At 32.3% G+C, this 57,671-nt stretch carries 37 protein-coding genes (1 of these 37 running past the window's edge); 34 read left to right on the top strand and 3 right to left on the bottom strand.

Annotation, left to right across the window (positions count from 1 at the left end; all coding sequences use genetic code 11):
* The 16 genes from FGM02_RS16430 to FGM02_RS18125 all read left to right on the top strand — a co-directional run.
* On the top strand, positions 1-83 hold the 3' end of the coding sequence (locus FGM02_RS16430; RefSeq protein ID WP_139959588.1) for a hypothetical protein. The gene continues 133 nt to the left of window position 1, outside the view; the window shows 83 of its 216 coding nt (coding positions 134-216); its start codon lies beyond the left edge, outside the window; its stop codon occupies positions 81-83.
* Positions 84-313: 230 nt separating this feature from the next.
* Positions 314-5,167, top strand: a complete 4,854-nt coding sequence (locus FGM02_RS16425; RefSeq protein ID WP_139959587.1) for a RecQ family ATP-dependent DNA helicase — start codon at positions 314-316, stop codon at positions 5,165-5,167.
* Positions 5,168-5,180: 13 nt separating this feature from the next.
* A complete protein-coding gene (locus tag FGM02_RS16420; protein ID WP_139959586.1) occupies positions 5,181-5,660 on the top strand; it encodes a hypothetical protein in 480 nt (159 codons plus the stop codon).
* Positions 5,661-5,692: 32 nt separating this feature from the next.
* Positions 5,693-5,881, top strand: a complete 189-nt coding sequence (locus tag FGM02_RS16415) for a hypothetical protein (protein WP_139959585.1) — start codon at positions 5,693-5,695, stop codon at positions 5,879-5,881.
* Positions 5,882-6,191: 310 nt separating this feature from the next.
* Complete coding sequence (locus FGM02_RS16410; RefSeq protein WP_139959584.1) at positions 6,192-9,146, top strand: type I restriction endonuclease subunit R; 2,955 nt, start codon at positions 6,192-6,194, stop codon at positions 9,144-9,146.
* The gene (locus tag FGM02_RS16405; RefSeq protein ID WP_139959583.1) at positions 9,139-10,428 is read left to right on the top strand and encodes a restriction endonuclease subunit S; all 1,290 of its coding nucleotides are present in this window, start codon (positions 9,139-9,141) and stop codon (positions 10,426-10,428) included. Before FGM02_RS16410 ends, FGM02_RS16405 begins: the two co-directional genes overlap by 8 nt.
* A 2-nt stretch (positions 10,429-10,430) precedes the next feature.
* The gene (locus FGM02_RS16400) at positions 10,431-11,501 is read left to right on the top strand and encodes an AAA family ATPase (RefSeq protein WP_139959582.1); all 1,071 of its coding nucleotides are present in this window, start codon (positions 10,431-10,433) and stop codon (positions 11,499-11,501) included.
* Positions 11,502-11,512: 11 nt separating this feature from the next.
* A complete protein-coding gene (locus FGM02_RS16395; protein ID WP_139959581.1) occupies positions 11,513-13,138 on the top strand; it encodes a type I restriction-modification system subunit M in 1,626 nt (541 codons plus the stop codon).
* Between the two features lie 44 nt (positions 13,139-13,182).
* Positions 13,183-14,502: a hypothetical protein gene (locus FGM02_RS16390; protein WP_139959580.1), complete on the top strand. Its 1,320-nt coding sequence runs from the start codon at positions 13,183-13,185 to the stop codon at positions 14,500-14,502.
* 25 nt (positions 14,503-14,527) lie between these two features.
* On the top strand, positions 14,528-15,370 hold the full coding sequence (locus FGM02_RS16385) for a GIY-YIG nuclease family protein (protein ID WP_139959579.1): 843 nt from the start codon (positions 14,528-14,530) through the stop codon (positions 15,368-15,370).
* Positions 15,371-15,379: 9 nt separating this feature from the next.
* Positions 15,380-15,751: a DUF6979 family protein gene (locus FGM02_RS16380; RefSeq protein ID WP_139959578.1), complete on the top strand. Its 372-nt coding sequence runs from the start codon at positions 15,380-15,382 to the stop codon at positions 15,749-15,751.
* A 209-nt stretch (positions 15,752-15,960) separates the two neighbouring features.
* The gene (locus FGM02_RS16375; RefSeq protein ID WP_139959577.1) at positions 15,961-18,438 is read left to right on the top strand and encodes a tetratricopeptide repeat protein; all 2,478 of its coding nucleotides are present in this window, start codon (positions 15,961-15,963) and stop codon (positions 18,436-18,438) included.
* 70 nt (positions 18,439-18,508) lie between these two features.
* Positions 18,509-19,942 carry a viperin family antiviral radical SAM protein gene (locus FGM02_RS16370; protein WP_139959576.1) on the top strand — a complete coding sequence of 478 codons (1,434 nt, stop codon included), beginning with the start codon at positions 18,509-18,511 and terminating at the stop codon, positions 19,940-19,942.
* Between the two features lie 354 nt (positions 19,943-20,296).
* Positions 20,297-20,800: a hypothetical protein gene (locus tag FGM02_RS16365; protein WP_139959575.1), complete on the top strand. Its 504-nt coding sequence runs from the start codon at positions 20,297-20,299 to the stop codon at positions 20,798-20,800.
* The gene (locus FGM02_RS16360; RefSeq protein WP_139959574.1) at positions 20,790-21,482 is read left to right on the top strand and encodes a hypothetical protein; all 693 of its coding nucleotides are present in this window, start codon (positions 20,790-20,792) and stop codon (positions 21,480-21,482) included. Before FGM02_RS16365 ends, FGM02_RS16360 begins: the two co-directional genes overlap by 11 nt.
* A gap of 316 nt (positions 21,483-21,798) precedes the next feature.
* A complete protein-coding gene (locus FGM02_RS18125) occupies positions 21,799-21,975 on the top strand; it encodes a hypothetical protein (protein ID WP_166461211.1) in 177 nt (58 codons plus the stop codon).
* A gap of 567 nt (positions 21,976-22,542) precedes the next feature.
* Here FGM02_RS18125 and FGM02_RS16355 read toward each other — a convergent pair.
* Entirely contained in the window at positions 22,543-23,427 is an 885-nt protein-coding gene (locus tag FGM02_RS16355; protein ID WP_139959573.1) for an AraC family transcriptional regulator, read from the bottom strand.
* Positions 23,428-23,874: 447 nt separating this feature from the next.
* On the opposite strand from FGM02_RS16355, the gene FGM02_RS16350 reads away from it, so the two are divergent.
* The 16 genes from FGM02_RS16350 to FGM02_RS16275 all read left to right on the top strand — a co-directional run bounded on the left by FGM02_RS16350 (position 23,875) and on the right by FGM02_RS16275 (position 51,018).
* Positions 23,875-25,287 carry a hypothetical protein gene (locus FGM02_RS16350; RefSeq protein WP_139959572.1) on the top strand — a complete coding sequence of 471 codons (1,413 nt, stop codon included), beginning with the start codon at positions 23,875-23,877 and terminating at the stop codon, positions 25,285-25,287.
* A 26-nt stretch (positions 25,288-25,313) separates the two neighbouring features.
* Positions 25,314-28,346 carry a SusC/RagA family TonB-linked outer membrane protein gene (locus tag FGM02_RS16345; protein WP_166461210.1) on the top strand — a complete coding sequence of 1,011 codons (3,033 nt, stop codon included), beginning with the start codon at positions 25,314-25,316 and terminating at the stop codon, positions 28,344-28,346.
* Between the two features lie 12 nt (positions 28,347-28,358).
* A complete protein-coding gene (locus tag FGM02_RS16340; protein ID WP_139959570.1) occupies positions 28,359-29,930 on the top strand; it encodes a RagB/SusD family nutrient uptake outer membrane protein in 1,572 nt (523 codons plus the stop codon).
* Between the two features lie 13 nt (positions 29,931-29,943).
* The gene (locus FGM02_RS16335) at positions 29,944-31,569 is read left to right on the top strand and encodes a glycoside hydrolase (protein ID WP_139959569.1); all 1,626 of its coding nucleotides are present in this window, start codon (positions 29,944-29,946) and stop codon (positions 31,567-31,569) included.
* A 102-nt stretch (positions 31,570-31,671) separates the two neighbouring features.
* Positions 31,672-33,096 carry a hypothetical protein gene (locus FGM02_RS16330; protein ID WP_139959568.1) on the top strand — a complete coding sequence of 475 codons (1,425 nt, stop codon included), beginning with the start codon at positions 31,672-31,674 and terminating at the stop codon, positions 33,094-33,096.
* Positions 33,097-33,228: 132 nt separating this feature from the next.
* Positions 33,229-34,569: a glycoside hydrolase gene (locus FGM02_RS16325; protein WP_166461209.1), complete on the top strand. Its 1,341-nt coding sequence runs from the start codon at positions 33,229-33,231 to the stop codon at positions 34,567-34,569.
* Entirely contained in the window at positions 34,551-34,760 is a 210-nt protein-coding gene (locus FGM02_RS16320; RefSeq protein ID WP_139959566.1) for a hypothetical protein, read from the top strand. The genes FGM02_RS16325 and FGM02_RS16320 overlap by 19 nt, the downstream gene beginning before the upstream one ends.
* 11 nt (positions 34,761-34,771) lie before the next feature.
* Positions 34,772-36,379, top strand: coding sequence for a sulfatase (locus FGM02_RS16315; protein WP_139959565.1), 1,608 nt, complete (start codon positions 34,772-34,774; stop codon positions 36,377-36,379).
* 39 nt (positions 36,380-36,418) lie between these two features.
* Positions 36,419-37,819 (top strand): sugar porter family MFS transporter, encoded by a 1,401-nt coding sequence (locus FGM02_RS16310; RefSeq protein ID WP_139959564.1) that lies wholly within the window; start codon positions 36,419-36,421, stop codon positions 37,817-37,819.
* The gene (locus FGM02_RS16305; RefSeq protein ID WP_208021541.1) at positions 37,819-38,568 is read left to right on the top strand and encodes an SGNH/GDSL hydrolase family protein; all 750 of its coding nucleotides are present in this window, start codon (positions 37,819-37,821) and stop codon (positions 38,566-38,568) included. Before FGM02_RS16310 ends, FGM02_RS16305 begins: the two co-directional genes overlap by 1 nt.
* Positions 38,569-38,597: 29 nt before the next feature.
* Positions 38,598-41,420, top strand: a complete 2,823-nt coding sequence (locus FGM02_RS16300) for a sugar-binding domain-containing protein (protein ID WP_139959563.1) — start codon at positions 38,598-38,600, stop codon at positions 41,418-41,420.
* Between the two features lie 51 nt (positions 41,421-41,471).
* Positions 41,472-44,777 (top strand): DUF5107 domain-containing protein, encoded by a 3,306-nt coding sequence (locus FGM02_RS16295; RefSeq protein WP_139959562.1) that lies wholly within the window; start codon positions 41,472-41,474, stop codon positions 44,775-44,777.
* A gap of 45 nt (positions 44,778-44,822) precedes the next feature.
* Positions 44,823-46,337 carry a sulfatase-like hydrolase/transferase gene (locus FGM02_RS16290; protein WP_139959561.1) on the top strand — a complete coding sequence of 505 codons (1,515 nt, stop codon included), beginning with the start codon at positions 44,823-44,825 and terminating at the stop codon, positions 46,335-46,337.
* Positions 46,338-46,348: 11 nt separating this feature from the next.
* A complete protein-coding gene (locus FGM02_RS16285; protein ID WP_139959560.1) occupies positions 46,349-49,144 on the top strand; it encodes a sugar-binding domain-containing protein in 2,796 nt (931 codons plus the stop codon).
* A 60-nt stretch (positions 49,145-49,204) separates the two neighbouring features.
* On the top strand, positions 49,205-50,080 hold the full coding sequence (locus FGM02_RS16280) for a glycoside hydrolase family 16 protein (RefSeq protein WP_139959559.1): 876 nt from the start codon (positions 49,205-49,207) through the stop codon (positions 50,078-50,080).
* Between the two features lie 104 nt (positions 50,081-50,184).
* Complete coding sequence (locus FGM02_RS16275; RefSeq protein WP_139959558.1) at positions 50,185-51,018, top strand: T9SS type A sorting domain-containing protein; 834 nt, start codon at positions 50,185-50,187, stop codon at positions 51,016-51,018.
* Between the two features lie 412 nt (positions 51,019-51,430).
* On the opposite strand, the gene FGM02_RS16270 is transcribed toward FGM02_RS16275, so the two are convergent.
* A complete protein-coding gene (locus FGM02_RS16270) occupies positions 51,431-52,111 on the bottom strand; it encodes a hypothetical protein (RefSeq protein WP_139959557.1) in 681 nt (226 codons plus the stop codon).
* A gap of 20 nt (positions 52,112-52,131) precedes the next feature.
* The gene (locus FGM02_RS16265; protein WP_139959556.1) at positions 52,132-55,209 is read right to left on the bottom strand and encodes a T9SS type A sorting domain-containing protein; all 3,078 of its coding nucleotides are present in this window, start codon (positions 55,207-55,209) and stop codon (positions 52,132-52,134) included.
* Between the two features lie 382 nt (positions 55,210-55,591).
* Here FGM02_RS16265 and FGM02_RS18340 point away from each other — a divergent pair, with 382 nt between their 5' ends.
* Positions 55,592-55,726, top strand: a complete 135-nt coding sequence (locus FGM02_RS18340; protein ID WP_262711132.1) for a hypothetical protein — start codon at positions 55,592-55,594, stop codon at positions 55,724-55,726.
* A gap of 691 nt (positions 55,727-56,417) precedes the next feature.
* Positions 56,418-57,251, top strand: coding sequence for a T9SS type A sorting domain-containing protein (locus tag FGM02_RS16260; RefSeq protein WP_139959555.1), 834 nt, complete (start codon positions 56,418-56,420; stop codon positions 57,249-57,251).
* Positions 57,252-57,671 lie beyond the last annotated feature (420 nt).

Genomic DNA, 57,671 nt, shown 5'->3' with positions numbered 1-57,671 from the left:
TTAATAAGTTTGAAGATAAATTGGAGCATATTACCAAAGGGTTATCTCCAGAAGAGTTGTTCTTAGAGATGGTAGAGCTTTAATTATAATTTCAAATGAATGTTATTTTTAAAATAAAGTAATTTCCGTTACCGAAAATGTATTCAGGAGTCATTTCATAACTGTTTCGTAACATTATTGCTATTTGTCATGTTTTCAAGTGATAAAATCTATTATATTTATTGTCGTATAAATAAAGTCACCAATTTAGAGATAAAAAAGCTCTCTTTCATAGTGCATATTTTGTGTACAGTGTCTTTATTATAGTGAACATATGACAAACAAAATTCTGTATATAGACATAGAGACTTCTTTAAAAGGTAAGATAAATGATGTTGGAGCAATTTTTAATGGCCAAGAACTCCATGAAAAGCAGTTGGTCAGATTAGAAACTTGGATAAAGCAGGCGGAATACATATGCGGTCATAATATTGTATCGCACGACATCCCGTTGTTAGCGAGTGTTTTAGGGAATGAAATATTTAAAAACAAAAAAATAATTGACACCTTGCTTTGGTCTCCAATTATTTTTAATGACAATCCATATCATAAATTAGTAAAGGGATACAAAATTGTCAATGAGAGTGATGTGAACAACCCACTTTCTGACTGTAAGCTAACCAAGCAATTATTAATTGACGAACTAAATAGATTTAACGAACTAGATAGTAATAGTCAACAAATCTATGCGAATCTTTTGTATAGTAATACGGCATATTCAGGTTTCTTAGATTTAATAAACTTTAGTGCACAACCAATAAATATCGATATAACAATAAACAGACTCTTTAGTAATAGAGTTTGTGAAAACACCAATATTTATAAGCTAGCGAAAGATTACCCAGTAGAATTAGCCTACACGTATGCTTTGATAAGTACTAAAGAAGATAAGTCTGTATTAGCATATTGGATCAATCATAAATTTCCAAAAACGGTACAGATCGTGAATGACCTCCGTTTCAATCATTGCAATGAGTCAACTTGTAATTATTGCAATTCTAATTTAAATCCGAAAAAAGCATTACAAACTTATTTTGGTTATGATGATTTCAGAAGTTTTGATCCTAATGAAGAAATAAGTCTGCAAGAAAAAACAGTACGTGCAGGTCTGACAAATGATTCGTTTGTAGCGGTATTTCCCACAGGTGGAGGGAAATCGCTTACTTTTCAACTTCCTGCCTTAATGAAAGGTTCTTTATCTCGGCAACTAACAGTAATCATATCACCTCTCGTTTCATTGATGAAAGATCAGGTGGAAAACCTGGAAAAACGATTCGATATAACAAAGGCGGTTGCTATAAACGGTTTACTGTCTCCTTTAGAGCGGAAAGATGCTATTGAAAGAGTTGAAAACGGAGATATCCAGTTATTGTACTTGTCACCAGAATCTTTGAGATCTCCTACCATATTAAGAATATTAAAACAACGTTCCATAGCACGGTTTGTAATTGACGAAGCACATTGCTTTTCGTCATGGGGACAAGATTTTAGAGTAGATTATTTATACATAGCCGAATTCATAAAAAACTTAGAAGAAGGAATGTTGTATAGAAGAATACCTGTTTCTTGTTTTACAGCTACGGCAAAACCTCAAGTAATAACGGACATAAAAGAATATTTCAACAAAAGATTAGGTGTTGAATTGGATGAGTTTGTTACTAGGGCAAGTAGAACAAATTTAAAATATGAAGTAATTGATATTAAGGATCCTGCTCTTAAAATGGGAGAGTTATTAAAACTTTTAGACAGATGTGAAAAGCCTGCAATTATTTATGCTTCTAGAACAAAGAGAGTCGAAGAGATTCATGGATTGATTGAAAAAGCGGGGTTTAGTGCTACTTATTTCCACGGCAAGTTAGACAAAGATGTCAAGAAGGATTACATGGATGCTTTTATGAACAACCAAAAGGAGATCATTGTAGCAACTTCTGCTTTTGGTATGGGTGTAGACAAGGATGATGTAAAGTCTGTGATTCATTATAACATATCTGATTCTTTAGAGAACTATGTACAAGAAGCAGGGAGAGCTGGTCGTGATGAGAATATACAAGCCAAATGTTATATTCTATTTAATGAAGATGACCTCAATAAGCATTTCAGTTTATTACAACAAACCAAAATTAATCAAAAAGAGATTCAACAAATTTGGCAGGGACTCAAGTATTTGTCGAAATATAGAAAAAACAATAAAATCAGCAACTCTGCATTAGAAATTGCACAGAAAGCTGGTTGGGATACTGAAATGCAAGAACTGGAAACGAAAGTAAAAACTTCCATTGCGGCATTAGAGGATCAAGGGTTTTTAAAAAGAAAACAAAATTCACCTAGTGTTTTTGCCGACAGTTTAATGGTGCCAAATTTAAATAAGGCACTTGATAAAATACATCAGCATAAAAGTTTAAAAGAAATAGAAATACAAAACTGTTCTCGTGTCTTACAACGAATCGTAAAAGATGATGAATGCAGGATTGATTATTTAGCAGATACAACAGGTCTCAAATTGAATGAAATCAGAGATGTTATAGATACCTTAAGAGAACTCAAAATACTGGGGGACTCAAAAGACCTAACTGCTTTTATCAATACAACGCAATCATCAAATAATTCTAAAAAGATATTAGAACGCTATAGAAAAATTGAAATAGTATTACAGCAATGTTTAAAAAATAGCATTAAAATATCCATGCGTCAACTGAATCAAAATTTGATTGATATGGGGTTAGAAAAATCCTCTATTGACGCAATAAAAAACATTTTAAACTATTGGGAAATAAGAAATTTCATTCAAAAAACGCGAGTCGATAGAGAGAATGATCTGTACCAAATTAAAATTAAATACAGCGAGGAATTAAAAAGCGATATAGCTTGGAGACATGAATTATCCATTGATACCTATGAGCTGTTAGAAAAATTTCAGTTGGAACAAAAAGAAAAGCAGGTGTCTAAAGAGAAAAAAGACTTACCTGTTTCTTTTTCAATGCTAGAGTTAAAAGAATCCAACCATTTATTCGGACAGATTAAAGAAGAAGATATCAAACGATATGAAAAAACACTACTCTTCTTAAATCAAATAAAATCTATAAAACTTGAAGGTGGTTTTATGGTTTCCTATAATAGGTTAAACATAGAGGAAATAGACGATTCTATTCCTAGATTTACGAAAGGAAATTTCGAGAAAATGGGCGATCATTATGATCATAAAACGCAGCAAATTCATATTGTTGGAGAATATGCTAAAAAAAGAATTCAAAATTATGAGTCAGCATTGATGTATGTAAATGACTATTTCAGGATACCTTACGAAGAGTTTTTAACAAAATATTTCCCTCGTAGAAAGACTGAAATTGGGACTCCCCTGACTCCAAAACGTTTAAAAGAAATCATAGGCGACTTAGATACGGATCAAGCTAAAATAGTGAACGATGGAAAATCTAATAATATTTTGGTACTTGCGGGACCTGGTAGTGGGAAAACAAAAGTATTAGTACATAAAATAGCGAGTCTATTGCTGTTGGAAGATATCAAGCCGGAACAGTTTTTAATGCTAACTTTTTCTAAAGCTGCCTCTTTAGAGTTTAGGTCGAGAACTAGAAAATTGGTTCCAGAATACGCAGGCTTAATTAAAATAACAACTTTTCATGGTTTTTGTTTTCAGTTATTAGGACAATTGGGAGATTTAGCAAAATCTCAAAATGTAATCAAAGATTGTTTAGAGGCGATCAAAAATGAAGACATTGATATTTCATCAATAACAAACAAAAGTGTATTGCTTTTAGATGAATTTCAAGATGTAAATAAAGAAGAATGGGAGCTTATTCAACTCATCATACAGAAATCGGGAAATATACGAGTCATTGCTGTTGGTGATGATGATCAAAATATATACGGATTCCGTGGTTCGTCTAATCAAAACATGCTGGATTTTAAACAAAAATACGAGGCAACTCAATATGCATTGATTAAAAATTACAGAAGTTCTTCAAATATTGTGGAGTTTAACAACGAGCTGTTAAATACAATTCCTAACAGGCTAAAACAGGAGGTTTTAGAACCAATAAACAGTAAAGATGCTGCGCAAATTCTACTCATAAAATACAGTAGTTCGTATCTAGAAAAATCTGTAGTAGACAATGTCATAAAAGACAATCATTCTGGTACAAGAGCAATATTAGTTCGCACAAATAAACAGGCTTTATTACTCAGTACATTCTTAAGAGACGCAGGTCAAAGAACAAAACTTATTACAGGCTTAGAGGGGTTTAGTCTAAGTGATCTATTGGAACTAAGAACATTTACGGACGCATTAAAACAAAGGGAAAATGACGCAGGTATCATTTTTAATAAAGAATGGATAGAGGCAAAAAGAACTTTTAAAAACTTGCATGTAAACAGTCCTCATTTTGATACCTGTGTAGCGATTATCTTAAAATTTGAAGCAAATTACGAAAAGCAAAAACAGCTCATAGACTGGTACGAATACATTCGTGAAATAAAAATGGAAGATGCAATCAATGCAGATGCAAATGTCATCATCATTGCAACCATGCACAAAGCAAAAGGGAAAGAGTTTGACCATGTTTATGTATTGCTAGAAGATTATGTTTTTAATGACACGGAGTCCAAACGTGTACTATATGTAGGCTGTTCAAGAGCCAAAAGAACATTGCAGATACATTGCAATGCTAGTTTTTTTGACAACTTTAGAACAGATAAATTAGAGGTGAAAAGTTTTAATGGTACAACAACACAGCCACAACATTTTGAAATAATCTTAGGACATAAAGATATTTATTTGGCATCACAGAAATACAACGCTACGGCAGCTGCAATCAATACCTTAACTTCTGGCGAGCTTTTAAAACAGGATACGGTTCAGTTTGCTAGCAATGCCGCTTTAGGCTTGGCAAAAATGAATACTCGTAATATACTCGTGTTTTCTAAGTCTTTTATAACAACCAAATACAATACCTTTTTAAAAGATGGCTACAAACTGATTAATGGTAATGTAGAATACCTACTCTATTGGTATGATGCTACCGAAGGGAAAGAATATAAAATAGTACTACCTAAGTTGAGGTTTGTGAAAGATGTAAAAACTGGAATATTAGACCAGACAGACACAAAATAAAAGATTACAATTTATGAATACCAATAAGTCCATTGAATTATTAGAAAACCTAAAAGTATCTATTTCTAATAATAGCAATTTTAGCCTAGAAACTAGTGATGCCTTAAGTTTTGCAATCGAGAAACTGAAAGCGGAACAGAATGGTGGTCTTCCTATTGATAAAAATGAAATTAGTACTATTGCTGATTTACTGCGGAATAGCGCAACGAACCCTACCTATTCTCGTATTGTGAAATTCCTACTCGGAAACCACAGGCAACTTCCTGAACAAGTTACTTCACATGAGTTGTTTGGGAAATATAAAAATACATACAAACGTGGCGAGTTGACAGATTTCGTAGTTTCAATAAAAAAGCAACCCAGAGAAACAGTGAAGAAGAGTAATACGAGTCAATCTAATAAATGGATGGAGATTACTTTTTTCTTAGAAGAACGATTTAACAAACTATCCGACAATGCAATTAATCAATTAAAAAGTAAAATTCAGAAATAGAATTAGTTCATAAAGACAATTTGTCAAGCAGCATGATAGAATATCGTAAAATTAATCCTCGTTACAGAGAACCTTGGTCGGAAAAAGAAATAAAGCTTTTAGAAACGGCTATCAAATACACAAACGATCTTAAATTGTTAACAGAGAGTTTTGGTAGAACAGCTAAATCTATTGAAGTGCAAGGACAAAAATTAATTTATGAAGCGAAAACAAAAATCTAAAAAGAAAGCTTTGAGCTTAAGGTTTATTTTGAAAAAACTACAATAATATAGACTTTATAAAAAAATATCCAGAATTAAAATTTAGATTTTATAAAGATTAATATTCCAAAAACATTAAAAAGCAGTCTTCTTAAATCAATTCTAAATATTAAGTATTAGAGTTCGGTTTTAACTGAGTTTTTGCACATAAAAATAAGTAGAGATTCTAAGCGTTTACTACGTGTTTTTTCATATTTTTAGACCTCTAAATAGCAAAGTACATTAATTGGAGGCAATCAATATTTTGAGAGCCGTTAGCAACAATTGACCAATGATAAAAGAACAACAAATAGAAGAAGAATTAATCGAAAGATTAATTGGTTTAAAATACAAGTATCGTAAGGATATTAGGGATAAAGCTAGTTTAGATAAAAACTTCAGAGAAAAATTTGAGGCACTCAATAGAGTAAAATTAACAGATACTGAATTCACTAGATTACGCGAAGAAATTATAAATCCAGATGTCTTTAAAGCATCGAATTATCTAAGAAAAAGAAATTCTTTTACTAGAGAAGATGGTACGCCGTTGCATTACACATTGGTGAATATAAAAGATTGGTGTAAAAACGAATACGAAGTCATCAATCAACTTCGTATGAATACCGAAAATAGCAATCATAGATATGATGTTATTTTATTGATAAACGGTATCCCAGTTGTTCAGATAGAATTAAAATCGCTACATGTCAGCCCTAATCGTGCAATGCAACAAATTGTAGATTATAAAAATGATTCAGGAAACGGATATACAAATTCGTTAATGTGTTTCATGCAATTGTTTATTGTCAGTAATAAAACACGGACTTTCTATTTTGCGAATAACAACAACAATCATTTTGCTTTCAATGCCGACGAACAATTTTTACCAGTGTATACTTTAGCAAGTGAAGACAATAAAAAAATCAACCACCTAGACGATTTTACGGATAAATTTCTCTCCAAGTGTACCTTAGGTGAAATGATCAGTCGCTACATGGTTTTGGTAGCCAGTGAGCAAAAAATATTAGTAATGCGTCCGTACCAAGTGTATGCGGTGCAGGCTATCGTAGAATGCATAAAACAGAACAGAGGAAACGGATATATTTGGCATACAACAGGAAGTGGTAAAACACTAACATCTTTCAAGGCTTCTACATTGCTAAAAGACAATCCAGATGTAGAGAAATGTTTATTCGTAGTAGATAGAAAAGATCTCGATCGTCAAACACGTGAAGAGTTTAATAAATTCCAGGAAGGGAGTGTTGAAGAAAACACCAATACAGAAACTTTGGTAAGAAGAATGTTATCTACAGATTATGCAGATAAAGTTATTGTTACTACCATTCAAAAGCTAGGTTTAGCGTTAGATTCTAATAATACAAGAAATTACAAAGAGCGTTTAGCGCCGTTGAGTAATAAACGTGTAGTTTTTATTTTTGATGAATGCCACCGTTCTCAGTTTGGTGATAATCATAAAGCTATTGTTGAGTTCTTTCCAAAAGCACAATTATTTGGATTTACGGGGACTCCTATTTTTGAAGAAAATGCAACTGCTAAAATGATTGAAGATGATCTAGCTTCATTCAAAACTACCGAAGATGTTTTTCAAAAGGAATTACATGCGTATACGATTACCCATGCCATAGAAGATAGAAATGTACTTCGATTTCATATAGATTATTTTAAAGTAGAAGGAAATGCAGACTTCAAAAAACTAGCGCATAAATTAGGGGTGCTGGATGCTATTTTGTCTAAACATGAAAAAGCAACACATAACAGAAGGTTCAATGCTGTTTTTGCCACCGCTTCTATCAATGATGCTATTGAGTATTACGATTTTCTAAAACAGAAACAAAGCGAGGCATTAGCTCTAAATCCTAACTACAAACCGTTAAATATAGCTTGTGTGTTCTCTCCTCCTGCAGAAGGCAATAAAGACATCAAGCAATTGCAGGAAGACTTAGAACAAGAGAAAAAAGACAATGAGCTAGAGCCTAATAAGAAAAAGGAAGCCTTAACAAAAATCATCAACGATTACAATCAGCAGTTTGGTACCAATCATACGATAACAAAGTTCGATTTATATTACCAAGATGTTCAAAAACGTATCAAAGATCAAAAGTATTCAAACGCAGATTATCCTCACGAAAATAAAATTGATGTGATGATTGTGGTAGATATGCTACTAACGGGTTTCGATTCTAAATATTTAAATACCTTATACGTTGATAAAAATTTAAAATACCATGGTTTGATACAGGCCTTTTCTCGTACCAATCGTGTTATCAATGATACCAAGCCTTACGGTAATATTTTAGATTTCCGTCAACAGGAAGAAGAAGTAAATAAAGCCATGGTATTGTTCTCTGGTGCGGATGTTGAAAACCCTAAAGAAATTTGGGTGGTGGATACTGCAGCTAAGGTGATTGAAAAATACAAAGAAGCGATAGACAACTTAAAAGTCTTTATGGAGTCTAAAGGTTTAGAATGTACTCCTTCTGAAATATCTAATTTAAAAGGTGATGAAGCGCGTGCGGAATTTATCAATACATTCAAAGAGGTACAACGTTTAAAAACACAGTTAGATCAATACACCGATCTAGAAGATACCCAAGCAGAAATCATTGAAGAGGTCTTGCCTACGGATGATTTCCGTTCGTTTAAAAGCAATTATTTAGATACGGCAAAGAGTTTAAAAGAAATACAAGCCAAGCCTGGTGCTCCTGAAGTAGTGGAGCAGTTAGATTTTGAATTTGTATTATTCTCTTCTGCAGTTATAGATTACGATTATATTATTGGACTCATTTCAGAATACACACATGACAAACCAACCAAACAAAAAATGTCTCCAGAGCAATTGGTTAATTTATTAAGCTCTAGTGCTAATTTAATGGAGGAACGTGAAGATATCATTGCTTATATCAAAACATTAAAAGTAGGGAGTGGTTTAACTGAAAAAGACATTAGAGTAGGCTACCAAAAATTCAAAGCAGAAAAATCTGATATAGAACTTTTAAATATTGCGGAAAATCATAGTATTGAAATTGAAAGCCTAAAATCTTTTATCGATGAAATATTGAGTAGAATGATTTTTGATGGTGAAAAGCTAACAGATTTATTAGCGCCTCTAGAATTAGGTTGGAAAGACCGTAGCATAAAAGAACAAGCATTGATGGATGATTTAGTGCCTTTATTAACAAAACTAGCCCAAGGGCGTGAAATAGCAGGATTAAACGCTTATGAATAAAGAAAAACAAATACTGCCTGAATTACGTTTTCCTGCTTTTGAAAAGGATGACGAATGGATTAAAGAATCTCTAGGAAAAATAGGGAAACCTTTGATGTGTAAAAGGATTTTTAAAGAGCAAACATCAACCAGTTCAATTAATGCAATTCCATTTTATAAAATAGGAACATTTGGTCGTGAGCCAGATGCATACATTCCTGTTGATTTGTATAATAAATTTAAAAGTAAATTTTCTTTTCCAAATATTGGGGATATACTTATTTCTGCATCTGGTACTATTGGTAGATTAGTAGTTTATGATGGTTCCGATGCATATTTTCAAGACTCAAATATTGTTTGGATTGGAAATGATGAAACACAAATATCAAATACGTTATTGTTTTATTGTTATTCAACTTTAGTTTGGCAAACATCAGATGGGGGTATTATTAAAAGATTATATAATTCCAATTTAAAAGAAATGGAAATATATTTCCCTAAATGTCACAAAGAACAACAAAAAATAGCAGATTGTTTATCATCTTTAGATGAAGTTATTACAGCAGAAAGAGAAAAACTAACGGTATTAAAAGACCACAAAAAAGGTTTATTACAACAACTATTCCCTGCGAAAGGTGAAACAACGCCTAAATACCGTTTTCCTGAATTTGAAAATGATGGGGATTGGGAAGCAGTAACTATTCAAAAATTAATAGATGATAAAACTATTATTAGCCATTTAGATGGAAATCACGGTGCACTATATCCGAAAAGCGAAGAGTTTTCGAATCAAGGCGTACCATATATTTCTGCTAATGACTTTATTAATGGAATTGTAGATTTTAAAAACTGTAAAAGAATTCCGATAGAAAGAGCCAAGAAATTTAAAAAAGGAGTGGCTAAAAATGGAGATATACTTTTTGCTCATAATGCAACAGTTGGTCCTGTAGCTAGATTAGAAACAGAATTAGATTTCGTTATATTAAGTACTACAGCCACATATTTTAGATGCGACAACATGAATTTATGTAATAATTACCTGTTACAATATTTGATTACCCCTAATTTTATTGCGCAATACACACGCGTTATGTCTCAGTCAACAAGAAATCAGGTTCCAATAACAACTCAAAGAAAATTTCACTTATCACTCCCAAAAAAAATAAAAGAACAACAAAAAATAGCCAATTGTCTTTCGTCAATGGATGATTTAATAGAAGAGCAAGTCAAAAAAATTGAAGGCCTTAAAAATCACAAAAAAGGATTAATGCAACAGTTGTTCCCTGATACTAATAAATTATAATTATGACATTACAAGAAATAACAGATGACATAATAGGGGCTAATGAAAATATTTATTTAGTCTATGCTTTTAATGGTACAGGAAAAACACGTTTATCGGTTAATTTAAAAGATACTCTTAAGCAAGAAGATGGTTCTCACCAAGGTGTGTATTTTAACGCGTACAGTGAAGATTTGTTTACTTGGGATAATGAAGAAACGATGCTGGAAATAAAACACAGCTCTTTGAATACGTTCCATCAATACATGGGAACAGAATTGGATATACAAAATAAGCTGAAGTATTATTCAACAAAGTTTGATTTTAGATACAATCTTATTCAAGATGATGACCCTCAAAAAGGATGGAAATCAATTTCTTTTTTCAATCCTGATGATGAGGATACGAATATTAAAATTTCTCGTGGTGAAGAAAAAATATTTATTTGGTGTTGGTTTTTAACCTTATTTGAGGTTAGTGAATTAGTCGACGATCAAAAGGAATACATTTTTATTGATGACCCCGTTTCAAGTTTAGATGACAACAATATTTTTAATACATCTCGCTTATTAATAGATTTATTTAAAGAGAAAATAGATGTAACTAAAGTGGTCTTAACTACACACCATGCAGGTTTATTTTCTATTTTAAGCAGTTGGCTGAGAAAAGGTGATAATGCAGCAATATTCAAAAGTGAAAATGAAGATGGTACGTTGAAAAACAAATTTATCACCAGAATCCTTGAGAAAAATGAGAATAAATATAAACTAAAATCCACCAAAAAGGGAAGTTTTTTTTACCACCTTATGCTTGTAGAGAATCTTAAAGAAGCTATAGCATCAGACGACATAGATTTTCAACATTTTGTTTTTTTAAGGCAGTTACTTGAAACGATTAGTTCTTTTTTAGGAAAACCTAGATTTAGTTATGCTTTAGAAAAAATGAACATAAGTGATGTCAGTTCAGTAACCGATATAATTAATGCCAGGTCACATGAGTTTTACAGTCAAAAAGCATCATTCTTAGATGCGCCAGACAAACAGCTTATTAATGAAATAATGACAGAAATAGATAGCAAATTTGATTTTGCTTAAAAACATAAACGATGACAGCAAAACAAAAACAAGAAGAATTAGGTAAAGCACTTTGGAAAATAGCAAATGAATTAAGAGGGTCTATGAATGCGGATGATTTCCGTGATTATATGTTGTCTTTTTTATTCTTACGTTATTTATCTGATAATTATGAAACGTCTGTTCAAAAAGAACTGGGTTCAGATTATCCTGTTTTAGAAGAAGACGATAAACGTACACCTTTATCTGTTTGGTATGATGCAAATCCCAAATTTATAGTTGACTTTGAAAAGCAAATGCGTAGAAAAGTACATTATGTAATTGAACCTAATTTTTTATGGAGAAGCATTTCAGAACTAGCACGTACCCAAAAAACAGATTTATTACTCACGCTACAAAATGGATTTAAGTACATAGAAAACGAATCTTTTGAAAACTCTTTCAAAGGCTTGTTTTCTGAAATCAACCTAACCTCTGAAAAGTTAGGGAAAAATTACGATGAACAGAATAAAAAACTGTGCACCATTATACAAAGTATTTCTGAAGGTATTGCAGATTTTGATACAGATACAGATACTTTAGGGGATGCATATGAATATTTAATTGGTGAATTTGCAGCGGGTTCTGGAAAAAAAGCAGGGGAGTTTTATACACCGCAGCAATTATCTACCATTCTTTCAGAGATTGTAATCTTAGACAGCCAAGATCCAAAAACTGGTGTAAAACAAAAAATTAACAAAGTACTAGATCTTACTTGTGGTTCTGGTTCCTTGCTATTGAATGTAAAACACAAGATTGAAAAAAATAATGGTATTCTAAGCAGAATCTATGGTCAAGAAAAAAATGTAACGACTTACAACTTGGCACGTATGAACATGCTATTGCATGGGGTAAAAGATTCTGAATTTGAAATTTTCCATGGGGATACCTTAAAGAATGATTGGGATATTTTAAGTGAAATGAATCCTGCTAAAAAAGAAACGTTTGATGCCGTAGTAGCAAATCCACCTTTTAGTTTACGTTGGGATGCTTCTGAGGAAATGGGACAAGATTTTCGTTTTCAAGATTACGGTTTAGCACCTAAATCAGCAGCAGATTTTGCTTTTTTACTACATGGTTTTCACTTTTTAAGTGACAATGGTACCATGGCAATTATTTTACCTCATGGGGTTTTATTTAGAGGTGGTGCAGAAGCTCGTATAAGAGAAAAATTATTAGTAGATGGTAACATTGATGCCGTAATAGGCTTACCTTCTAATTTGTTTTTCTCAACTGGGATTCCGGTATGTATCTTAGTTTTAAAGAAATGTAAAAAGAACGACGATGTACTATTCATAAATGCAAGTGGTGAAGGTAATTTTGCAAAAGAGAAACGTCAAAATCACCTTAGGCCAGAAGACATCAAGAGAATCGTAGACACCTATATTAATAGACCAGAAGAGCCTGTGGAGCGTTATGCTCGTAGAGTTTCTATGGCAGAAATAGAAAAAAACGAGTACAACCTAAACATCTCTAGATACGTTAGTACTGCCAAAGAAGAAATTAAGATTGATTTAAATAAAGTAAATGACAAATTAATTGCTATAGAGAAGAAAGCTAATAAAGCACGAAACGAGCATAATAAATATTTGAAAGAATTAGGATTGAAAACTATTTAAGACTTCTTCCAGCAAGAGGTACATCATAAGCGTAGTCAATAAAAATGATAAACAAAAACAAACTCCCTTTTAAGCAACTACATGATAGTTATTCGCAAGAGCGCACTGGAAGTAAGAGCCGGAAAAAAAAAGGAGGTATATCATTTAGCAATACAGCACCTTCTTCTTCAGCCCAATTCTCAAAAGAGCTGAAAAGGATTATTCGTAATGGTGAAGAATTGAAATATTCAGATTGCGTTTTCGATTATGAAGTTAACTTAAGGGATTATGAATTTAATCAAAAAGTAAGATTTCATAGATGCGTTTTCAAAAAGGGAATTAATTGTTTAAACACGACATTTAATCAGTTGGTAGATTTCTATCAGTCTACGTTTGAAGAAAATCAAATATTTCATTTGACAGATTTTTTGAATATTAGTATTTTCTCAGAAACCAAATTTGAAAAAGCTGCAATTTTTAGACATAATAAAGTATCTGAAAACACATATATAAGTTTTGAGAAATCTCATTTTGAAAATGGATTAGATATATCAAACTCTAATTTTTGGTGTACACTTCAAGTCTATGATATCAAGATTAAGAACGAAATACCTGACTTAATTAGTTTGTCATTTTATGCTGCTAATAATATTAGTGTTATTAAAAGTGCTTTAGAAAAAAGAGAAAACAAAGTCAATTTATTTGACAGTATTGAAAAAGATAATCTTCATAGCCATTTATTTCATAAATTCAAGTCCTATCTCCCTTTTTCATCAGACATAGGACCTTCAGGTTATGCATTTGATAATTATATTAAAAATGCTATTGATTCAGGTTTTCAAAAGGAGGATGACAAAGTATTTATGTTAGCATTATTCAAATCAACATTTAAAGGTTTACGTGAAAGTTACAGGAGAATCAAACAAGAATTTCGTAAAAATGAAAACCATATTGAGGCTTTAGATTTTCATCACCACGAAATGACTCTTTTCAGAAAAGAATTGAATTACAAAAAAACGGATGACTTTATAAGCCGTATTGACAAAAGGAGAAATCAGTTTATTTTATTCTTAAACAAACATTCAAATAACTATAAGCGAAGTTGGTCTATCGGGGTGATTTTTACATTAATTACCGCTTCGATATTTTACTATTTACCTGTTGTCTATTGTCAATTTACGGGACAGACTTCCATCTTGTCTGATACAGAATGTAATTTAGAAATCAATGGTTTCTTACGTTTTATAAATCCTTTAGAATTCAAATACATACCTTTTCACATAAAAGAATCGAGTTTTGTTTTATGGTTTTTTATTGGGAAAATAATGATTGGTTATGGTTACTATCAAACAATTCAAGCATTTAGAAAATATGGTAAAAACTAACTACATTTAAATAAACTTAATCGCTATGAAAATCAAACCTCAAACCATACAAATATTTCTGCCAGACGGTTCCCCTACCAGTATACGTGAAGCAGAAATTACGAATCGTTTAGTAAAAGCAATTTTGTTTCCAAGAAATAAAATACAAGAAGTTTCAAAAAGGGAAATGGTGCATTTTACGGGTGTCTATTTTTTATTTGGGATCAATGAAGATAGCAGCAAGTCAATGGTGTATATAGGTGAAGGTGAAGATTGTTTCAAACGCATACAATCACACAATCGCAACAAAGATTTTTGGTCTCACTGCGTAATCATCACAACCAAAACAGATGAGTATACGAAAACAGATGGTAAATACTTAGAGCATTATTGTTTAGAAAAAGCCAAAGAAATTGGTAGATATAGTACAGATAATGATACGGGGTCTAAAAAGCCATCGATACCGGAAAGTAGAGAATACGATTTGCTCGACAACTTTGAAACGGCGAAGATATTGTTGGCTACCTTAGGCTATCCTATTTTTGAAGAAAAACGAAAAGCACAAACCAATAAAGAGTTATTTTATTGCAAGGGAAAAGACGCCACTGCTATAGGTGAACTAACAGATGATGGTTTTCTAGTGCACAAAGGAGGTAAATGCACCATCAATGAGGCCAAGGCTATTGGTCCATGGGTTTCAAAATTAAGAACACAATTATTAGCAGATGCCATATTAAAAGAAGAAAATGGTGTTTATGTTTTTCAACAAGATTATATTTTCAACTCACCAAGTGCAGCTGCAGTAACTATTTTAGCACGAGCAGCAAATGGTTGGACTGCATGGAAAGCTAAAAACGGAAAAACTTTGGATACGTTAAAAAGGAAATAATTTTTTAAAATGTCAAATTACAATAGTTACGGTACCTTATCAGTTCTCGCTATAAAAACAGGTGTCAACCCGAAAGAAGCTTGGAAACTAGCTGCAATAGATATTTTTGATTCTAAGTCTTCACAAGATAAAGGCTGTCCAAAAAACACATATTTAGGCTTATGTGAAGAAGGGTTAGTAAAAGGTATCCCAAAAGGAAATTACACTAGATCGGTTAAGAATAAAGACTATGCGTTAAAAGCACTTAAAATATTAAAAAGCAATTCATCGTCTACCTTTTCACCTAAGGCATTATGGGAAAAACTAGAGTTAGGCAATAAAAGACATAACTCTCAGATGGATGTTGTCATAGCTTTGTGGGTAAATGGTTTGATAAAATAAGTAATAGAAGGATTAAACTAGACATTGTGATAGAAAAAGAAGGGGAAATAATTGTGTAGATTCTAAATGGAAAAGCCAAACAACACTCCGTATAAAATCTACGTAAAATGTATATCTACCCACATTATTGGATTTTGAAATATAATTGTATATATTTGAAGAGTCTAAGTCAAAAATATCGCTAAGCGACAATCTATAAATTTTTGACAATGGAAAAAAACATTAAAATTAATGCTGTAGTAGCATTTCATAAAGGTGATTACCATAAAGCTTTTATTACTTTATGGGAACTAGGTGTAGTCGAATTTCTTCAATATTCTCAAAAAGAAAATAGAAAAAACAAAAAATACAACTGGTTAGTAAAAAGTGCACGATGTAAAAAATGTACAGCTTCTTCTAGTTATTTTTGGAACACCTTTATCTTACAAGAAAATATATTTTCGGCCTGTTTTACTTCACAAAGCACGGTCTCGTTACTGCTTATATATTATACTAAAACAACTATTTTTAGTGAGGCTTTTGAATCCAAATTAGCCAAGGAATTCCCCGCTGTTTTTATTAAGGCCATTAGGGAAAATGAAGTTTTCTTCAGAGAGGATCGTATTGGTTTTTTATTAAAGGACGGTCTACTAAGTGAAGACTATGTAATTCATCAAGATGTTTGGGAATCTTTTCAAAAAACTGAAGTAGAACTTTGGAGAGAAATAGAGAGTATCATCGTTGAAATAGAAAAACATCCATTGGAGCACATTCTGTTTTTTACGGTTGCCTATTTTGAAACAAAAAACTTCGATGCTAATTTTGATGCAAATAATCATAGTGTATTGGCCAATGTTTATAATTTTTTTATAGACTTAATTTTAAGAAACTCTAATATAAAGCAACAGACTCTCAGTTCAGTACAATTTGCCATTGATTTTAGTAAGACTCTTTTAAAAAATGAATATCCTAGACTTAAAAAGCTTGTTTTTAAATGTCTTAGTTTAATAACAGAAAGGCAAACTCTGAATATGAACCTTTTTCAACTGTATTGTTTTAATCCTAAATTTGAACCAAAGTACATTTATGAGTCTTTATGTTTTTATGAATCTCCAGAGTCTAAATACCAATGGTTTGAAGATGAATTACGTTATAAAGTGAATGAAGTAGTTTATCAAGATAAAGGAAGGGTTTTAGTTGAAAGTCAATTAGAAAATGGTGGTGAAATAGCGAGTAAACACAAAGAGGATTATTTAAATAACAAAGCTTTGGCATATAACCTACGAGCTATAATTGAAATTTTGGAAGATTTAAAACTAACTCATTTTTATATTAGAGATAGTAATAGTAAAAATATAAAAGTAGAGGCTACTAAGGTTATAAAACCTATCTATGTACATGCTTTTAATAGATTGGTTAGATATTACGAGGTCTTAAAAGACATACAAAATAGTAACGTGTTACTTACAAGTAATTGGCAAGAAGCATGTACATATCTAGTGGTTAAAAATAAAGAAAAATTTCAGTTGCCTTTTGTGTATAGTACCCAAGAAGAGTATATAGATTTATATAGCAAAGCAGATAAGGAATTTGAAGTAGAAACTGTAGTTCAAGTCTTACAACAATTTGCGTTTGACAGAAAAAATCTACGTAAATTTGATTCATTTGATAGATTTATTATTAGGTATTCTGTAATGGATACACCTTTTCTATTATTAGGTGATTATATATTTAGTCCTGTTTTATTTTTTACAAGCTTTACTAGTCAGAATGTATATGTCAATTCCTTACTTAAAAATAATAATAGGCGAACAGCTATGGATGTTGAAAATGTATTAGAAGACTTATTAGTAAGGCATGGTTTTGAGGTGGTACATCCCAGCCAAAAAGAGGTAGGTTTAATTGATGGAGATGCAGATCTTATCGTTTATGATAAAGCAAATGTTTTATTAATTCAATGTAAGAGAACAAACTTTAGGTTAGACTATAAAGCTCAAAATTATGAGTTAATTCATACCAATGTAAAAGCAGCGAATCAACTAAACAATGCAGAAGAATATTTATCTAAAGAAAATACTGTTTTTGATGTAAAGAGCAGAAAAGTAACAAAATGGATTGTTTCAAATTCCTTTGAAAAAGTAAATACTGAAATAAATGATTGCTTAAAAGTGAATTATTTGGACATAGTGAATGTTTTAAACAATAACGAAGGAATGAGTTTTAAAACACTTCCCGATTTTATTTCCTTTTTTGATAAGGATACTTACTTTGAAGTGATAGGAAAAGAAATGATTGGGAAAGATGAAATATTAAAAGGAATGTTTTCATTGAAAAACATGGGTCATCGTACTATTGCTTGGAAAGATTTTGATTTACAAAAAGGAAATAAGTATAAACATTATTACAATAAGGGATTAGAGTTAAATGAAGGCGGAAACCATCAAGCAGCTATCAAAGCCCTTACAGAATGCTTAAAATTAGAGAATGAAGATTTTGATGTGCATTCTGCAATTGCAAATGTATATGCAGATATAAGGAATTTTGAGAAGGCATTTTTTCATTATGAAAAAGCGTTAGAAATTGTTCCTAATGAACCTTTATTATTAAAGAATTATGCAATTAGATTAGCAGAGTTTGGTAATGAAAAATCTATAGAGTTAACCAATCAAATTTTTAATAAATACCCATTTTTAAACTTAGCCGAATGACATACATGGAATAATCAGTTTACAAGTATCGATTTAATCATCCAAGTGGATCAATTTAAATTAAATCAATATGAAAACAAATGAATTTATTCCAAGTGTAAACTTCCATTTATGGGAGCCGTGTAACATGAAATGTGGATTTTGCTTTGCCACATTCCAAGATGTAAAGCAAACAATTTTACCAAAAGGGCATTTGCCAAAAGAAGAGGCCATAAAAGTCATTGAAAAATTAGCAGAAAAGGGTTTTGAAAAAATAACGTTTGCAGGTGGTGAACCTACTATTTGTCCCTGGATTTCTGAGCTAATTAAAATAGCAAAGAAAAAAGGAATGACAACTATGATTGTAACCAATGGTAGTAAATTAACGGATAAGTTTTTAAAGGAAAACTCAGGGTATTTAGACTGGATTGCTATTAGTATTGACAGTTTAAATGAGTCAACGAATAGATCAATTGGTAGAACGCTGTCTAAGAAGAAAAGCATTTCGAAAAATGAGTATAGAGAAATCATTGAAAGAGTAAGGAGCTATAGCTATAGATTGAAAATCAATACGGTTGTCAATAGGTATAATTTTGAGGAAAACATGATTGATTTTATCTTGAAGGCAAAGCCTGAGAGATGGAAAGTATTACAGTCATTACGTATAGAAAATCAGAATGACGACAAGTTTGATGAATTTGAAATATCTCAAGAAGAGTTTAATTTATTTATAGAAAATCATAAGCTAGTAGAAACAATTGTTCCTGAAAGTAATGATCAAATTACAGGTTCTTATGTGATGATTGATCCAGCAGGTAGGTTTTTTGACAACACAGAAGGGACTCATATGTACAGTAAGCCCATAAATGAAGTTGGTGTGAATGCTGCAATGAGTGAAATGAAGTATGATTTTGAAAAATTCATGAACAGAGGTGGTGTTTATAATTGGAATGTCAACACTCAAAATTCAATGAATAAAATTACTTTATCAGGTGGAGTTGCCTCAGGTAAAAGTACAGTAGGCAAACTGATTGCTCAGAAACTGAATTTTCAATTTATTTCAATAGGCAACAAAACGAGAGAGGTAGCAAAATCTAATAAAATGAGTATTGTTGAATTTCAAAAAATGTGTTTAATGAATCCTGAATTAGATAAGAAAATTGATAGTGAATTTGCGAATGAATGTAACGCATCAGATAATTTGGTGATAGACTATAGATTGGGGTTTTATTTTATCAATGAATCTTTTAATGTCTTTTTTAAAGTATCAGAAGACGAAGCTATAAAAAGATTAAAGAAGTCAGTAAGAACAAATGAGACATTTCATACTGTGAATGAAAGGAATAACCTGTTTAAGAACCAGTTTTTGAATACATACGATATTGATGTTTTTGATGAAAATAATTACGATTTAATTATAGAGGTAGATCATAAAAGACCAGAACAAATAGCTGATGAAATTATAGAAAAGTATATGCTTTTATTTAGCAGAAACGGAGTCAAGGAAAATAATAAAAAAAGGTGAGATCTTTTATAATGAAATAACAAACAAATACCAGCCCATTACAGCTAGTTGCCTCGTACCTCAGCAACTACTGTAATGAGCTTTTTATATAATTGTTCAATAACATTTTCAACATTCGCAACAAAATATTGCCAAACTAAAACCAATAGGTTTCGCAACCATGGCACATGCCTTTTTCGTCGTACCTAAAAAAAGAAAAAAGCCATTACCTTCCTAGCAAGGTGAATTCAAAATATTGCGTATCGCGATACGCAATATTTATTTGTAAGTAGTTTATTCATATAGTTTTATTTTGTAATATTGCATATCGCGATATACGATATTACTGTAATTATGAAGGCAAACAACACACAGATGAAACCGCAAGACGTATTACTATTATTAAAAGTGATATGTGTAGATAATCCTCAATGGAATCAAAAATCAATTGCAGAATCCTTAGAAATGAGCCAGTCAGAAATAAGTGAATCAGTAGCACGTTCTAAATTTTCAGGTTTGTTAGATCCGAAAGGGAAAGTTGTTATGAAATTAGCTCTACTAGAATTTTTACAATTCGGCCTACGATATGTGTTTCCGCAAAAACCTGGAGCAGTAGTACGTGGTATACCAACATCTCATTCCGCTCCACCACTAAATAATCTAATTAATAGTACAGAACATTATGTTTGGCCTTATGCAAAAGGTACAGTAAGAGGGCATAGCATTATTCCCTTGTACAGTTCAGTTCCACAGGCAGCCTTAAAAGATGTGCTTTTATATGAATTATTAGCCTTAGTAGATGCTTTAAGAGTGGGAAGGGCTAGAGAAAAGGAAATAGCAATTGCAGAAATAAAAAAGCGTTTACAACTTGGAGAATAGAGTGATAAATATAGCTGTTGTAGCAGAAGTTGCAAGGGCATTAAAATCTATAAAAGAAGAAATAGTTTTTGTAGGAGGTGCTGTGGTCAGTTTGTATACAGACGATCCAGCAGCTGATGAAATCAGGCCTACACAAGATATAGACATGACTTTAAACATTGTGAATATAAGTAAATGGGTCAATCTACAAGAAGAGTTAGCAAATTTAGGTTTTCATCCAGATCCACAAGGCCATGCAATTTGTAGTTACAGGTACAAAGATATTCCTGTAGATATAATGTCTACAGAAGATGGACCATTGGGGCCAGCAAATAGATGGTACAAAATAGGTTTTCAAAATTTATGGACTGTAAAAGCAAATGATCAAGAGATAAAAATATTTTCAGCACCATGTTATTTAGCAACAAAGTTTGAAGCCTATAATAATAGGGGAAATGACTACAGAACAAGTCATGATATTGAAGATATTATCTATGTATTTGATAATAGAACTACGATAGTAGATGAAATAGCGACTACTGAAAAAACGATCAAATCTTTTTTAATTGAAGAATTAGAAAAAATAATAACTAGAGGTTTATTAGAAGAGGTGTTAATGACACATATCCATCCATTAATGATAGAAGAACGATTGCCTTTAGTAAAAGAGAAAATAGAAGAAATTGTAGGGCGAGTATTATAGAGCATAGGATATATACTTTCTCATACCAGCACATTCCGGCTAGTTGCCTCGTGCCTCAACAACTACTGTAAAGCGCTTACACGTAGGTGATCAATAGCATTCCATAGTATCGTAGTATAATCTTGCTAAACAAGTACAATAAAGTTTCGCAACCATGGCACATTCCTTTTTCTACGTGCCTCAAAAAAGAAAAAAGCCATTACAATTCCATCAAAACGATCTTCACAATTTTGGCAAGTAGCAATGTTTAGCTAAACCGACATACAAGTATATTTCGTAAAAATGCATTTGAAATTTACGTAATATAAAAAGCTGATTGAGCGTAGCGAGTTCTTTTTATATAGAAAATGAGAATAGCGTTTTAGAAATGTTATTGAAGTCTAGATTTGGAGCCTGTGCTGAACTTGATTCAGTATCTATTCAGCAATGGAAAAAGAAAATGAAAGAACTAAATGCCATCTTGTATCAGGGTAAAAAGAACACGTGTCATTAATTAAAACTGAAAAAAATAAAATATAATTTATCGAAAATCAGCACATTCCAGCTAGTTGCCTCGTGCCTCAACAACTACTGTAAAGCGCTTATATTTAGGTGATCAATTGCGTTGTATAGTATCGTAGTATAATCTTGCTAAACAAGTACAATAAAGTTTCGTACCCATGGCACATTCCTTTTTTATCGTACCTCAAAAAAGAAAAAAGCCATTGCAATTTTATCAAAACAAACTTCACAATTTCGGCAAGTAGCAGATTTGTAGTTGCTTACTTCAGTTAGGCGCTAAATAAAAGAGATAAATTATAAATGGATGTAGTTTAGGCCTTGTGGGAAAAGTATTTTATTGTAAATATAATTTATCGTAGTGTTTCATGGAATTGAATGATAAAAACGAATACAAGTAAAAGTCTATTGAGTTATATAAAACTAATAGAATTAATTTAGGCAGAAAATTAGTTTCAAAGTGAGATATTCATTGTCACAGTTGAGGCTTGTTGTGTTAGATTAAGTACAGATTCAATTCAGTTATAGGGATTTTAAAAGAAATGTTTTTCAGCTGTAACCTTTATTTGTGTTGATGTTTTTTATAGTCTCTAGGTGACTTTCCCATATAGTTTTTAAAAATTCTTGAAAAATACAGAGGGTCTTCAAAACCCGTTTTAAAACTAATTTCTTTTATACTGTAATCCGTATAACTTAAATATTCACATGCTTTTTGGACTTTTTTCAAATTAAAGAAAACCATTATAGAGTAACCTGTTTTGGTTTTAAATTTAGCATGTAAATATGATTTAGAATAATTAAATTTTGATGCTATTTGGTCTAAGGTTAAGTTTTGATCTAATCTTTCTAGAAGATAATCTTTTATAGAATCGATGATGTTATCATTGAGGTTGATATGCGTCTTGTGGTTTGTTTCAAAATTGTGATAAATAAAAGTGCTGATAAAGTTTAGGCTTAACAAATTAGCGTATTCTATTTGGTTCTCTAGATTGTTGCTGTCAAAAAGGCTAAATATTTTTTCAAAAAGATTTATTTTTTCAACAGTAAAAGGAATATCAATATTTTTGTTTGCTACAAATCTGTCATAAAGTGGTGGGGCTAGTATTCCTTTGTAGTGGAGCCAATAGATACTCCAAGGGTTTTTTTCGTCAGCTTTGTATTCGTGTTTTGTGTTTTTTGGAATGATGTAAAATTGGTTTGGCGAAATCTGAATCTTAGTGTCATTCAATAAAATTTCTCCTTTTCCTTTTGTACAATAAATAAAAATATATTGATCTGCTCCTTTCTTTCTAAACCTATAATGGTGGTGTGCTTTGGGATAATATCCTAAGTCGCTAATATATAGTGATTTGGATATTTTGTTGTTTTTTATTATATTAATAATAGACTTAGGATGTGAAATAATTTTCTGTCCCATAAACCCCTCTCTCAAAGTAGTATTGTCCATTGTTTAGCGTTTTGTTAAATTATGTCCATTATGAATATCGGTTACTATTCTTTTAATAAAACAATTTCAAAGATATGAATTTTCAAGATTGTTCAATTGATTTTAGTGCCGTTTTGTGAAATAAAATAAAATAATTTGCTTTGTTTTTGTATGAAATAATTTAATAACGAGTTTTTTTACATGTATTACCATGTGAAATAGCTTATTATTAAGCTGTTTTATTTTTTTATTTAGGTGTTGTTTTGCTCACTAGTTTGTAAATAGAAATAGATAAATGTTAACAAAATTATTTTTGGTTTTTAAATTTACAATTAATTAGTTTAAGATATAAATAGAATTTCATAAAGTGTTATTGTCCATATATGCAGTTTTAATCTCTATCTTTTCAAGGGAGCAAAAGTGTAGGTTTGTATAAATATAACTAAACATTAACATTAAATATTAACCATGAAAACAACAAAAGCAATTTTATTAATCTTTTTGACTGTTTTCGCTATAACGATAGGTTGTAGCGATAATGATTCTGTCAAAGTAGATTCTAGTCCGGATTTTCAATCTTGGGTAGATGAAATATCTTCATTGCCAGGGCAAACTTTTATATTTGAAGGTATAGTTTCTGATCCAGCAGGTATAAAGTCTGTAAATTTGAAATATGATCCTTGGTCTTTAGATAAAACAATTCTAAAAGATTCTTTTCCTGAAACTTATGAACTTGCTTATAAGTTTAAGATACCAGAGTATGCGGAAGAAAATAGCTCTCACACGGTGACGGTTACAGTTACAAATGCAGGAGGAAAGAAGGAAATAAAAAATGTTGTAATTACTTTAGATCAAGATGTTGTTAATCCAGTAATTCAAATAGCTAAACCAATTAATGGAGCAACAGTACTTATAGGTAATGGTTTTGAAGTTAATTTAGATGTTACAGTGTCTGATGCTGAATTGGATGAATTCAAAATAGAAAGCACTTTGCTGAATGAAAGTATTGCTATTACTGGAACTTCTTATAATTACACAAAAGCTCTAGATATCTCAGATAGTGGAAGTTATTCATTTGTAATTAGTGTAACGGATGTTTCTGGGAATGTTGAGACGGAAACTGTAACGGTAAATGTGTTAAATGATCTGTTGTTTGATGCTATGTATATTACGTCTCTTACGGATAATGAGGCTTTAAATTCAGATTTATTTGGTCATCCATATGTCTCGGTTCCAAGTAAAGTAGCGGGAGAAGATGGTAATGTTTTTACAGCTAGATATTATTCACCAAGTGTAAACACAGAGGTTAGATTTTTACCTCAAAAAGGATCATTTCAGCCTTATACGTTTGGAGCAAATCCAAATGTTCCTGGTGAGCTAGTTTTGGGCACAGGAGCAGACGTTGATCCAATTATTTTACCAGAAGTTGGGTATTATGAAGTAACTATGGATTTGCGAGATCAATCATATATGGTAACACCGTATACACCTACTGATACACCGTACGATCAAGTCTATATTTTAGGAAGAGGTGTTTTTGTTGGGGATACATCAGTTTGTGTTAATAATACCGATGATAGCACGCAGTGTTGGCATTTTAAATCTGGTAAGCCTTTTGTGAAGGATGCGAATAATTTATTTTTATGGACTTTAGACGTGACTGTCGATGATCAACCTGATGATGCAGGAGCTAATGGTTTTATTTTGAATGCAAATGCTGCAGGGTGGGCTCCTTTTTGGAGGGTAGATAATGCTGAGGCCCCTGAAGCGACTGTTCCTGGAGGTGGCGCAAATTATATATTCCCTGATTCAGCATTAGGAAAAGACTATACGATAATATTTGATACGCATCTTAATAGATTAGTAGCAGTATTAAGATAACTAATAACAATTAAATGAATTATTACATGAAACATTCAATATTAATTATAATGGGGTTTTTATTTGTTGGTTTTTCAGCAATGGCCCAAAACTCAGTTGCAGGAACTGTTTTAGATTCGAATGGGCAGCCAATACCTGGAGTGAATATTTTGGAAAAAAACACAAATAACGGAACGATATCAGATTTTGATGGTAATTATACTATAAATGTAAAGAATAACGCAACTTTAATTTACAGTTATATTGGTTATAAAGTTCAGGAAATTGTTGTAGGAACGAAACAAAAGATTTCTGTTACATTGTTGGATGATAATCAACAATTGGATGAAGTAGTAGTTATCGGTTATGGATCAGCTAGAAAGAAAGAGGTGACAAGTTCTATTTCAACAGTAAACGGGGAAGCTTTACAAAGAATTACAGCGGGTAGTCCTGCTGAAGCTCTTCAGGGCCAAGCTTCAGGTGTGCAGGTGATTTCGAATGGAGGAGCTCCTGGTTCTGCTCCTTCTATTTTAATTCGTGGAATAACTTCATTTAATAATGATAAATCTCCATTAATTGTTGTGGATGGAGTCATGTTACCATCGGGAACAAATTTAAATTTTATCAATCCACAAGATATTAAAGATTTTCAAATACTAAAAGATGCTTCTGCTGCTGCAATTTACGGTTCTAGAGCATCCAATGGAGTTATATTGGTTACTACTAAAAGAGGGAAGTATGGTAAGGCTGTTGTAACGGTAGATGTATCAACAGGGCTGAGGAATATAGAAAAAATTAATCTAGCGGGAGCTAAGGAGTATGCTCAAGTTGTTAATCAGAGAAGATTGAATGATGGAGGTGTAGCGGTTTATTCAGATGAGGAAATTGCTGGTTTTGGCTCTGGAACAAATTGGTTGGATGAAACTTTACTTGATTTTGCTCCTGTGCAGAATTATAATATAAGTATATCAGGAGGTGGTGAAAGTTTAAAGTATTTAGCTAGTGTTGGGTATTTTGATGAACAATCACATTATGCAAAAGGCTATAGGAAAAAATTAACTTCAAGGTTTAATATTGATTATAAAGTAAATGAAAAATTAACGTTTCAACAAGATCTAAGTACTCGGTTTGAAAGATGGGAAGATACTCCAAATTTATTTTACAATACACTTCGAATTGAACCATTAACGGATGTTTACCTTCCAATTGGTAGTCGTGATGGTAGAAATGAGTTTAGTATTTTTGATAGATCCAGCATCGGGGTTCCAAATCCTGTAGCTAATGTCGCTAGAAGTTTTGGTGAAATAACATTTTTTGGTTTATCTACGAATACAAGAGTGCGTTATAAGCCTGTTCAAGGTTTAGATATTCAAACGCAATTTGGTTTTAATTTTAAAAATAATAAAAGAGATAATTTTAATCCTGAATTTTTTATTCATCCAAATGAACAGCGATTAGTTAACAATGTAAGTAGAAATATTTCAAATAATTTTGATTGGGTTTGGAATAATACTGTTACATATAAAAGAAAAATAGAGGAGCATGATTTTACAGTAACAGCTGGTTTAATTTTAGATGAACAACGTTATAATTATGTGTCAGCTTTTCGAGAGGATGTTCCTGGTCAAGAAAATGAAGCACTTAGATATATAGACGCCGCTACAGGTGAAAATATGACCGTTGGAGCTAATGAAACTGTTAGAACAATGTTTTCTTATTTAGGAAGATTAATGTATAACTATAAAGATAAATATTTTTTAACAGCAGCAGTTAGAAGAGATGCTTCTTCTGTATTTCCAACAAAAAATAAATGGGGAACTTTTCCAAGTGTATCGGTTGGTTGGGCTATATCAGATGAATCTTTCTTTAAAGTCCCTGTTGTTAATTCTCTTCGTTTAAAGGCGGGATACGGACAGTTAGGAAATCAAAACATAAATCCTGCATCTCAGTTTTTCGGAATCGGAGACTCTAATTATGCCTTTGGAGGAGAAAGATATGTTACGAATGTTTTAAATAGATTTGGAAATGAAGATTTGAAATGGGAAACGGTAGAAGATGTGAATTTAGGTATTGAGGGGGCATTGTTGGATCGTAGAATTAACTTCTCTATCGAGAGATATAAACGAAGCTCAGTAGATTTATTATTTCAAGTGGAGCCGCCAAACTATACAGGTATACCAGGAACTATTGCTCAAAATGTAGGAAGTATGGAGTCTAAAGGTTGGGATGTTTCTGCAGGATATTCGGGTGTAAAGGATAAATTTACTTATAGTATAAACGCGAATTTCTCTACAAATGAAAGTAAATTATCTGAGATTGCGCCTGGTATTGAAGAATTATTTGGACAGCAAAGATCGGATTTAGGGAATCGATATTTGAAGATTTCTAGACCGGGTGAAATTGCTGGTTTGTTTTATGGATATAAAACAGATGGGATTTTTCAAAATCAAACGGAAATTAATGCGCATTCAGGCGAGACAGGTAACTTGTTACAGGCTAATGCAGTTCCGGGCGACTTAAAGTTTGTGGATTATAATAATGACGGAGAACTAAATGATAAAGATTTAACAACAATAGGGAATCCTTTTCCAAGCTTTACTGCAGGGTTGAATTTTAATTTTACTTATAGTAATTGGGATTTAAATATGCAATGGTATGGTGTTTTTGGGAACGATGTTATAAATTATACGAACCTTTTTGCACATTCAGGAATTAATGATGTTAATGTTCATGCAGGTACATTGGATAAAGTTTGGAGTCCTACTAATACAGGTGCAAGCTTTCCTCGTTTGAGTGTATTGGATAGAAATAATAACTACCAAACTCCTTCGGACTTGTTGGTAGAAGATGGTAGTTTTGTAAGATTGAAAAATATTCAAATAGGTTACAATATTCCTATGAAAGGGGTTAAAAAACTAAGACTTTCTCTATCGGGTCAGAATTTATTAACATTAACTAAGTATTCTGGGTTTGACCCTGAAGTAAGTGCAGGTGGTAATATTATTAATGGATATGGAGTTGATTACGCAAGTTATCCATTGACAAGAACATTTTTACTAGCATTAAATTTTTCACTTTAATAAACAATTATCATGAAAAGAATAATAATTTTCACATTTTTTACTGTTGTATTAATGGGATGTACTGATAAATTTTTGGATCAGCCCCTTAGAGGTCAACAAGAACTAGACGATTTCTTTGCTTCTGCGGAAGCTAGCGAGCGATTTGTTAATGGTATTTACCAAAAAATTAACGGAGAAGGTTGGAATCAAATAAATTTCTTAAGAACCATAAATGAAATGGCTTCTGATGACGAATGGTCTGGTAATACAGAACAACCAAGAGCTGATATTACCGGTATTGCTCACTATAATGTTTTTCCAGGATCAGCTTACATAAACTCTTTTTGGGAGCATAATTATATTGGTATTACTAGAGCTAATTTAGCGATGGCTTATATTCCTAATGTTGATATGGATGAAGATTTAAAGAACCGTTTGTTGGGAGAAGCAAAATGCTTAAGAGCTTGGTTTTATTTTGAGTTAGTTAAGACATATGGGGGGGTTCCAATTGTGACTACATGGGCGGAGCTTTTTGAACCAGAAGTGTATAAGTATACAAGAGCAACTACGTCAGATGTTTATAGTTTAATTGAGCAAGATTTATTAGATGCGATAGAGGTTTTACCTTTGAAAAGTGAATATGCTACATCGGATATGGGTAGGGTGACAATAGGTGCTGCTCAGTCTCTTTTAGCTAAGGCTTATTTATATCAAGAAAAGTATGCTGAAGCAGAAGTCATGGCGAACAATGTTATTTTATCACAAGAGTATCAATTAGAGGCTGATTTCGAAAATGTTTGGAAGCCAAATCACTTACATGGAGTTGAATCGATTTTTGAAGTTGGTTATATAAACGATCAATTATATGCCAATATTGGAGGGGTTTATTCTAGTACACAAGGAAGTCGTGCCGATTTGGGATGGAGTTGGGGTACGCCAACAAGTGATTTAGAGAATGCATTTTTGTCGGAAGGAGACGCAATCAGATTGAGGTCAACGATTATGAAGCATGGTGAGCCTGTTTATGGAGACCCAGATGTGACCTCGTATGATGCTGCTCCAACTAGAAATAAGTCAGGAAGAATTAATCGAAAATTTTATATACCTAAGGGGGATCGTCCAGAGGTATATCAAGTAGGGCAACATCCATTAAGCCATATTCATATTAGATATGCAGATTTGTTGTTGATGCACGCTGAAGCTGCTTATTTTAATGATAATGAGGCTGCTGCATTAATAAGCTTGAAAAAAGTTAGAGATCGGGTGAGTTTAACAACAGATATGTCGCTTACGGGTGATGATTTAAGAGATGCGATATGGAAAGAGCGTAGATTGGAGCTTGCTTTGGAATTACACCGTTTACATGATTTAAGAAGACAGAAAATAAATGGTGTTCCTCGTATCGCATTAATTATGGGGCCTAATGGAACTTTTGTAGATTACAATGTTAATCATAATACAGACCCTTTTGAGACAACTAATTTAGGAGAAGCTATGGATAAAGGAATTTTGTTTGATATAGATACTCATTTGTTATGGCCAATTCCACCGGAAGAAATTCAACTTTCTCAAGGCTTAGTTGAGCAGAATCCAAATTATTAATAAAGCTAAAAAAATGAGATATGAAGTTTTAATAAAATTTCTTCTAATAATAATTTTAAGTATAACATTTGGGTGTGAAAAAGATGATTTTTCACACCCTGATGATTCTAAATACGAGTCGACGATCGGGGAGATTACTTTGAATATAGACAATACATTTCAAGTGATAGATCATTTTGGAGCATCGGGAGGTTTTCAGGATCAATGGGTTGGAAAATGGTCAGGAACTTCGAAAAATGAAATTGCTAAGTTGTTTTTTAGTACGGAAACGGATGTGCTAGGAAATCCTGAAGGTATTGGGCTTTCTTTATGGAGAACAATCATAGGAGATGGTGCGGCAGATCAGAGAAATAGTGGCTTTTCTGTCTCCAATTGGTTTAGAGAGACAGAATGTTATTTGGACTCAAATGGAAACTACAATTGGAACAAGCAACAGGGAGAGCAATGGTTTTTATCAAAAGCAAAAGAGTATGGGGTTTCAAGGTTTACGGCTTGGGCTGGAACTCCTCCTTATTTTATGACCAAAAATGGTTTTGTCTTTAGTACGACCGAGGTTTCTAGCTTTAATTGTAATCCAGATAAATATCATGATTATGCAAGTTTTTTAGCCAATGTTGTGAAAAGGTATGAAAATCAAGGGTATAATTTTGTTACAGTTTGTCCTTTTAATGAAACGCAATACGAATGGAATGCTGTAGTTGGTGCTGCACAACAATCTGGAACCAAAGCATTGAATTCAGAAGTTGCTGTTGTTACTCGAATTATAGATAATGTGTTTACTCAGAAAGGTGTAAAAGCTAAAATAATGATTCCAGAAGCAGGACAACTAAAGTATCTGTATGAAGGGGTAAGTGCTACAACAAATCAGGTTAATGATTTTTTTAATACAGAAAGTGATAATTATATTGGAGATTTAGATAATCTTTCAAAACACATAGCAGGACATAGCTATTTTAGTAATGGGACAAATTACGAGTCTATTCGACAACGAAAGTCCTTAAAAGCATTGCTAGCAAGTCATGACTTAGATTATTGGCAAACAGAATATAGTATTTTAGGAACGGCTTATCAGCAAGGTAAAGATATAGCTACTTTTGAAGAGATGGATTATGCCTTGTGGCTGAGTCGTATTATTCATACTGACTTGGTGTTTGGAAATGCTGCTGGCTGGAGTTTTTGGACAGCTTTAAATCAATCGCAGTATGGAGATCATCCTTTTAGATTTAATCTTGTTTTGTATACTCCTAGTTCAAATAATTCTGCACATACAGGGGGAACCTATAAGGAAAATAAATTGCTATGGGCACTAGGGAATTTTAGCCGATTTGTGAGACCTGGTATGGTTCGATTTGAGGTTGTAGATCCTGAATATAATGAGGAAGAGGCTGTTGAAAATTTCATGATATCTGGATATAAGAATACCTCAAATAATGAGGTTGTTTTGGTATGTGTCAATAATACGGATAATAATAGAAAGATATCCTTTGAGAATTACGGGGAAGATTTTGAAGTGGTCGAGGGGACTTTTGATATTTACACAACTTCAAATTCAAGTGATTTAAAAAAATCTACTATGAATTTTGATGCTGTTACAATTAAAGCGAAATCGATAGTTACTTTGAAAGCGATGTTAAAGTAAGTCGGTATATGTAGACATTAGATATGTTTTTATAGTCTAAATATTAAAAGCTAGTTTTAAATAATTCATAGCAGAAATACATAATTTAAATTTTAAAAAAAAATGAACACAACAATTACAAAATTATTTGTTCTTTTATTAGTTTGTGGTTTTACCATAAGTTGTAATAAGGATAGTTTCACTGATCCAAATGATCCAATTTATGGTGGAGGGGATACTGTTGTTCCAGAAGAAGACTTCAAAGGACTTGTATTAAATGTAGACGCAACTGATAAAGTTGAAATTCACCCTGAAATATTTGGCGTGAATAATGATTGGCGACAAATCCCAGATGGTACTTTTAATAATTTCGCGAATACTTTAAGTGGTATAAATAGTACGGTGGTTCGTTATCCTGGAGGTTGGGAATCTGAGTTTTATGCATGGACAAGTAATACAACACCTGGATGGGATAAGACTCCAGCGGCTCCAGGAGCTTCTGTTTCTACTCTAAAAAATAATATTAATAATTATAGTATTGTTTTGCCTACTGTTGCTGCAATGAATACATCCCTTGGGTCTTCTCAGTGGAATAGTGCCATTGCTAAACTAAAAGTTACAGCAGAAAAAGCAATTATAGAATCAAATATTCAAAATGGGATTGTAGAAATAGGAAACGAGTGGTGGTTACAATTTGCTGGGGGTGGATCACGTTCTCAAAAACTAGATAAGTATGTTAATGTAGCAATGAACTTAGCTGAATTTATCGATCAAAAGTTTCCTAATCATAAATTTAAACTTTTAATTAATGGTGATTATACGCATCCCGAAGAGTTTACTACAATGAAGAATAAGTTTACAAAAGCATATTCAATTATAGATGGTGTTGCTTTGCATACATACACTGGTTACAATACAAGCACGCATAATATTGCAGAATTAGAGACTAGAATAAAAGCATGTGCAAATAATTTTAACCCAGATAAAAAGTTTATTTATTTATCGGAATGGATGCCGTCAAGAGACTATAATGATAGGGCATTGTATATGGAAGCGGCTAATATTATTCCTGATATAATTCAAATTTATGCTCGTTCAAGTGCTGATGCAGCAGCATTTTGGCCACCAATTAATACTTCGGTACCTGGTTTGGGACTTACAAATTGGAACTATACAGTAGTTTATCCGGTTGGTCAAATATTAGGAGAGCTTTCGGATTCTTATAAAGGATATGCGCTTAAAACGACATCAAATAAATTCCATGTAGCAGCAGCCTTAAATGATTCTAAAAGGATGGTGATATTTGTAACGGGAGGAAAAGAGTCGTCTGCTAAAGTGGGGATTAAAGTTAAGGGATTTGTAATTAATTCTATTGAAAGTGTAGAGCGATTTGTACCAGCTGATTATACAGAAACAAACAAAGCAGCTCCCTATAAGTCAGAATTTTCATCTGCAAGATTGTTGAAAGATGATCAGGTTGTTTTAGAGGTAAATAGGGAAGGAGATTATCAGATATATAAAATTGTGTTAAAGGGAATAGAAATGTAAAATAGTATTATTGTCCATGTTTATGGTTTTTAAGTCTATTTTTTATAGATGAATAGTACTTAATTTTGTTGTTAATCTTAAAGATGTAGTTTTAAGAAGATGTTAAAACTGAAGCTGTTAAATTCCAATATTATGTATGTTAAGTCAATACTAGGGTTTTTATTTCTAATAATTTTAAATTCAAATGCGCAAGAATTTAAAGTGAAATTAGATAAGTCTAAGTTGTACCAAACGATTGAGGGTTTTGGAGCTTCAGATGCTTGGCGTTGTGAATTTGTAGGGAAAAATTGGCCTGAGAAAAAAAAAGAGAAAATAGCAGAGTTATTATTTAGTAAAGCTCTAGATACTAATGGAAATCCAAAAGGGATTGGTCTGTCTTTATGGCGCTTTTATATCGGTGCTGGTACTGCAGAACAAAAAGAGGAGTCAGGTATTAAAAATGAATGGAGGCGTGTTGAGGCTTTTGTAAATAAGGAGGGAATTTATAATTGGACCAAGCAAGTCGGGCAGCAATGGTTTCTTAATAAAGCAAGTAAATATGGAGTTAATCGTTTTTTAGCATTTTCAATTTCAGCTCCAGTACAATGGACTAAGAATGGAAAAGGATTTAATGGCGATAATAAAGATGGTGAGATAAATTTAAAACGTGAGTATTTTGAGGATTATTCGCAATTTATGATTGAGTTTTTAAACCATTTTAAAGATGAAGGTATTTTATTTGATTATGTAAGCCCTATAAATGAGCCGCAATGGGATTGGGAAAGGGCTTCACAAGAAGGAACTCCTGCAACGAATGATAATATTTTGAAAATTATAGATATTCTTGATAGGAAAATTCAAGAAAATAATTTATCGACAAAAGTTGTTGTTGCTGAAGCAGCTGACCTGAGGTGGTTGTATTCAGATTTTGGAAAGCCAGAACGAGGTAATCAGATTGATTATTTTTTTGATAAAAAAGATTCTTTTAAAAATTTGAAATCAACTATTTCGGGACATAGTTATTTTACAACATGGCCACTAGATAGTTTGATATCGATTAGAAAAAAACTGAATAAAAAATTAAAGAAACATGATCTAGAATATTGGCAAAGTGAATTTTGCATCCTAGATAGGTCCGATGATATAGGTGGTGGTTATAAAAGAGATTTAGGAATAAACACTGCCTTATATGTAGCAAGAGTAATTCATGCGGATTTAACTCTAGCAAATGCGAGTTCATGGCAGTGGTGGACAGCAATTACTAGAGCTGATTATAAAGATGGGCTTATTTATATTGATACGGGAAATGAAAGTGACCTATATAATCAAGAGTCCTTAAAGTATGATGGTGTAGCTCGCGAATCGAAGCTTCTATGGGCTTTAGGTAATTATTCAAGGTTTGTAAAGCCTGGAATGAGGCGTATAGAGATATCGTTGAATGAGGGGGGAGTATTCTTGAACAATACAAGAATGTTATGCTTTCTGCCTATTTAAACGATGAAACATCAGAAATCGTTATTGTAGGAATAAATTATAGTGAAGAGTCTAAAGATTTATGCTTTACGGATTTTACCGTTGAGAATATATACGTGACTTCTAAGAATGGTAATTTAAAAGCGAGTAAGGTCCGTAACAAAAGGGTTAGGTTAGAATCAAGGTCGGTTAGTACTTTAATTGGACATTAAAAAAATAAAAAATGAATACAAAATTAAGTAGATTGTTTAAGTTAGTTAGTTGTCTTTGTTTTGCAACTATTTTATTAAATAGTTGTAAAAACAAAGATAATTTTAAACAAAAAGGATTTAAAAAACCAAATGTTCTAGTTATTCTAGCAGATGATTTAGGTGCTCATGACTTGAGTTATTCAGGCAGTAAATATTACGAAACACCTAATATTGACGGAATAGCTAAAGATGGAGTACAGTTTACACAAGGTTATGCTGCTTGTCAAGTGTGTAGCCCTTCCAGAGCAAGTTTGCTAACAGGGCAATATACTGCACGTCATGGAGTTACTGATTGGATTGGAGCAGCAACAGGAAAGCAATGGGGAGATTATTATAATACTAAAGTAATGCCGCCAGAATATGCACATGCCATATCAGATGATAATATTACAATTGCAGAAGCTTTTAAACAAAATGGATATAAAACTTTCTTTGCAGGTAAATGGCATTTAGGAGATGAACCGTATACACCAGAAAGAAACGGTTTTGATATCAATCACGGTGGTTGGGAAGTTGGAGGGCCTAAAGGAGGATATTACGCACCATGGAGAAATCCAAAATTAGATTATAAATATGATGGCGAAAATCTTACTAAAAGATTAGCGTTAGAAACAGCAGACTTTATATCGGAAAATAAAGACCAACCATTTTTCGCATTCCTGTCTTTTTATGCAGTACATGGTCCTATTCAGACAACTCAAGCTAAATGGAATAAATATAGAAATAAAGCTGAAGCACAAGGTATTCCTGAATCAGGTTTTGAAATGGAAAGAATTCTGCCAATACGTACGGTTCAAGACAATCCTATTTATGCCGGACTTGTAGAATCTATGGATGATGCTGTAGGTGTTGTATTAAATAGATTAAAAGAACTTGGCTTAGATGATAATACGATAGTTGTGTTTACATCAGACAATGGAGGCGTTGCAAGTGGTGATGCTTTTTCAACAACAAACTTCCCGTTAAGAGGAGGGAAAGGATACCAATGGGAAGGTGGTATTAGAGAGCCATATCTTATTAAAGCTCCAATGTTAAAAAACACACCTAATTCTGTTGATTATCCTGTCTCAGGGATTGATCTATATCCAACGCTTTTAGAATTGGTTGGTGCTGAAAAAGATGCCAATCAAATTATTGATGGAGTTAGTTTAGTGCCTCTTTTAAAAGGTGAATCTCTTAGCACAAGAGCTTTGTTTTGGCATTATCCTCACTATGGGAATCAAGGAGGTGAACCTGTAAGTATTATAAGAAAAGAAGCATATAAGCTTATTCATTATTGGGAAGATGGTCATGATGAATTATATAATTTAACTACAGATCCTAGTGAAAAACAGGATGTTTCAAATGAAAATCTTGAAGTAGCAAGTAATTTAAGAGTTGAACTAGATGCTTATTTAGTAAGTGTTGATGCTCGTTTACCAACAGCGTATGCTAATTATGATGAAGCCAAAGCAAATGCTAAGTACGAAACTAGAAAAACAAAAATGCTGTCAAGTTTAGAAAAACAACGAAAGAACTTTTTAAAGAAAGACTTTCAACCAAACGAAGACTGGTATAATAGTAGTTTAACTAAAGACTAATAGTCTAATAAATAATTAAAAATAAACCAAAGAAACATTATGGGAAAAACAAAATTCAATTTTACATATTTACTTTTTTTAGCCTTAGTATCGGCAATGGGAGGGTTTCTGTTTGGTTACGACTGGGTTGTTATTGGTGGTGCTAAACCTTTTTATGAACTCTTTTTCGATATTGGCACTATGCCAACACTACAAGGTTGGGCTATGAGTAGTGCATTAATAGGTTGTATTTTTGGTGCCGTTATTTCAGGTTTTGTTGCCGATCGTTTCGGGAGAAAATTACCATTAATATTTTCTGCTGCTTTGTTTACGCTATCTGCTTTCGGTACTGGGTATGTTAATGAATTTACCCCTTTTATAATTTACCGATTAATTGGTGGTTTAGGAATAGGGCTAGCTTCTACACTCTCGCCAATGTATATTGCAGAAATTGCGCCAGCAAAATATAGAGGACAGTTTGTGGCTATTAATCAATTAACATTAGTTATTGGTATTTTGGTGGCGCAAGTAGCTAATTTTTTTATAGCTGATTCTATTCCAGAGAATAGTACAGATCAAATGATTTTAGGATCCTGGAATGGACAAACAGGTTGGAGATGGATGTTTTGGGCTGAACTTATTCCGGCAATTTTATTTTTTGGTATGATGTTTTTAGTGCCTAAAAGTCCACGATTTTTAATAAAAATGAATAATACTACTGCTGCCAAAAATGTTTTAGCAAAAATAGGTGGGAACCTTTATGCGGAACAAGAGGCAAGAAGTATAGGTGTAACACTTCAAGAGAGTGGGACAGCAAAAATTAAATTTTCAGATTTTAAAAATCCAAAAGTTAAACCAATTTTAATTATAGGAATTGTTTTAGCAATATTTCAACAGTGGTGTGGAATTAACATCATCTTTAATTATGCTGAAGAAATATTTACTGCAGCGGGTTATAGTGTAGGTGATATGCTTTTCAATATCGTAATTACAGGGAGCGTTAACCTAATATTCACATTAGTGGCTATGCGTACTGTAGATAGTTGGGGTCGTAGAAAATTAATGCTTTTGGGTTCAATAGGTTTAGGTATTGTTTATGCTATTTTAGGAGGTGCCTATTATATGGAGTTTACAGGATGGCCTGTGTTAGTCTTAGTTATAACAGCAATTGCAATTTATTCAATGTCTTTGGCGCCAATTACTTGGGTGGTTTTGTCTGAGATTTTTCCTAATAAAATCAGAGGTGTAGCTATGTCTATTGCTACATTTTCATTATGGATAGCTTCCTTTATCTTAACATTTACATTTCCGATTTTAAATGATGCTTTTGGAGCTTCAGGAACTTTTTGGGTGTATAGTTTTATTTGTGTCGCAGGGTTTTTATTTATTAAAAAGAGGTTGCCTGAAACAAAAGGAAAAAGTTTAGAAGAAATTGAAATGGAATTAACAAAGGATAAATAATGATGATTAAAAAACAAATAGTCTTAGGATTCATTTTTTTAATGAATTTGAATTTTGCATTCGCTCAAACAAAGGGTATGTCATTCTCAAATAATGAAATTTCGACGTATTATCTAGATTCAGTTAAAAAAGAATTAAAAGTAAAATGGCCTAAAAACCGTACGATTAATTTTGTTTTTCATGGGCATTCTGTTCCTACGGGTTATAGCACAAGAGGTGTTGTGGATCGTTTAAATTCTTACCCCTTTCGGACACTGAAAAAAGTCAATGATTTTTATCCATATTCAGTGGTTAATGTTGTAACAACATCAATAGGTGGTGAACAATCTGAGCAAGGTGCAAAGAGGTTTAAAGACGAAGTTTTAGTTTATAAACCTGAGGTTTTATTTATTGATTATGGTCTTAATGATAGAGGTATTGGATTGGAACGAGCCAAACAAGCATGGGAAAAAATGATTAAAGAAGCCTTAGCTTATGGGACTAAAGTTATTTTATTGACTCCTAGTCCTGATTTAAATGAGGACATTGCTTCACAAACTACCAAGTTGGCAAAGCATAGTGAGCAAATAAGGGACTTGGCTAAAAAACACAAGGTTGGTTTGATAGATAGCTATGCCTTGTTTAAAAAGCTAGCGGAAACAGAACCACTTATCGGTTATATGGCACAAAATAATCATATCAATCAAAAAGGACATCAGTTTGTTGCGGATGCAATTTTTGAATATTTCAAAACAACAAATAGGCACTAAAATACAGCTACTTGAAACCTTATCATTACATGAAATTTGTACTACTTTTTTTCTTTATACTAGCCTTTAATGGCTGTAATAAAGAAGAGAAATCTTATATAAACCTGTCTGGAAATTGGCAGTTTAGAATTGATTCTTTGGATAAGGGAATGGATGAGAAATGGTATGATACGACTCTTACTGATATTGTTTATTTGCCCGGTTCTATGGCCGAAAATCGAAAAGGTAATGAGGTTACAGCTGCTACGAAGTGGACTGGTAATATGTGGAACGATAGTTTATGGTATAAGGCTGATGATATGAAAAAATATCGTCAAAATGGGAATATAAAAGTGCCTTTTTGGTTAACACCTGTAAAAGAATACAAAGGAGCAGCTTGGTATCAAAAGAAGGTAAATATTCCTAAATCATGGAACGAAAAACATATCAATTTAAACTTAGAACGCGTGCATTGGGAATCTACGGTTTGGGTGGATAAACAAAAAATTGGAACGAAAAATAGTTTAGCTACTGCTCATAATTATAACCTAAATGATTTGTTAACAGCAGGTGAGCATATTATCACTATTCGTGTTGATAATCGTGTTAAGGATATTGATGTTGGGGTTGATGCACACAGTATTTCTGATAATACACAAAGTAATTGGAATGGTATAGTAGGAACTATTGTCTTAACGGCACAATCAAAAGTGTCTATGGGCAATGTGAAATTGTATCCTAATATCCATTCTAAAAAAGTAAAAGTTGTTGTTCAAATTGAAAATTATACTGAACAAAATCAAAAAGGACAATTGATTTTTGAAGCAAAGGAAAAGTCTATTAATGGATTGAAACTTCAATCATTAAAAAAAGAATTTGAAATAAAAGAGAATAATGAAGTTGTAGTAGAATACAGCATGGGTGATAACCCGAAGCTTTGGGATGAGTTTAGTCCAAATGTTTATGAAATGCAGCTTACGTTAAAGACGAATGTTGGAATTGATACTAAAAATGTCGATTTTGGAATGCGAGATTTTAAAGCTCAAGGAACTCGTTTTACGATTAATGAAAGACCCTTGTTTTTAAGAGGAACTTTAGAATGTGCAATATTTCCATTAACAGGATATCCGCCTACTAATGTTGATGCTTGGAAACGTATATTAAAAATTATTCAAGATCATGGGTTGAATCATATGCGTTTTCATTCTTGGTGTCCTCCAGAAGCGGCTTTTATAGCTGCAGATGAATTGGGGGTTTATTTACAAGTTGAAGCCTCTGCGTGGACTACTATTGGAGATGGAGCCCCTATTGATCAATGGCTATATAAAGAAGCAGAAGCGATTATAAATACTTATGGCAATCATCCTTCGTTTGTATTGATGGCTTATGGAAATGAACCAGGAGGCAAGAATCATTCTGAATATTTGAAAAAATTTGTGAGCCATTTAAAATCCTTTGACAATAGACGTCTATATACAGGAGGAGCTGGTTGGCCTTATTTTGAGGAGTTAGATTATTATAATAATAGAAATCCACGTATTCAAGGATGGAATGAAAACCTTAAAAGTATAATTAATTCAGAACCTCCACAAACAGAATTCGATTGGAGTCGATTTATAGATAAAACACCAATGCCTTATGTAAGTCATGAGATGGGACAATGGTGTGCGTATCCAAATTTTAAGGAAATGTCAAAATATAGAGGGGTTCTAAAGCCTAAGAATTTTGAGATTTTTAAAGAATCATTGAAAGAAAATAACCTTTTAGAGTTGGCTGATAGTTTATTGCTGGCTTCAGGGAAACTTCAAACCTTATGCTACAAATCTGATATTGAAGCGGCTTTAAGAACCAAAGGAATGGCAGGTTTTCAATTGTTAGACTTACATGATTTTCCTGGTCAAGGTACTGCTCTTGTAGGGGTCTTAGATGCCTTTTGGGATGAAAAGGGGTATGTTTCTCCTAAAGAATTCAGTCAGTTTAATAATGAAACGGTCCCCTTAGCTCGTTTAAAAAAGCGAGTATTTAGAAATACCGAAAATTTTGTAGCAAAAATTGAAGTTGCGAATTTTGGAGCAAATGAATTAAAAAATATTACTCCATTGTGGAGGTTAAGCAATTCTAAAGGTCAAATTTTTAAGGAAGGAAGGCTTAATAAGCTAGATATTTCAATAGGAAATACGATTCGGTTAGGAGAAATAACGACTTCACTTACTGAAATTATCAAAGCTCAAAAATTAACATTAACAGTCCAAATTTTAGATTTTATAAATACTTGGGATATATGGGTTTATCCGGCTAAATATGACGAAATAGAAAATGAAAATAGAATCAAAGTGGTTAATAAGCTTGAGTCAAGTACTATAAGTTTTCTTGAAAATGGAGGTAAGGTTCTCTTAAATATTGCAAAAGGTAATGTTGCCGTAGCTAAAGGAGGAGATATTGGTGTTGGATTTTCAAGTATATTTTGGAATACCTCATGGACAAAAGGACAAAAACCACATACATTAGGAATTTTATGTAATCCAGCACATCCTGCACTGGCTAATTTTCCCACAGAATACCATTCAAACTGGCAATGGTGGGATGCTATGAGTAATTCAAATGCAATAGTTTTAGATGATTTTCCAAATACCTTAACTCCAATTGTTAGGCTTATAGATGATTGGTTTAAGAATAGAAAAACAGCATTGATTTTTGAAGCGAAAGTTGGTAATGGAAGTATTCTAATCTCAGGAATAGATTTACATACGGATTTAGAAAATAGGTTAGAGGCGAAACAACTTCTCTATAGCTTAAAAGCTTATATGGTTAGTACTAGGTTTAAACCTAAGACATTACTAAAAATAAATCAAGTAGAATCTATAATAAAATAATAAATAAAAATTAATACATCTGCAATAGAGCAGGCTAAAAAACATATAATTATGAAGACTGTAAAAGCTTGGAAGGAAAAAGTAATTATACCTACTTATGAAGTTGGAAAACCTGAAAAATACCCTGTTTTTTTAGATAAACGTGTTTATCAAGCAAGTAGTGGTTCGGTATACCCACATCCTGTAATTGAAACTATGAGTGATACGAAAGTGGATAAAGAATGGGATGCTATTTTTATAGAAAACGATTATATTAAAATAATGGTATTACCCGATTTGGGGGGGAGAATTCAAATGGCGTACGATAAAATAAGAGAACGTCATTTCGTATATTATAACCATGTTATTAAACCTGCGTTAGTTGGTTTGACTGGACCATGGATTTCTGGAGGAATTGAGTTCAATTGGCCACAACACCATAGACCAAGTACTTATGATCCAACAGATTTTTACATTGAAGAGAATGAAGATGGAAGTAAAACTATTTGGGTAAGTGAGTTAGAGCGTATGTTCCGGACTAAAGGTATGGCTGGTTTTACCCTGCATCCAGATAAAGCCTATTTAGAAATTAAAGCACAACTTTATAATAGAACACCACATCCTCAAACATTTCTTTGGTGGGCAAATCCTGCTGTAGCAGTTAATGATCATTATCAATCTGTGTTTCCACCAGATGTAAATGCAGTTTTTGATCATGGTAAAAGGGATGTGTCAGAATTTCCAATTGCTAAAGGAGAGTATTACAAGGTAGATTATTCACCAGGAACAGATATATCAAGATATAAAAATATTCCCGTGCCAACCAGTTATATGGCAATTACATCAAAATATGATTTTGTTGGAGGTTATGAGAATGACTCAAAAGGTGGTTTACTTCATATTGCTGATCATAATGTATCTCCAGGAAAAAAACAATGGACTTGGGGTCATGGTGATTTTGGAAAGGCTTGGGATAGAAATTTAACTGATTCTGACGGACCATATATCGAATTAATGTGTGGTGTATATACGGACAATCAACCCGACTTTGCTTGGATGCATCCCTATGAAGAGAAAAGCTTTAAGCAATACTTTATGCCATATTATAATGTAGGTGTCGTTAAAAACGCAACGAAAGAAGCTCTAGTTAATATTGAAATTTTTGAGGGTGAGGTTTTGGTAAAAGTTTATGTAACAGCAGAATATAAGAATTCTATAGTTTCTTTAAAAGGAAAAAAAGGTGTTTTGTTGGAGGATATTGTAAATCTTTCTCCTGAAAATGGTTTTGAAAAAGCAGTAGGCTTGAGTGGCTCTAAATTTGAAGACTTGAAAGTGTCTGTTTCAGATAAATTAGGAAATGTATTAGTGGCTTGGGCACCAGATAAAAAGAAGTCTGAAGAAATTCCAAATCCAGCAAAAGCAGCAAAAGAACCTAAGGAAATTGATTCTGTTGAAGCTTTGTATTTACAAGGTTTACATTTAGAGCAATATAGACATGCTACATTTAGCCCTATCGATTATTATCAAGAAGGTTTGCGTAGGGCACCTGGTGATATAAGATGTAATAATGCCATGGGGTTATTAAGTTTAAGGAAAGGACAATTAGAAAAATCGATAGCCTATTTTGATACAGCCATAGATAGCTTAACAAATCATAATCCGAATCCGTATGATGGTGAACCGTTGTTTAATAAAGGTTTGGCTTTAAGTTTTATGGGTGAAAAGGAAGAAGCGTATGCAAGTATTTTTAAAGCATGTTGGAATGCGCAATGGCAAGATGCAGGTTACTTTAATTTAGCTCAGATAGATTGCTTTAGAGGTGATTTGACTAAATCGTTAGACTTGATTGATCGTGCATTAATAAAAAATTGGCACAATCATAAAGGACGACACTTGAAAACAATTATTTTAAGGAAGTTGGGTAAACTTGAAGAAGCTAATAAACTTATTGAAGAGTCATTGGCTATAGATAAATTCAATTTCGGTGTTTTGTATGAACAATACTTGATATCGAAGCAAAAAGCAGATTTGAGTTCTTTTAAAGAATTAATTAGAGACTATGCTCATAACTATATTGAGTTTTCTTTAGATTATGCTATGGCTGGTCAATTTGATGAAGCAATTTCTATTTTGAAAGTACATACAGAAGCTAAGTCAGAAGTGTACCCGATGATTTATTATTTTATGGGATGGTATTTTGATCAAAAAGGAGATAAGGAACAAGCTTTAGAATGTTATAAAAAAGCTTCGAAAATGTCAGATGAATATTGCTTTCCTAATAAAATAGAAGAAGTTTTGGCACTTCAAGCAGCTTGTAAAGCAAATCCAACAGATGCAAAAGCTTTTTATTATTTAGGAAACTTTTGGTATGCTTCAAAACAATACAAAGAGGCGCAAGAATGTATTGAAATTTCTGTGAGATTAGATGATTCTTTTGCTATTGCTCATCGTAATTTAGCTTTGTTGTATTATAATAAAACAAATCAAAAAGAGCAAGCAAAACAGCATTTAGAGAGAGCTTTTGAGTTAGATAATTCTGATGCTCGTTTGCTAATGGAATTAGATCAATTGTATAAAAAAATAAATATTCCCGTTGATATACGTTTAGAGCTTTTGGAAAAATATGATGATCTTACAAATTCAAGAGATGACCTGTATTTAGAAAGAATTTCGCTGTACAATATGAAAGGCAATTTTGAAAAAGCTGAGGAACTCTTAAAAAATCGTCAATTTCACCCTTGGGAAGGAGGAGAAGGTAAAGTGCCATTTCAATATTTAACAATACAAGTAGAATTGGCTAAAAAACATATAAATAGTGGTAATTATCAAAAAGCTGTTGAGTATTTAGATATGGCGCAGACATATCCTTATAACCTAGGAGAAGGGAAACTTCATGGGACGCAAGAAAATGATATTCATTATTGGTTAGGCTGTGCTCATATCGGATTGGGGAATGAAGAAGTTGCTAAAGAGTATTTTGAAAAAGCATCAGAAGGGTTGAGCGATCCAAGTCCGGCTATTTTTTATAATGACCAACAACCGGATAAAATATTTTATCAAGGACTAGCTTTGCAAAAATTAGGACGAAATGAAGAAGCTAATAAGCGTTTTTATAATTTGTTTAATTACGGTAAAGAGCACATGAATGATGATGTGAAATTGGATTATTTTGCGATTTCACTACCAGATTTATTAATTTGGGAAGAAGATCTAAATGTAATTAATAAAATACATTGTAATTATTTAATTGGTTTGGGCTTACTTGGTTTAGGAAAGGAATTTGAGGCGGTAAAAACCTTTAGGAGGGTTACTGATATGAGTTTCCATATTCCAGCACATATACATGCCAACCTTCAATTAAATTTAATTAATAGTTAAAAAAATGACGAGATACGATTTGAGCTTAATCAATAGTAAATTTATATGATCGGAAAGCAAATAATAAAAAAAGGAGTATTCATTATTGTTTTTATGATGTGCTATATTGGGATTTCACAAAAAGTGAACCCCAATATAGTCATCATTTATGTAGATGATTTAGGGTTTGGGGATATTGGAGTTAATGGAGCCATAGGTGTAAAAACACCCAATATAGACAGGCTTGCTGAAAATGGCGTAAACTTTACAGATGCGCATTGTGCCGCTGCAACTTGTACGCCATCTCGTTATTCTCTTTTAACAGGAAGTTATGCGTTTAGAAATAACGCAGCCATTTTAGAAGGGGATGCTCCGTTGATTATAGATACAAAGAAAGAAACGTTGCCAGAATTGTTACAAAAAGCGGGTTACAAAACAGGTGTCGTAGGAAAATGGCATTTAGGATTAGGAAATGGAAAAGTAGATTGGAATAAGAGAATTTCACCAGGACCCAAAGAGGTAGGTTTTGATTATAGTTTTTTAATTCCAGCAACAGGAGATAGAACACCTTGCGTGTTTTTAGAAAATCAAAAAGTGCTAGGGTTAGATGCTAAAGATCCTATAGAGGTAAGTTATGGAACTAGAATAGATGGTTATCCTTTGGGTAAAGAACATCCTGAGCTGTTAAAGCAACATACCGATCCTTATCACCAAGGTTCTATTATTAATGGAATTAGTCGTATTGGCTATATGAGTGGTGGTAAAGATGCATTATGGGTAGATGAAGAGATTCCTTTTGTGCTTTCTAATAAAGCGAGTGCTTTTATAGAAGAAAATAAAGAAGATAAATTCTTTTTGTATTTCTCTTTGCATGATATTCATCAGCCAAGAATAGCCAATATAAAATTTGTAGAAAGTAGTACTATGGGACCTAGAGGAGATGTTATTGCTCAGATGGATTGGTGTGTAGGACAAATTACAAAATCATTAAAAAAAGTAAATTTATTAGATGATACCTTAATCATTTTTACAAGTGATAATGGACCTATATTAGATGATGGTTATTTAGATTACGCTACAGAATTACTTGGAAATCACAAGCCAGCTGGACCTTATAGAGGTGCTAAATACTCAGTATATGAAGCAGGAACACGTATGCCAACAATTGTACATTGGCCAAAACAAATAAAAGCAGGAACAAGCTCGGCATTATTATCACAAGTTGATTTATATGCTTCATTAGCAAGTTTGGTTGGTCAAAAGGTAAAAAAAGGAATAGCTCCAGATAGTGAAAATCATCTAGATGCATGGTTAGGGAAAACGCAAACAGGTAGAGAGTTTTTATTAGAAGAAGCATATACGTTTGGATTGAGAATGGGAAAATGGAAATATATACTTCCTAAAGAACAAGCAGTACCAAAATGGATTGAACAAAAGTTTGTAGATCCAGGTTTTAGAAAAGAAATACAGTTGTTTGACTTAGAAAAAGATCCATCAGAAAGTAATAATGTTTATAAAGAACATCCAGAAATAACTGCAATAATGAAGCAGAAAATGGATGAAGTTTTAAAAAATAATTAAAAGATATAAATATGAAGTCATTTCGTTTTTTATGTATAGTAGTAATAGGACTTACTTTTTTAGGAAGTTGTACTACTTTAAAAAGAGAGAGTATCTCCTTATCGGGTGAATGGCAGGTTAAATTAGATTCAACCAATATAGGTTCTGATGATAATTGGGCAGCTAGTCAGTTTACTGGAGAAAAAATAAGCTTACCTGGTACGCTAGATGATGCCGGTATAGGGAAACCGAACACCTTAAAACCAGAAATTAACAATTATGTGATGTCTAATTTAACAAGAAAGCATCAGTATATTGGAAAAGCATGGTATCAAAAAGAGATTGAAATTCCTAGTTCATGGAAAGAAAAGAATATTGAATTAAATTTAGAGCGTGTTATTTGGGAATCTTCGGTGTATGTTGATGGTAAGTTAATAGGAACTGCAAATAGCTTGGTTGGAAACCATAAATACAATTTAACAAAACACTTAAGTATAGGTAAACATTTATTAACTATTTGTATTGATAATTCAAACAAATTTCCATTCATTAATGTTGCAGGGACGAGGTATCCGGACAAGGTAAATCAAGATATGGCTCATGGATATACCAATCATACCCAAATAAAATGGAATGGAATTCTTGGTGATATTTTGCTAGAATCTTCTAATAAAAATGTACCAGAAAACCTTCAAGTGTATCCTGATGTAAGTAACAATAAATTAAAGGTTACGTTTCAGCAATCAGGAGATGTAGGTCATGAACTGTCTTGTATTATAAAATCGGTTAATGGACAAGTTGTTTTTGATGAAAAAATTGAAAACATTAAAGGTGGTGATAATTTAATTAGTTTTGAAATAGACAGACCAGAAGCATTGGCTTTTTGGGATGAATTTAATCCAGAACTTTATGATATTGAAATAAGTTCTAATACAGGAAGTGTACAAACACGTTTTGGATACAAGGAGGTTAAAAATAACAATGGGGATTTAACATTAAACGGAAAACGAATTTTTCTTCGTGGTAATTTAGAATGTGTGATTTTTCCTTTAACAGGATATCCTCCTGTGCAAAAGGAAGATTGGGCATCTCTTATAAAACAAGCAAAAGATTATGGATTAAATCATTTAAGATTTCACTCTTGGTGTCCTCCAAAAGCTGCTTTTGAAGCTGCAGATGAAGCAGGGTTTTACTATCAAGTAGAGTTGCCTCATTGGAGTTTAAAAGTTGGAGAAGATTTAAATACGACTGAATTTCTAAAAGCAGAAGCGGATAAAATCATTAAAGATTACGGAAATCATCCATCGTTTATTTTTATGGCAATGGGGAATGAGTTAGAGGGTGATGCAAGTTTGTTAAATAGTATGGTAGCAGATTTAAAAGCTAAAGACGATAGACATATGTATGCCACAACAGCTTTTTCTTTTCAAAAACCCATGGGAACAAGACCCGAACCAGAAGATGAGTTTTTTATATCACAATGGACGAATAAAGGTTGGATTCGTGGACAAGGTATTTTTAATGCAAAACCACCACATTTTAATGCGGATTATACTTCAGGAGCAGCACAAGTGAAAATTCCATTGGTTTCTCATGAAATTGGACAATATTCTGTATATCCTGATATGAGTGAAATTGCAAAATATACGGGGGTTTTGAAACCATTAAATTTTATTGCTGTAAAAAATGATTTGGAAAAGAAAGGTCTTTTAGATTTGGCACCAGATTTCACTTATGCATCAGGAAAATTGGCAGCACTATTGTATAAAGAAGAAATAGAACGCGCCTTAAAGACACCTAGTTTTGATGGTTTTCAGCTATTACAATTGCAAGATTTCCCAGGGCAAGGAACAGCTTTGGTTGGTTTGTTAAATGCTTTTTGGGAATCAAAAGGTGTTATTTCCGCTGAAGAATTTAGTCAGTTTAATAGTGAATTAGTTCCTTTGATTCGATTTGAAAAAGCAGTTTATAAAGAAGGAGAAACATTTGAAGCTTCTATTGAAATTGCAAATTTTTACAAGAATTTAAACAATCAAACTATAGATTGGATGATTACCGATGACTCTGGAAGTGAAGTTAAAAGAGGACGTTTAGATGTTGTTAATTTAGAAATCGGAAATAATTCAAATTTAGGAAGTATTAATTATACTATTGAAACTAAAGTGGCGAAAAAGCTAACGCTAACAGTAAGTTTAAATAACACTAAATATAAAAATAGTTGGAATATTTGGATATATCCAAAAGAGGTTTCAACAACAGCGAGTAATGTTTTAATAACCAAATCTATCACGCATGCAATAAAAGCGTTAAGTGAAGGTAGGAAAGTATTGTTAAATCCTGATCCAAAAATATTGAAGGGGATTACAGGTCGTTTTGTTCCTGTTTTTTGGAGCCCGGTTCACTTTCCTAATCAACCTGCGACTATGGGAGTGTTATTAGACAATAAACTTCCTGTATTCGATAATTTTCCAACGGATAATTATAGCAATTGGCAATGGTGGGATTTATGCATTAATTCAAAGTCTCTTATTACTGATTCGATTAATGTAAAACCTTTGGTAAGAGTAATTGATAATTTTGTAACGAATCATCATTTAACCAATTTGTTTGAAGCAAAAGTGGGGAAAGGGCAATTGGTGTTTTCATCTATAGATTTATCATCTACTTTAAAAAAAAGACCAGTTGCACGTCAGTTGCGCCATAGTATTTTAGAGTATATGAAAAGCGATTCATTTAACCCTATAAATGATATCGAGTACAAAGATTTAAATTCTTTAAAGTTACAATCAAAACAAGAAGGCTTTTCAGCAAAGGATATTTACAAATAATTACTGTAAAAGTATTTTGTTAAATCAATAGTATAAACAATTTAAATAAAATTTTAAAACATGAATAATTTGAATATTTTAAACAAAATCGAATTTTTTATATACTGTTTTTTTTCGGTTTTTATAATTAATTCTTGTAGTAAAGACAACAGAACTTCTCCTGATGACGAGATTTATGATGATGGAGGTACTACTGAAACAAAGGTGGAACCGTTACTAAATTCTGTGAATACAAGAGACTGGACGCTAATTTTTAGTGATGATTTTGATAAATACGAATCGAGTAAATGGAACAAAGATAATTCAGTGAAAAGTCGAGCAGCAAGACCAGGGATAGGTATTACACAATGGTTTTGGAAACCTGAAAATGTAAGCTATAAAAATGGAAATGTTATTTTAAAAAGTTTAAAGACTAATGAAAACACCTTGCATTGTGGTTCAATTTCTTCAAATAATTTAATGGAATTTAAATACGGCTATATTGAGGCAAGAATTGATATTGCAGAAACTATGTTTGGAACGCATACGGCATTGTGGCTACAGGGTGATAATATGGGACGTATTGATGGTACAGGAAATGATGGAGCTGAAATAGATGTTTTTGAATCTGCTTGGGTAGGTGATTATACAAAGAGTGTTGTTCATATAGATGGTTATGGAAGTTCGCATAAAGCAAACACTAGAAAATACGACACTCCTGGGATTCACTCAGGATACCATACCTACGGATTATTATGGGATAAAGATAAGCTTGAAGTATATTATGACGGTGAATTTATGACGCGTTATGAAGGTATTTGGGTGCCTCAGGTAGAGGAGTTTTTGTGGTTGTCTACTGGGGCAAGCTTTGGAGGTACTGCCGATTTTACCTCAAGAGCTGTTGGAGCTTCTACCGAAGCTAAAGTGGATTATATAAGAGTTTGGAAAATGAATTAATATTTAAAAAGTATATATGTCTATGTTTTCATAAACATCGTCCATCTAGGTATTAATTTAAAAAGGTAGTTTTATATAAATTATTAACAATTAACTTTTTTATTATGAAACAAAAAATTACCTTTTTATTAATATTATACTCTGTGTTTTTTTATGGGCAAACGATGGTGAATGACTTTGAATCAGGTGCGTCAGGGATTCTTAATCTAGGTGGAGGTATTACTTCTTCCGTAGTTGTAAATCCTAGTGCTACAGGTGTAAATACAACTTTTAACTGTCTTGAAATTAAAAGAACTGCCGCTCAGTGGTGGATTTTTCAGGGTATAGACGTAAATGATTTGGCCATTTCAGGTACAGAAAAGAAGTACCTAAGTTTTATGTTTTATTGTTCTGCACAAACGGATTTGGGTATTCGCTTTGACGCGCCCAATGATGAGTCTAACGGTACTGCAACGGTTAGGCCTATAAATAGCTATACGGATTTTAATCAATGGCAAGAAATAGTTTTTGAAATAAAAGATGCTCCTTCAGCAACAGCCTTTACATTAGGAACTTTGTATCGAATTTCTATTCACCCTGACATAGGTGTTGAAAATGATCCAGCAGGACAAATATTAAATAACACAGGTACTTTTGCTTATATAGATCAGATAAAAGTTTTAGATGAGAATCCTTTAAGTATTGCAAGTTATGAGTTAGAGAAAAGTATTTCTTATTATCCTAATCCAGTAAAAGCTTCGTTCAAGATAGAGGCAAAAAACGAAATGAATATTAAAAATATAGCTGTTTATAGTATTTTGGGTGAAAAAATCATGGATAATTTGACTAGAATAAGAAATAGCGAGTATGATACTAGTACTTTGGTTTCAGGCTTATATATTATAAAAATTCAGGATGAAAAAGGAATAATAACATCAATGCGATTAATTAAAGATTAATAATTTAATAGAGATTATATATTAATGGTTTTATATAATTGAATTAAGCCTTTGAATTTTGTTCAAAGGCTTTTTTTTGTAAGGAATATATCTATTCAGGCTAGCCTGTAAATTAAGAATTCTTAATTATTGTTAGTGATTTTTTTGTTGAGTCCAGTTATTTTTTATCGGAATGTGATTGCTATAAACAACTCCACTAGTTTTTAGTGTGTATGGAATTATTGTCTTTTTCATATATGAAAAATTAACTCTTTTTTAGCTTGTGTATAAAGTGGATTTTGTTTTGTTCAATTGTATTTTACTTAAACGAAGAAATATGTCGGGTGATGCTAATAACTATTTTGAATTATAATAATATGAAATCAAATTTGATCATTGAGTTAACGGTATGAGACTGTATAAATTGTAAAATTTAATCTTCAGCGCTAAAACTCCATAGTTGTCCGGTTGTTTTGCCACCTTTATCATCTTTTACGACTATTTTCCAATAATATGTAGCTGCTGAGGGATCTAAATTAACTTTAAATGAAGTATCGGATAGGTTTTCAATCATTAATGTAAGACTGTCTTCGTCTTTGCCAAAGTAAACATCATATTTCAATGGATCATTATCTACATCCGAGGATCTCCATTCTAAAGTGGTTGTGTTAATACTACTTAAAGATTGATTGAAAAATGGAAGTATAAGTTCTGGAGCAAAAGGTAAGTGGTTGCTTTCGGCAATTTCTTCTGTGTAAAATTGAGAAATTGATGAATATTCACTTTCAATATTTTTGCTACTCCTAGCTTTAACTCTCCAATAGTAAGCAAAACCTTTTTCTAAGATAACAAATTTTGATAATGAAGTAAGTACTTCAGAGCTAACTTTGTTAGAAAATAAATTGTCTTTTGCAATTTCAAATATATAAATAACTGAACTTCCATCCTCATTAATTGAAGCGTCCCAAGTGAATTTGAGAGTGTTTGTTAAGCACAATTGATCTTGAGATGGAAATGTTAATATAGGGACAGAAGGTGTGCTATCAGAATTGAATTCGGTATCGCTATTTCCCTCTGGGGAACAGGATGAATAGATGAAACTGAAAACTAGCATAAATAGTGTTTTTTTCATAGTTATTTTTTTATAATTTTAATTGTTTTTGGTTTTTCTACATGCAATCTTAGAAAATACACACCTGCTGGATAATTTTTAATATCCATCTTTACCTTGTTGTTTATTATGGGGTATTGCTTGGTAGAGAGAAGTCCTGAGTTTAGTGAATACAAATCTATTGTAATATTTTTATCGGAGTCAGGTATATTTAATTCAAAAGATCCTGTTGTAGGGTTTGGAAATGCTTTAACTTCCCATAAAGAACCTATAATTTTCGTTAGTTTGCCTTCGCAAGTTGCTTTAGTTGCTACTTGCACAATATCTCCTTTTTTTACTGGTAAGCTAAATGATGTGGCATATGTTTCTAAAACTTTTATATTATTTATGGTAACTGAGTAGGGAGCTGTTCCAGACTCAATATCAACAGCTAAGCTATTTTTGTTTTTTGAAACTGTTTTTCCCGAAATTAATGAAGATGCTTTAATTTCTAAGGAAAAACAATAAGAGTAGTTGTGGTTAGCAATTCCAACACAAACATCATAGTCTCCCGGATGTAAATTGGGGATATTTAACGTATTTGTAAAGTTATAATCTACACCCGAGATAGTCATTTCATAATTATGGTTAAATTTAGTCTCAATTTTTAATTCTCCATTCTTTCCTTGGCATGTTTCATGGGTAACTTTAATTTTAAAGTTGTCGGGAGATATGAAAATTTGAGAAAAATCTTCATTAAGTCTAAGGTCTAAAATTCCACTACCGTATGTGCTGTATCGTACTAAGTTTTTAGATTTTATAAATTGCACATCCACATATCGTACTTCTTTAGGTAGATTGGTACTATTCATTTTAAACCATTTTTGTTGCTGAACCGCAAAAACCCAAGCACCATCAAATCCGCAAGCGGCAAAGATATATTGACCATTAGGAGTTGCTGCTAGATCTAGTATACTCTCAACAATTAATCCGTCATTATGGTTTGTAAATGTTTTTCCTCCATCAATTGAAATTAAAAAATTATTACCTTTTGCGGCATAATAAACGGTTGCTTCGTCAATAGGACTTGTGGCTATTACAGGTGATTTCTTTGTAGAGGTACTTACGGATCCTTTTGGCCAGGTTCCCGAATATTTTGAAGCTGAGAATGAATTTCCACCATCTGTAGAGTACATAACTCTTCCAGACGCTAACCCTACATACCATCTATTTGTATTTACTTCAGAATATCCGAAGCTAAGTATGTTTTCAGGAAAAATATAGGGATGTAATGTTCGATCAATCTGCCCATCATTATATGATATTTTATGTAGTTGGTTGCCCCAAGGAATATAGACGGCATCTTCATTACTATTTGGTGAAGCAATCATCATTGTTGCTGTAAAGTTACCATAAAAGTCTTTTTTAGTTACCGCATTAATATCACCTCCACCAACAACAGTACTTCTACCAATAGTTCCATAATAATACCAGTACCATGCTGTTTCTCCACCTTTTGCTGTTACAACTCTTAAAATATCGGTATTGGCTTCTCTTAAGGCTAGTGAAATAAAGTCAGGTTTCCCTTCGTCGTTATCTAGAATACTTTGTGAACCTCTATCTTGATTTGCGCTGAATATTCTGTTATGCTTTTCACTAGTAGCTGCGTCATAAGACATCATAGTTGGATTCCCCCTGTTAATAGGTATCCAAGAATCCCATACTTCTGGAGTTGAAGTATAATATGAACCAAAGTCAAATCCCCCAAAAGTATAGAAACTTCCATCCTCTTTTTCGTAAGATCTAAAATGCTGTAAATCCCATACATGATTAATAGGAGGAAGCTTGTTTCCGTTATTAACCCATGTTTGACCATAGTCAAAGGAAATATTTAACCTTGTAAAACCAGAAAAACAAATATTTGGCTTAGTGGGATGTACGTCTATTATGTCTCTATCTTGAGGTGTGCTACCTGTTTTTGTCCACGTTTCACCTTCATTAGTGGTGTAAAAAATAGTATCGTTGTTATAACTAATATATATGGTCGTAGTTCCTTTGACAGATGTCCCTTTTAAAGAACGAACACCTTCAATTCCAGGAAATGTTTCACTAACTAAAGAAAAGTCTGAATCCATTTCATCCATTTTATATATGGAAAGTCTATTATCACTTATCCTTAACACAAAATAATAAATAGTATTACTTCCATAGGGCTTTAAAATGTTGGTTTCGTATTGAGGTGAATAGACCACGACAGAAGATTCTTTGTAATTTTCACCATTGTCCTCGGATATGAATACACTGTCTCTCCAACCAACACTGTCTTTTTGGTTTCCAAATGCAACAATTTTTTTCTCAGTTCCTTTATTTGAAACCAAGGTTTTATAATTATTCCCATTAGTGAAAAACGCTCCGTTTGCTGTAATCCATGTGCGTCCTTCATCGTCAGAGTATTCCATACCTCCGTTTTTTTGTTGGTGTAATAATCTAAATGTTCCATCAGGTAAGTTTATTCCATTAAAGTGGAGTCCTCGTAGTCTAAAGTCATTGTTGCTAAAACTTTTTTGATCATTTCTTAATAACCATTCTTTATCTGCTCCTTCATCTATTTTATAAATATGCCCTGCAAAAGAAATTACATAAAAGTTATTATTAATAGGGTCGTAAATAGAACCATCAGCTCTAAAGCCACTACCATCAAACAAAGCAAGATCTTTTTGATCCCAAAAACCAGACAAAGTATTATTGGCATAAGATTCTTCTTTTTTCTGATTAGTTGCTTCCTTGTTATTTGAGGCTATTTTTGAATATCGAGTAAAGTCCTCTTTATTACTAAACTTAAAACCAGACATTTTTAAATTATTTAACCATGTATTATATTTGGCTAATTCAATTCCTTGAAGCTTTGTAGGGTCAAATGTAACTGGGTGGGAATCTTTTTCTAAAGCCATCTCAAAAGCAATTTCTTCTTCAGTTTCTTCATAGTCTTCGCCATGTTCTGCACGGTAGTATCCCTTTTCGTCGTTTTCTGATTTATTCCATATTTCTTTGTTGGTAAGTAGGAATATTAATAAAGTTAAGAGGCTGATAACGGAACCCCGTTTTAGTCTGTTCTTTTGCATGATTAATAGTTTGGTTTCAAGAATTGTAAAGTTAAAATGAAAAAGGTGTTTATATATTCAAAATTACACTGTAAACATGTACGATAATACTTTCGCTTATTTGTTTAGAGAGATAAATCTTAAGTTTGGCTGGGAGAAAAAATCACAAGGATATTTTTCTAATAATACAAGAAAAACAAAGTATTTAATTCAAAAATTAAAATAGAAAGAAAAGAAATATTCTATGTATTGTAGCAATAATAGACTTATTAATTAGTAGTTGTAATATTAGAAATAAATCAACGTATATGGCAGGTGTTTGGGAAAATATAGAAAGGGAGAAATCCAGAAGTTTTTCAAATAAATAGAGCTTGCTAGAACAACTTTTTAAAGTTTTGACGATATGATTTCGAGTAAAGATTGGAAGAAATCTTCTAATTATAAACTGTTAAATGGGAATTGGCATTTTTATTATGTAGATAGTGTTCAAGGTAGGCCAGTTGATTTTTATAAAGAAGGTTTTAGTTTAAAAGGTTGAGATACCATTATGGTTCCTTCGAATAGGGAAATGCAGGGTTTCGGACTGCCTATTTACACAAATATTGTATATTCTTTTCCTAAACCCCTCTTTTTATAGCGCATAATATTAATAATGTAGGAAGCTATAAGAGTGATTTTGAAATTCCTGTAAATTGGAACAATACAGATGTTTATTTGCCTTTTGCTGATGCTTGCTATATATAGGATCAAGATTTTTGGAGGTTAAGTGGAATAGAACAGGATGTGTATTCAAGAGTAGATAACTCTATTTCTATTAATGATTTAATAAATGGTGATAAAGAAGGAGCATTTAGTTTGGATATAGAATTAAAGAATACTAAGAATATAAGGGAGAAAAGAATATTAAAAGTCGATCTTTTCGATGTCAACAATAAAAAAATAAATGGCAATGCTAAATTGATAGAAGTTGAACATAAAAAATCAATCATTTTATGTTAAAGCAGAGTATTCGTATTATTCATGTACGATTAGGTAAAAGTTTACAAGTGCTAAAAACGTCTTGTCGTATCTCCTTGTTTAGAATGTTGTTTTTTGTTTGGTGAACTAAGAAGTTATAAAAAAGAAATATAATCCATGTATATCAAGGTTTTGTCCATTTTACAAATAGTTAACTAGATTAATTTAGCAGTACTAAATTGTAATAATACAAACCAATAAAACCAATCATTATGGAAAAAAAAATTACGCTATTCTTTTTATTATCTAGTCTAATCGCTCCTGCTTTTGGACAAACTGTAATTAATGATTTTGAATCAGGATCTCCAACTAACTATGAAAAATTCGGAGCAACATTAGCTATTGTTGCTAACCCAAATACAACAGGGAATACAACTGCAAATGTTGCTAAAATAGGTAGAACTACAGCAAATTGGTATGAAGGTATTTCTTTTGATTTAGCGAGTGCTTATGTTATTCCCGCTGGGGTTACGAAATATTGTCATGTATGGGTGAACTTTGCAGCGCAGGCAGATATTGGCGCAAGGTTTGATGTTACTGATGCAAATACCTTTGGAGGAAGCACTACTTTAAGAGCTACTAATTTGTACACTGATTTTGGTCAATGGCAAGATATGGTATTTGCTGTTGAAGGTGGGGCGGCAGGTTTAACTGTGAATGCTATTTTATTTCATGCAGATATTGGAGTTCTAAATGAACCTGCAGGAAGAAATTTGAATAATACTGATACTTTCGGATATGTGGATGAGTTTACTTTTAGTGACAATCCTGAGGCAACGCTGAAAATTAATAATAATAGACTAAATACCAATGTGCTATTGTGTCCGAATCCAACAACGGATAGTTTTGTTGTGAATGCATCGCTAGGAACCACCATAATAGAAATATTAATTTATAATACTTTAGGTAAAAATATAACGAGTACTGTTACTAAAAAAAACAAGAATACTTATGATGTAAGTAGTTTAAAACCTGGTGTTTATATGGTTGTTCTGAAAGATGATAATGGTAATGTAATTAATGAAAAATTGTTAATTAACAATTAAAGGTAAGTAATTTCAAAAATTGAAGGATTTATGTGAGTAATAGAGGAGCCAATACTAGCTCCTCTATTCTTTTTGATGAATTTAATAAATTGCATTGATAATTTTATGTTTAAGTAGATTGGATTATTTAAAACTGATTTGGAATTAATTCTTAAGATAACAGATTTCTAAATTTTGTTGAATGTAGATTTCTGTAGTTATTAATCCGTTTGTTAAAATTAGCGTTATGAACATATCCTAATTATTCATCTTAACAATTTTGTTCAATATTCTTAAATGGTAAGTCAATTTACTTGTCAAAATACAGATTCTTATATTGTGCGGATGTCTTATTATTATAAAAAAGTAAAACAATATTAATTCTATCTATTTTATGTATCATAAGCACAATGGTTGTATCTATTTTAGCCCCTAATAAGT

The organism is Flavicella sediminum, from assembly GCF_006381105.1.
In the GTDB taxonomy this organism is placed as follows: Bacteria; Bacteroidota; Bacteroidia; order Flavobacteriales; family Flavobacteriaceae; genus Flavicella; species Flavicella sediminum.
This window is presented reverse-complemented; position numbering and strand designations above follow the sequence as displayed.

What these genes read in the sequence shown, in the direction of transcription:
- FGM02_RS16285 (WP_139959560.1), top strand. Translation starts at nt 46,349, where the DNA reads ATGAAGTCATTTCGTTTTTTATGTATAGTAGTAATAGGACTTACTTTT.
- FGM02_RS16320 (WP_139959566.1), top strand. Translation starts at nt 34,551, where the DNA reads ATGCTTTCTGCCTATTTAAACGATGAAACATCAGAAATCGTTATTGTA.
- FGM02_RS16275 (WP_139959558.1), top strand. Translation starts at nt 50,185, where the DNA reads ATGAAACAAAAAATTACCTTTTTATTAATATTATACTCTGTGTTTTTT.
- FGM02_RS16280 (WP_139959559.1), top strand. Translation starts at nt 49,205, where the DNA reads ATGAATAATTTGAATATTTTAAACAAAATCGAATTTTTTATATACTGT.
- FGM02_RS16325 (WP_166461209.1), top strand. Translation starts at nt 33,229, where the DNA reads ATGTATGTTAAGTCAATACTAGGGTTTTTATTTCTAATAATTTTAAAT.
- FGM02_RS18340 (WP_262711132.1), top strand. Translation starts at nt 55,592, where the DNA reads ATGATTTCGAGTAAAGATTGGAAGAAATCTTCTAATTATAAACTGTTA.
- FGM02_RS16290 (WP_139959561.1), top strand. Translation starts at nt 44,823, where the DNA reads ATGATCGGAAAGCAAATAATAAAAAAAGGAGTATTCATTATTGTTTTT.
- FGM02_RS16365 (WP_139959575.1), top strand. Translation starts at nt 20,297, where the DNA reads ATGAAACCGCAAGACGTATTACTATTATTAAAAGTGATATGTGTAGAT.
- FGM02_RS16415 (WP_139959585.1), top strand. Translation starts at nt 5,693, where the DNA reads ATGATAGAATATCGTAAAATTAATCCTCGTTACAGAGAACCTTGGTCG.
- FGM02_RS16370 (WP_139959576.1), top strand. Translation starts at nt 18,509, where the DNA reads ATGAAAACAAATGAATTTATTCCAAGTGTAAACTTCCATTTATGGGAG.
- FGM02_RS16410 (WP_139959584.1), top strand. Translation starts at nt 6,192, where the DNA reads ATGATAAAAGAACAACAAATAGAAGAAGAATTAATCGAAAGATTAATT.
- FGM02_RS16405 (WP_139959583.1), top strand. Translation starts at nt 9,139, where the DNA reads ATGAATAAAGAAAAACAAATACTGCCTGAATTACGTTTTCCTGCTTTT.
- FGM02_RS16345 (WP_166461210.1), top strand. Translation starts at nt 25,314, where the DNA reads ATGAAACATTCAATATTAATTATAATGGGGTTTTTATTTGTTGGTTTT.
- FGM02_RS16270 (WP_139959557.1), bottom strand. Translation starts at nt 52,111, where the DNA reads ATGCTAGTTTTCAGTTTCATCTATTCATCCTGTTCCCCAGAGGGAAAT.
- FGM02_RS16330 (WP_139959568.1), top strand. Translation starts at nt 31,672, where the DNA reads ATGAACACAACAATTACAAAATTATTTGTTCTTTTATTAGTTTGTGGT.
- FGM02_RS16300 (WP_139959563.1), top strand. Translation starts at nt 38,598, where the DNA reads ATGAAATTTGTACTACTTTTTTTCTTTATACTAGCCTTTAATGGCTGT.
- FGM02_RS16395 (WP_139959581.1), top strand. Translation starts at nt 11,513, where the DNA reads ATGACAGCAAAACAAAAACAAGAAGAATTAGGTAAAGCACTTTGGAAA.
- FGM02_RS16310 (WP_139959564.1), top strand. Translation starts at nt 36,419, where the DNA reads ATGGGAAAAACAAAATTCAATTTTACATATTTACTTTTTTTAGCCTTA.
- FGM02_RS16295 (WP_139959562.1), top strand. Translation starts at nt 41,472, where the DNA reads ATGAAGACTGTAAAAGCTTGGAAGGAAAAAGTAATTATACCTACTTAT.
- FGM02_RS16385 (WP_139959579.1), top strand. Translation starts at nt 14,528, where the DNA reads ATGAAAATCAAACCTCAAACCATACAAATATTTCTGCCAGACGGTTCC.
- FGM02_RS16355 (WP_139959573.1), bottom strand. Translation starts at nt 23,427, where the DNA reads ATGGACAATACTACTTTGAGAGAGGGGTTTATGGGACAGAAAATTATT.
- FGM02_RS16340 (WP_139959570.1), top strand. Translation starts at nt 28,359, where the DNA reads ATGAAAAGAATAATAATTTTCACATTTTTTACTGTTGTATTAATGGGA.
- FGM02_RS16305 (WP_208021541.1), top strand. Translation starts at nt 37,819, where the DNA reads ATGATGATTAAAAAACAAATAGTCTTAGGATTCATTTTTTTAATGAAT.
- FGM02_RS16315 (WP_139959565.1), top strand. Translation starts at nt 34,772, where the DNA reads ATGAATACAAAATTAAGTAGATTGTTTAAGTTAGTTAGTTGTCTTTGT.
- FGM02_RS16335 (WP_139959569.1), top strand. Translation starts at nt 29,944, where the DNA reads ATGAGATATGAAGTTTTAATAAAATTTCTTCTAATAATAATTTTAAGT.
- FGM02_RS16390 (WP_139959580.1), top strand. Translation starts at nt 13,183, where the DNA reads ATGATAAACAAAAACAAACTCCCTTTTAAGCAACTACATGATAGTTAT.
- FGM02_RS16265 (WP_139959556.1), bottom strand. Translation starts at nt 55,209, where the DNA reads ATGCAAAAGAACAGACTAAAACGGGGTTCCGTTATCAGCCTCTTAACT.
- FGM02_RS16350 (WP_139959572.1), top strand. Translation starts at nt 23,875, where the DNA reads ATGAAAACAACAAAAGCAATTTTATTAATCTTTTTGACTGTTTTCGCT.
- FGM02_RS16420 (WP_139959586.1), top strand. Translation starts at nt 5,181, where the DNA reads ATGAATACCAATAAGTCCATTGAATTATTAGAAAACCTAAAAGTATCT.
- FGM02_RS16400 (WP_139959582.1), top strand. Translation starts at nt 10,431, where the DNA reads ATGACATTACAAGAAATAACAGATGACATAATAGGGGCTAATGAAAAT.
- FGM02_RS16425 (WP_139959587.1), top strand. Translation starts at nt 314, where the DNA reads ATGACAAACAAAATTCTGTATATAGACATAGAGACTTCTTTAAAAGGT.
- FGM02_RS16375 (WP_139959577.1), top strand. Translation starts at nt 15,961, where the DNA reads ATGGAAAAAAACATTAAAATTAATGCTGTAGTAGCATTTCATAAAGGT.
- FGM02_RS16260 (WP_139959555.1), top strand. Translation starts at nt 56,418, where the DNA reads ATGGAAAAAAAAATTACGCTATTCTTTTTATTATCTAGTCTAATCGCT.
- FGM02_RS16380 (WP_139959578.1), top strand. Translation starts at nt 15,380, where the DNA reads ATGTCAAATTACAATAGTTACGGTACCTTATCAGTTCTCGCTATAAAA.